The sequence below is a fragment of the Anaerococcus jeddahensis genome (assembly GCF_001182725.1).
GTDB classification, from domain to species: Bacteria; Bacillota; Clostridia; order Tissierellales; family Peptoniphilaceae; genus Anaerococcus; species Anaerococcus jeddahensis.
Window position 1 is genome coordinate 346028 of sequence record NZ_CWHU01000005.1, and the last position, 57671, is coordinate 403698.

A 57671-nucleotide genomic window follows, 5' to 3' on the forward strand; every position below is an offset into this window, starting at 1 on the left:
TTCAGAAGAAAAAATAGTTGGACACGCTTTTTTAAGATTTTTCCCAATTTATGATATAGGTTTTGTAGATAAGGAAAATAGATAATGAAGAAAAAAGAAAATATTAGAAATTTTTCGATTATTGCTCACATTGACCACGGAAAATCTACTCTTGCAGATAGGCTTATAGAAAAAACTCAGTCTGTTGCAAAAAGAGAAATAAATGATCAAATGCTAGATAGCATGGAGCTTGAGCAAGAAAGAGGAATTACCATAAAATTAAAGTCTGTAAAGTTAAAATATAAGGCAAAAGACGGAAAAATTTATGATTTAAATTTAATTGACACTCCAGGCCACGTCGACTTTACTTATGAAGTTTCAAGATCACTTAAAGCTTGCGAAGGAGCAATTTTGGTTGTTGATGCATCCCAAGGTGTAGAAGCTCAAACTTTGGCAAATACTTACCTTGCTCTTGAACAAGATTTGGAAATTTTGCCAGTTTTAAATAAAATTGATCTTCCAAGTGCAAGGGTTGAAGAAACAAAAGAGGAAATAGAAAATCAAATTGGACTTGATACAGAAAATATTCCATTAATTTCAGCCAAAACTGGATTAAATATTGAAGATGTTCTTGAAGATATTATAGAAAATGTCCCAGCTCCGGAAGATCATGACGATAAGCCTCTAAAGGCTTTGATTTTTGATTCATATTATGATTCCTATAGGGGAGTAATTTGCTATGTTAGAATTTTTGAAGGAAGTGTAAAAGCAGGAGACGAAATTTTGATGATGGCAAGCGGAAAATCCTATGAAGTAACTGGCGTTGGTTATACTATGAAAAATAGGATTGAAACCAAAGAATTAAGAAGTGGTGATGTAGGATTTATTGAAGCAAGCATTAAAGATATTAGAAATGCGAGAGTTGGTGATACAATTACCTTAAAAAATAATCCAACACAAAAAGCCTTATCAGGTTACAAGGAAGTTTTGCCTATGGTATATTCAGGAATTTATCCTGCTGAGGGCGAATCATTTAATAAATTAAAAGATTCTTTGGAAAAGCTTCAAGTAAATGATGCATCTTTAATTTTTGAACAAGAAAACTCCCAAGCCTTGGGCGTTGGACTAAGATGTGGATTTTTGGGACTTTTGCATATGGATATTATTACCGAAAGACTTGAAAGAGAATATGATTTGGATATTATTGCTACAGCTCCTTCAGTAATTTATAGGGTAAAAACAAAAGGCCACGAAGAGAAAAAATTAGAAAATCCTAATGATTTTCCACCACCATCAGAAATAGATTATGTAAAAGAACCAATAACAATTTCTGAAATTATGACACCAAAAGAATATATAGGACCTGTAATGGAACTTGCTCAATCAAGAAGGGGAGATTTAATTGACATGTCCTATATGGATGAAAATAGGGTTATAATAAAATATAAAATTCCTTTAAACGAAGTAATTTATAACTTTTTTGATTCTTTAAAATCAAGATCAAAAGGATATGCTTCTTTGGATTATGAAGTTGTAGATTATGAAGAAAGCAATTTAATAAAACTTGATATAAAAATAAATGAAGATAGGGTTGATGCTTTATCTACAATTGTTCACAAAGATTTTGCCTATGCTAGGGGAAGATCAATTGTTGAAAAATTAAAAGATCAAATTCCAAGACAACAATTCGCAATTCCAATTCAAGCTACAATCGATTCAAAAGTTATAGCAAGAGAAACTGTAAAAGCTTTGAGAAAAGATGTAATTGCGAAATGTTATGGTGGAGATATATCAAGAAAGAAAAAACTTCTAGAAAAACAAAAAGAAGGAAAGAAGAGAATGAGACAATTAGGAAGCGTACAAATCCCACAAGATGCCTTCCTTGCTGTATTGAAATATGATGATGAATAAAGCTTTTACCTAGCTTCAAACTTAGAAAAACCTTCAAGCACGAATATCTGACTACAAAAATTTTTGATTTCTAAATCAAAAACTTCTAAAAACCGTAAACTCGCTAACGCGATGACAGATAAATAGCTTAAAATTGTGCCAGTGGTTCAATTTTAATATTTATCCCTCGAAACAAAGCGAAGATTTAAAATATAATTGAAATTAATTTATTTAAGGAATTATCATTGCTTTAAATTTTAGAGTGCGATTTTTAACGAAGTTTTTAATTTGAAATCAAGTAAATTTTTTCCGTATGATATTCTTTGCATGAAGGTTTTCTAAATTAAAAAAGTGAAGTTAGTATAGCTTTTTTATTTTTGAAAATTTAAGGAGAAAATATGGAAAAAATTGGAATCTATATTCATATTCCTTTTTGTAAGAAAAAATGTTTTTATTGTGATTTTACTGCCTTTCCAAATTTAGAATCTTGGATAAAGCCTTATTTTGAAAATTTAAAAAAAGAAATAAAATTATACAAAGAAAATATGGATGTAGAAATTGATTCGATTTATATTGGTGGGGGAACTCCAACATATGTTGATTTTAAATATATTAAAGAGCTTGTAGGTTTGCTTGAAAAATTTGACCTAAGTCAGGTCAAAGAATTTACAATTGAAGCAAACCCAAATTCTTTGACCTTGGATAAATTAAAAGCATATAGAAGTTTAGGTATAAATAGGATTTCTCTTGGCGTTCAATCTTTTGATGATGAGGTTTTAAAAAAAATTGGCAGAGATCACAATAAGGAAATTGTTCTAAAAGATATAGAAAATATTAGAAAGGCAGGTTTTGATAATCTTTCTTTGGATATGATCTTAAATCTGCCAGGAGGAAATTTTAAATCTATAAAAAAGGATTTAGAAATAATAAAAAAAATAAATCCAGAACATTTATCCTATTATTCTCTAATTCTTGAAAAAGGATCACATTTTTATAGCCTTTATAAAAAAGATAAACTTCAGCTTATGGATGATGATTTGGAAAGAGATATTTTTTCTTATATTGAAAATTATTTAGAAGATATTGGCCTAAATAGTTATGAAATATCTAATTTTTCAAAAAAAGGCTTTGAATCCTACCACAATATGAAATATTGGTCAGAAGGGGGATACCTTGCCTTTGGACTTGGAGCATCAGGATTTTTGTCAAATATTAGATATAATAACGTTAAAAATTTTGTAAAATATGAAAAATTAATAAAAGAAGGAAAATTTCCGGTAGAATTTAGGGAATTTATTTCAAATGATGAAAGGGAAAAAGAATATATAATTTTTAAACTAAGGGAAGTTGAGGGAATTAATTTAAAAGAATTTGAAAATATTTTTGGCCATTCTCTCTTAGAAAAATATAGTGAAATTATTGAAAAATTTTATAAAGATGGATTTTTTGAAATTGATCAAAGCTTAAAATTTACCCACAAGGGCTTTGATTTATCAAATGAATTTTATATTGAAATAATATAACTTGCAAAAAGAAAATTACCTAGTATATTATAATTAGCAGTCAGATAATTGGAGTGCTAAATGAGGTGAAAATAATGAACGAGAGAAAGAAGATGATACTCTTTTCCATTATAAACTCATACGTTAATCTTGGAGAGCCTATTGGTTCAAATTCATTGCTTAATGAATATTCTCTAGATATTTCGTCTGCAACAATTAGAAATGAGATGAGCACTCTTGAAAAGATGGGACTTTTGGAAAAAGCCCACACATCTGGAGGAAGATATCCATCCGATAAGGGTTACAGACTTTATGTAAATAATTTACTAGAAAATTCATTAAATGAAAAGGAAGATGAAAATTTAGAAAAAATTCTTGATAAAAGATATGGCAATGTATCAAAAATTGTGGAGACTGCAACACTGCTTCTGTCAAAAATGACAAATCTTACAGCCGTTTCTTATACCATAAGAAACAATATTACTAAGGTAATTAATTTGGAGCTTTTAAAAATTGATCCTAATATGCTTTTGTTTATAGTTGTTTATGATAACGGAAGTTTAATAAGCGATAGAATTTATATAAGTGAAGAAATTGACGATGAGAATTTATTTGAAATGTCAAAAAATTTAAAACAAAACATTGAAGGAGAAAGTTTAAAAAATCTTTCGAAAATTTTTGAAAAAATCAAAAATTCTGGCTTTAAGAAGTATGAGAATTTGTTAGATATTTTGGAGAAAAAAATAAACAATGATTCTTTAAGTGATTTGACCAAAGAAGTTATTATAAAAGGACTAGGCAATATCTTTAATTTCAAAGAATTTGAAGATCCAATTAAGGCTAGAGAGTTTATTAAGATATTCGATAGTAAGGAAAGAATTTGGGAATTGATTGAAAATTCTAACAATGAATTGAAAATTACTATTGGTGATGAAAATGAGATAAATGAATTGAAAGATAATACAATCATAACTTCACATTTTAATTATGACAAAGACATTGTAGGCCAAATTGGAATAATAGGACTTACAAGAATTGATTATAAGGAAGTTATTTCTGACATCAAACTAATATCAGATTTACTTAGCAAATAATAAGGTAGGTGTTTAAGGTGGACAATGAAAAAAAGCATGATGAAAATGTAAAAGAAGCTAAAGATTTAAATGAAGATATAGAAGAAGAATTAGAAGAAATTGATGCTGAAATAGTTGATGAAGACGGTAATGTTGATGAAGAATTGTCAAATGACGATGACAATGAGTACAAAGAAAAATACCAAAGACTATTAGCAGATTTTACTAATTTCAAAAAAAGAGAAGAAAAAGCAAGGTCTGATTTTAAAAAGTTTGCTGCATCAAACTTAATCGAAGAACTTTTACCAGTTTTAGATAATTTTGACAGGGCACTTAAAGATCAAGACCAAGATGATTCTTTTGTTCAAGGAATCATAATGATAAGAGATTCTTTTTGGAAAGTTTTGGAAAAAGAAGGCTTGGAAGAAATAAAATCTGATGGAGTAGAATTTGATCCAAACTTCCACCACGCTTTTCAAACAGAAGAAAACGAAGATTTCAAATCAAATTATATTATAGAAACCTATCAAAAAGGATACAAACTAAATGATAGAGTAATTAGACCAAGCATGGTTAAAGTTGCAAAATAGGAGGAGAATATTATGGCAAAAATTATAGGAATTGACTTAGGAACAACAAACTCAGCTGTTGCCGTTATGGAAGGTGGGGATTCAACAATAATCCCAAATACAGAAGGAAATAGAACAACACCATCAGTTGTAGCTTTTACAAAAGATGGAGAAAGACTTGTTGGAGAAACAGCAAAAAGACAAGCAATAACAAATCCTGATAGAACAATCTCATCAATTAAAAGAGAGATGGGAACTGATTATAAAACTAGTGAAATTGATGGAAATTCATACACACCAGAAGAAGTTTCAGCTATGATTTTACAAAAATTAAAATCAGATGCAGAAGGTTATTTAAATGATACAGTTACTGATGCAGTAATTACTGTTCCTGCTTACTTTACAGATGCTCAAAGACAAGCTACAAAAGATGCTGGAAAAATTGCAGGCTTAAATGTAAAAAGAATTATAAACGAACCAACAGCAGCAGCTCTTGCATACGGAATGGATAAAGAAACTGACCAATCAAAAATCATGGTTTATGACCTTGGTGGTGGTACATTTGACGTATCAATTCTAGAAGTTGGAGATGGAGTATTTGAAGTATTATCTACAAGAGGAAACAATAAACTAGGTGGAGACGACTTTGATAATAGATTAGTTGATTATTTAGCAGCTGAATTTAAAAAAGAAACTGGCGTAGATTTAACAAAAGATCTTACAGCTATGCAAAGACTAAAAGATGCAGCAGAAAAAGCTAAAAAAGAATTATCATCAACAAAAACAACAAATGTAAATCTACCATTTATTACAGCAGTTGATGGACAACCAGTTCACTTAGACTTAACAGTTACAAGAGCAAAATTTGATGAATTAACTCACGATTTAGTTGAAGCAACAAGAAAACCAGTTGAAGATGCCCTAAAAGATGCTTCTTTATCATCAAGCGATATAGAAAAAGTATTACTTGTAGGTGGCTCATCAAGAATTCCTGCAGTTCAAGATTTAGTTAAAAATATAATTGGAAAAGAACCACAAAGAGATATAAACCCAGATGAATGTGTTGCACTTGGTGCTGCAATTCAAGGTGGAGTTTTGACAGGAGAAGTTAAAGATTTGTTACTCCTTGACGTTACACCACTTTCACTAGGAATTGAAACTCTTGGTGGAGTTGCTACAAAATTAATCGAAAGAAATACAACAATTCCAACTAAAAAATCTCAAATCTTTACAACTGCTGCAGATGGACAAACTGATGTAGATATTCACGTTGTACAAGGTGAAAGAGAAATGGCAGCAGACAACACTACACTTGGTAGATTCCAACTTACAGGAATTCCTGCAGCAAGACGTGGAGTTCCACAAATCGAAGTTACATTTGATATAGATGCAAATGGTATTGTAAATGTATCTGCAAAAGACCAAGGAAGTGGAAAAGAACAAAAAATTACTATTACTTCATCAACAAACTTGACTGAAGAAGAAATAGATAAAAAAGTAAAAGAAGCTGAAAAATTTGCTGAAGATGATAAGAAGAAAAAAGAAAGTATTGAAGTTAAAAACAATGCTGAATCATTAGTTTATCAAGCAAGAAAAACTCTTGAAGAAGCAAAAGTTGAAGGTGGCGAAAAAGATAAGATTGAAGAAAAAATCAAAGATCTTGAAGCAAGCATAAAAGCTGACAATACTGAAGATATCAAAGCAAAAACAGAAGCTCTACAACAAGAAATCTACTCAATGAGTGAAGCAATGTATAAAAATGCTCAAGCAAGTCAAGAAGGTCAAAACGCTGGAAAAGCAGACGATGATGTAGTAGATGCTGATTATGAAGTTGTAGATGATGACGAAGAATAAAAATAAATAAAAATTAAAGAATAGGAAGCCGTGCTTCTTATTCTTTATTTTTATTTTAAATTTTAAAATACAATTTGATTTTTTTATCAAAGGGGTATAATAGATGAGCTTAGATAAAAAGATAAAATTATAAATTAAGATACTACAAATAAATTAGAAATAATTTATTTAGACTGTTGACAAACTAAATTTCCACCCATTTCGAGCGAACGTAGTGAGTCGAGAAATCTCATGAGATCTCTCCATGCGTTCGTTTCACTCACTTAGTCGAGATGGGTTTTAGCGTGATTTTATTTTTTAATTATTAATGAATTACTAAACTGAATTTGTCTACATTCTGAATAAATTAGCAATAATTTATTTTTTTTATATTGGAGGATAAATGAAAGACCCATATGAATTGCTCGAAGTTGACAAAAATGTCAGCGAAGATGAATTAAAAAGAAAATATAGGAAACTTGCAAAAAAATACCATCCAGATTTAAATCCAGATGATGATAAGGCTCAAGAAAAATTTAAAGAAATTTCACAAGCCTATGAAATTTTATCTGATCCTCAAAAAAAACGTCAATACGATACCTATGGTGCTGCAGCCTTTGAAAACGGCGGTGGAGCTGGCGGATTTTCTGGTGATTTTAGTGGATTTGGTGATATATTTGGAGATATTTTTGGAGATATTTTCTCTCAAGGAAGAAGCTATAATAGAAAAAGGCCAAGAAAAGGATCTGATATCCAACAAGTTGTTAAATTAACTTTCAAAGAATCAGCTTTTGGAATTTCTAAAGAAATCCAAGTTAGAAGAGAAGTTGAATGTGAAGCTTGCCATGGAAAAGGTGCGAAAGATGAAAGTAAAATCAAAACATGCCCTAAGTGTAATGGGTCTGGAGTTATAAATAATATTAGCCAAACCCCATTTGGAACAGTTTCTCGTCAAACTACTTGTGACAATTGCCATGGATCTGGAGAAATTATTGAAGAAAAATGTCCAGATTGTGATGGTAGTGGAAGAAAAATTAAAAATGAAAAAATAAAAATTGACATACCATCTGGTGTTGAAAATGATTCTGTAATGAGAATAGTTGGTAAGGGAAATGTTGGTGAAAATGGTGGATCTTACGGAGATTTATATATAATCTTAAAAGTTGAAGAGCACGATATTTTCAAAAGAGATGGACTTGATATTTATTATGAAATGCCAATTTCATTTGCAACAGCAACTTTAGGCGGAAATGTAGATGTGCCAACCCTAACAACAACTCAAGAATATCACGTCCCAGCAGGAACTCAAACTGGAACTAAATTTAGGATTAAAAATGAAGGAATAAAATCTGACAGGCTTAAAAGGCAAGGAGACCTTTATTTTTATGTAAAAGTTATTACTCCAACAAAATTATCCAAAGAGCAAAAAGAAAAATTAAAAGAATTTGCTGAAATTTCTGGCGATGAGGTAAAAGAAGATAAGAACTTTTTTGAAAAATTGAAGGATTTGTTTGATTGATGAATAAAACATTTAATATAAAAACCCTAGGCTGTAAGGTTAACCAATATGAATCTGAAGCCATTGAAGAATTATTCAAAAAAAGAGGTTTTGAAAAAAAAGAAAAAAATGCTGATATTTACGTTATAAATACTTGCACAGTTACAAACATGAGTGATAGAAAATCTAGACAAACAATTTCTAAGGCTAGAAAAGAAAATAAAGATGCAATAATAGCAGTTATTGGTTGTTATTCACAAGTGAAAGCTGATGAAGTAAAAAATATTGACGGCGTAGATATAATTTTGGGATCTCGTAACAAGGAAGAAGTAGTTGAGCTTTGCGAAAATTTCATTAAAAATAATGAAAAAATGGAAGATGTAGAAGAATTTTCAATTGGAGAAGAAATTGAAGATTTGGAAATTTCAAATCAGGCTGACATGACCCGTGCTTATATGAAAATTCAAGACGGTTGTAATATGTACTGTTCATATTGTTTGATTCCTTATGCTAGAGGAAATATTGCGTCAAGAGATTTGGTTTCAATAATTGATGAGGCAAAAAGACTTAGGGATAATGGATATAAGGAAATTGTCCTTACTGGAATCCATGTTGCAAGCTATGGAAAAGATTTTGATTTGGATATTTCTCTAATTGATGTGATTGAACACATAGCAAAAATTGATGGAATAGAAAGAATTAGACTTTCATCAATGGAGCCAAGGCATATTGATAGGGAATTTTTACAAAGAATGAAAGATACAAAAAAAGCCTGTGATCATTTTCATTTATCCCTTCAATCAGGTTCGGATGATGTTTTAAAACTTATGAATAGAAAATATAATACAAAAATTTTCAAAGAAAAGGTAGATTTGATTAGGGAATATTTTCCAAATGCTGGTCTTACAACTGATATAATCGTAGGTTTTCCAAATGAAAGCGAAAAAAATCATGAGGAAACCAAAAAATTTGTAAAAGAAATAAAATTTTCAAAAACTCATCTTTTCAAATATTCTAAAAGAGATGGAACCAAGGCCGCTGATATGAAAAATCAAGTTGATGGAAATATCAAAAAAAGAAGGTCTAAGGAATTATCAATTATTGAAACAGAGATTTCTCATGAATTTTTGGATAAGCAAATTGGAAAAACTTTATCAGTTTTATTTGAAACAAAAACAGAGCTTGACGGATATAAGTCAGGATATTCTACAAATTATTTAAGGGTTCACACAAAAGATGATGTTGAAATAAATGAAATTAAAGATATAAAAATTATCCAAAGAATTGATGATTATTTGATTGGTCAAATAATTTCTTAAGTCAGCTATGCTGGCTTTTTTTATTTGTTTTTTTAAAATAAATTCTTAGATATGAAAGATTTTGAATTTTATTTTAGTTTGATTTATAATTTAAGAGAATTAATTTTTAATAAGGAGGATATATGATATTATTTTTTATTGGTCTTGCAATCCTTATTTTTGGAGCTATACTTTATTCAAAAGTTGTTGAAAGTCAATTTCAACCAGATGATAGAGAAACCCCAGCTGTAAGAAAAGCAGACGGTGTTGATTATGTTACTATGAGTAAAAAGAAAAATTGGTTGATAAATTTATTAAATATTGCCGGTACTGGACCAATTTTAGGTCCTATACAAGGGATTTTATTTGGACCGATTGCATTTTTAGCTATTCCTTTGGGATGTGTTTTTGCAGGAGCTGTTCATGATTATGCAACAGGTATGATTTCTATGAGAAATGGTGGAAGTCAGGTTCCAAAGTTAGTTGGTAAATATTTAGGAACAAATGTCAAACGATTTTATAATATTGTTATAGCAATTTTATTGCTTCTAACCGGAACAGTTTTTGTTTATACACCAGGAGATTTGATTGCACATGATATTATGGGGCTTAGTCCTAATTCAAATGTTATTTGGATAATATATGGGATAATTTTTATTTACTACATACTCTCAACAGTCCTACCAATTGATAAATTAATTGGAAGAATCTATCCAATCTTTGGAGCATTCTTGCTTATTTCATCACTTGGAGTATTTACAGGGATTCTAATGAAAGGGCTTTCTCATTTACAATTTGAAGGCTATGGCTTATTTTATGATCATCCAGATGGACAAAAATTTATACCTTCATTTTTTATAACTGTAGCTTGTGGTATTCTTTCAGGATTTCATGGCTCTCAAGTAACCCTTGTCTCAAGAACAGTTGCTAAAGAAAAGGAAGCTATGGGAACTTTTTATTCTACAATGATTACAGAAGGTTTTATAGCTATGGTTTGGGCAGCAGGTGCCTTAGTTTTATTTTCATCAGGAAAATCAGCTCTAGATACAGCTGGTACCTTAATGGTTGGACAAATTTCTAGAAATTTCATGGGCTCAGTTGGTGGATATTTAGCAATAATGGGTGTAATAGCACTTCCAATTACAAGTGGTGATACAGCCTTTAGGTCATTGAGATTAATTGTTTCAGAAGAATTAAATATTGACCAAAGATCAGGTTTTAAAAGAGCAATAGTTGCAGCAGTTTTATTTGTACCTGCAGTAATTATTCTTGTTTTTGCTAAGTCTAATCCTAATGGATTTAATATTTTATGGAGATATTTTGGATTTACAAATCAATTTGTGGCTATATTTGCCCTTGCTGTTGCAACGACATACTTGATTATAAATAATAAGAAATATTTGATGACCTTGATACCAGGAATTTTTTACACATTTATTGTATTTACCTTTATAATAAGTGCAAAAAAGATTGGTTTTGGTCTTGATTTAAAAATTGCCTATGTATTAGGTGCAATAATAGCAGTTTTATATGGTGTATTTATTGTAAAAAATGCAAATAAAAGAAGAAACGAAATAAAAAATATTATATTAGATTAATTCATTAAAAGATCAGCCTTGCTGGTCTTTTTTAATAAATAAAAAAACTAGAACGTAGACAAACTCTCAAGCACGAATATCTGACTTCAAAAATTGTTGATTTCTAAATTTGAAATTCTAAAATCGCAAACGCTCGAACAGTGGGATTTTTGGCGAATTTTCAAAATTGAAATCAAATCAATTTTTTTCGTATGATATTCTTAGCATGAGGGTTTATATACTTTGTCAACAGCTTGAAACCATCTATTGACGGTTTTATTTTGGAGCTGGAAACAGGACTTGAACCCGCAACCTTTTGTTTACGATACAATTGCTCTACCGATTGAGCTATTCCAGCATATGAAATTATTATACGAAAATTTAGTTTTTATTCAATATGTATTGATTTTAAATTTCTTTTTTATTTGGTATAATTATTTCAAAGGTGGTAATATGAATAATTTAAATTATGATAGAATATATGATATTTTAAATAAAATAAACTTTCCTCTTGTAATTGTAATAATCCTAATTGGTCTTGTTGTTTTATTTTTAATATCAAAAATTTTATTAAAGGCTGGTATATTTTTATTAGCTATGACCTTTATTTTTGATATGATTTTAAGGGTTTTGCCTTTTGATATATACACAAATTATCCTAGCATTAAGTTAATAATTTACATACTTTATGCTTTGGGATTTTTTATTTTTGCCTATAAAAATATAAAAAAAATATTGAAGAAAAAAAGAAAAAGAGAGCTTTTTAAAGATAAAATTCCTGTAAAAAAAGAAAAATCAGAAAATAATCCAATTAAAAAATTCTTTTCTTATACAGGATCTCTTCCATTTTTGTTGATGCTTATTTTAAATTTATTTAATCCTGAAGAAGGAACTTACAAAAATATCCTAAGTTTACTTACAAGTTTGTCTTTTTTATTAATGGTTTTTACAACTTTATATAATACTTACAAGAGAATTGACACTTTAAAAGAAAACAAGGGTAGGATGAGATTTGACGATTTAAATATTCCTTTTAGGAAAAACTCTTCCAAAGAAAGTAAGAATTCCGATAGGAAAGTTTTGAAAAAAGAAGATGAAGAAATCGAAGAAGATCTTGATAAAACTCAAACAAGAAAACTTAATTTGGATGATATCAAAGAAGAGCTTAATAAAAATTCATTTAATCCTATTGATCTGGAAGATTTTAAAGATTCAATGGATCAAACTGATTTGATAAATTTAATTAATGATAAAAGCAGTAGACTCATTACTATGATTTCTTTGACCAATTTGTCAGATGGGGTGAAAAAATCTTATAAGTCTAATAAATGTATAGCAGAAATTAGGCAAGATAGTGAATATAAAGTAGATTTGGAATTTGAAAATTATAATGATTATGACTATGGAAGATTTATAGATTTACTTTTGGATTATTCTAAAAATAGGTCAAAATATAAATTCCAACTGGATTTAATCCCGCAAAAAGCAAAAAATTCAAAGGTGGTTTTTTATGATCCATCAAACCTGTATGAACTTGATAGAGATTTTGGGGATAAATTTCAAGGAAGAACTATTTCTATGAATTTCCCAAAATATAAAATAAATTATATAACAGAAAATTAATTAAAGCTTTTGCAAAATTTCTATGGATTTTGCAAGAGCTTTTTTATTTTTTTAAAAAAGAGTATAGTGTATTTATATTTAAAGAAAATATTAAATTTTAAAATATAGGAAATCTCCTATATTTTTGTAATTTAAGATGAAATTAGTGAGGTAATAATGGAAATTTCAAAAATTCTTTCCAATGAATTAAATATTAATCAAAATAGCATTGATGAAGTTATCAAATTGCTTGATGAAGGCTCAACTGTTGCCTTTATTGCAAGATATAGAAAAGAAAAAACCAAGGGTCTTAAGGATACTGAAATAAGAGATATTGAAAGTGGTTTGACTAGGCTTAGAAATTTTGAAAAAAGAAAAGAAGAGATTATTTCTTCTTTAGAAAATCAAGAAAAACTTGACGATGAATTAAAAGAAAAAATTGAACAAGCCAAAACTTTGACAGAGCTTGAAGATATATACGCTCCTTTTAAGAAAAAAAGAAAAACAAGAGCTGACAAGGCAAAAGAGCTTGGTCTAATGGATCTTTTGGATGAAATTTTGATGAAGGCTCAAAATGAAGAAGAAGCACTTTCTCTTGCAAAAAAATACATAAAAGAAGGAATTGATGACGAAGCTGATGCTATAAACAAGTCCTTGGATATTTTGGCAGAAGATGTGGCAAATAATATTGAAGCAAAAAATATAATCAGAAGAGATGGACTTGTTAGGGCAAGAATTTTGGCAGAAAAAAAGGAAGATGAAGATTTAATCTATGAAAATTATTATGATTTTAATGAGAAAATCAAAAATCTCAAGCCTTTTCAAATTTTAGCCTTAAATAGGGCAGAAAAAAATGGTGATTTGACTGTAAAATTAGAATTTACAGATGCTTATAACCTAACTTTAATTAAAAATCTTTACAAATCAAACAATGATTACACAGAAGATTTAATAAAAAAAACCATTGAAGATTCTTACAAAAGACTTTTGCTTCCTGGTATAAGCACAGAAATCAAAAATAATTTAACTGAAAAAGCGGAAGAAGAATCAATTAAGGTATTTTCAAAAAATTTAAAACCATATATTTTGCAAAGACCAATAAAAGATAAAAATATAATCGGTCTTGATCCGGGTTTTAGAACAGGTTGTAAGGTTGCAGTTATCGATAAGCATGGAAAATATTTAGACCAAGCAGTAATTTATCCCGTAAAACCTCATTCAAAAGAAAAAGAAGCAATTGAAACATTAAAAAAATTAATAAAAAAATATGATGTAGATATAATTGCCTTGGGAAATGCAACTGCAAGTAGGGAAACTGAAATTGTTGTAAATAAATTATTAAAAGAAGTTGATGGAGTTTCTTATGCAATTGTAAATGAAGCAGGAGCCTCAGTTTATTCTGCATCAAAGCTTGGAGAAGAAGAATTTCCTGACCTTGATGTAACAATTAGGGGAGCAGTTTCTATGGCAAGAAGGCTCCAAGATCCTATGGCTGAGCTTGTAAAAATTGATCCAAAACACTTGGGAGTTGGTCAATACCAACACGATATAAATCAAAAAAAATTGGATGAAGAGCTTTCAAAAGTTGTTGAAGATAGTGTAAATGAAGTTGGTGTAAATATAAACAATGCATCTTATAAATTATTATCCTATGTTTCAGGTTTGAATTTAAATCTTGCAAAAAGAATTGAAGAAGATTTTAAAAATGGACAAATAATTGAAAGATGCGATTTGAAAAAAGTTAAGGGCCTTGGAGATAAAACTTACAAGATGGCAGCAGGATTTTTGAGATTTCCTGATTCACCAAATTTTTTAGATAATACTGCAGTCCATCCAGAAAGTTATAAAATTGCAAAAAAACTTGTAGATTTTAATTTAGATGAAATAAATTTAGAAAAATGTGCTAAAGATCTCGAAGTTGGGGTATTAACTTTAAAGGATATAATAGAAGAATTAAAAAAACCAGGACGTGATCCTAGAGATGAGCTTCCAGAAGTTATTACAAAAAGTGAAGTCTTATCAATAGATGATCTTAATGAGGGAGATATCTTAGAAGGAACTGTAAGAAATATTACAGAATTCGGTTGCTTTGTAGATATTGGAGTTGGAATTGATGGTCTTGTTCATATTTCAAATATGAGTGATAAATTTATAAAAGATCCTAATGAGATTGTTACAAATTCTGATATAATAAGAGTAAGAGTAATTGAAATTGATAAAAAAAGAGAAAGAATCGGTTTATCAATGAAAAATTTAAAGGAGTAAAAATGTTTGATTTTTTTAAAAAGAAAAACAAGGTAGAAAAGAAAGTTTCAATAGCAAGTCCAGTTAATGGGAAAGTTGTAAAATTAGAAGAAGTTCCAGATCCGGTTTTTGCAGAAAAAATGGTTGGAGATGGTTTTGCAGTTTTGCCTGAAGATGGAGAAGTTTACTCTCCAGTTGATGGAGAAGTTACTCTTCAACCAGACGGCTACCATGCAATTGGAATAAAAACGGATGAAGGAATAGAAGTTTTGGTTCATTTTGGACTTGAAACTGTAGAATTAAAAGGCGAAGGCTTTACTCCACATGTTAAAGTTGGAGATAAGGTAAATAAGGGCGATAAGGTTTTATCAGTAGATATTGAAAAAATAAAAGATAAAGTTCCTTCAATAATTACACCTTGTATAGTTGCAAATCTTGAAAAAAATATTTTATCAGAAATAAACTTTGGCGCAAAATGTGGCGAAGAAGTTCAAACAGTTACAATCGTAGATTAATTGATTAAAAAAACTAACTGTGATAATATTTTTAAGGATAAAAAATTATAAAAAGTTGGAGGATAAATGAGATTATCGAACTATTATATGCCTACATTAAGAGATGATCCTCAAGATGCAGAAACACAAAGTCACAAGCTTTTGGTAAGGGGAGCTTTTATAAGAAAAACTTCATCAGGAGTTTATTCCTACTTGCCACTAGGCATGAGAGTAATAAATAAAATAGAAAATATTGTAAGAAAATCTATGGAAAAATATGATTCTATAGAAGTTTCCACTTCAGTTTTACAAAGTAAAGAAATTTGGGAAAAATCTGGAAGATGGGAAAATTTTGGACCTGAAATGTTTAAAATAAAAGATAGACACGACAGGGAATATTGTCTTGGACCAACAGCTGAAGAACAATTTACAACTTTAATCAAAGATGAAATAAATTCTTACAAACAACTCCCACTAAATTTATATCAAATAGTTTCAAAATTTAGGGATGAAAAAAGACCAAGATTTGGAATTAATAGGTCAAGAGATTTTATAATGAAAGATGCATATTCATTTGATGTAGATATGGAAGGCTTGGAAAAATCCTACAAAAAAATGTGGGATGCCTATGTAGAAGTTTTTGATGCACTAGACCTTGATTATAAGATTGTTGAAGGTGATTCAGGAGCTATGGGTGGAAAAACTAGCCATGAATTTATGGCTCTTGCAGAAACAGGCGAAGGAGAAATTTTTTATACAGAAAATTCAAATTACGCAGCAACTGATGAATCTGCAAAATTTTTCCTTGAAATTGATGAAAGTGAAGAAGAAAAAGATTTAGAATTAGTAGAAACAAAAGACGCAAAAACAATAGAAGAAGTTTCTAATTTTCTAAAAATAGACCAAAATAAATGTGCAAAAGCTGTTGACTTATCAGTCCAAGGAAATCCAGTACTCGTTATTGTTCCTGGAGATAGGGAATTAAATATGGCAAAATTAATTTCTTACTTAAAAGTTCCAGAACACGAAATCGAAATGATGGATGATGAAACAATCAGAAAAATCACAGGAGCAGAACCTGGATTTACAGGACCAAAAGATTTAAAAGAAGATGTTAGAGTAATTGTAGATAAGTCTATTACTAGATATAAAAATCTAGTAATTGGTGCAAACAAAACTGACCATCATTATATAAATGCAAATTATAAAAGAGATTTTGATGGGGAAGTAGCTGAAGATCTTTTAACAGCAAAAGAAGGTGACCTTTCACTTGATGGAAAGGAAAAACTTCAAATTGCTCGTGGAATAGAAGTTGGAAATATATTCCAATTGGGAACAAAATATTCAGAAAGTCTTGAAGCTTATTTCTTGGATGAAAATGGAAAACAAAAACCATTTATAATGGGTTCATATGGAATTGGAATTACAAGATCAATTTCAGCAATAATCGAGCAACACTATGATGATAATGGAATAATTTGGCCTACAAAAGTTGCACCATTTGAAGCTTGGATTACTCTTGTAAATAAAAACAATGAAGAACAAAAAGAAATTGCTGAAAAAATTTATAATAAATTATTAGATCAAGGCATAGAAGTAATGCTTGATGATAGAAAAGAAAGAGCTGGAGTTAAGTTTAACGACAGAGACCTAGTTGGAGTTCCTTTCAGAATTACGGTTGGGAAAGATGCCAAGGATGATTTAGTAGAATTTTCAAAAAGATCTGATATGGAAAATTTAAAAATGTCAACTGATGAAGCTATAGAAAAAATAATAAGTTCAATAAAAGAAGATTTATGCAAATAGTTGATTATAAAATTTCAAAAGAATTTTTGGAAAATATTTTACTAGACAATAAAAAAATAATAGCCCTATTTCATGCAAATTGGTCAAATTTTTCTCAAAATATGAAAAAAGAATTTCTAAAAGAGGAAGAAGACTCATATAAAAACATAAAAAAAATCATTATAGATATTGATAAAAATGGGGAATTGGTAAAAAAATTGGGTATTAATCAAATACCATCTTTAGTTACTATAACTAAGGATAGTCTAAGAAAAAATGATTTTACGATAAATGATTAAGAAATATTTAAGGAGTTAATATGTTAGTTAATGCAAAAGAAATGTTAGACAAAGCTTATGAAAATGGTTATGGAATTGGACAATTCAATATAAATAACCTTGAATGGACAAAAGCAATTCTTGAAACATGTGAAGAAAAAAAATCTGCAGTTATTTTGGGAGTATCAGAAGGTGCTGCAAAATATATGGGTGGATTTAATGTAGTTGCTAAAATGGTTGAAGGACTTGATAAAGATTTAAATATCACAGTTCCAGTTGCTCTTCACTTAGATCACGGAACATATGAAGGAGCAAAAAAAGCATTAGATGCTGGATTTACTTCAATAATGTTTGATGGATCATATTTTCCAATTGAAGAAAATATTGAAAAAACAAAAGAATTAGTAGAGCTTTGCCACTCTAAAAATGTTTCTATAGAAGCTGAAGTAGGCGGAATTGGTGGAGAAGAAGATGGAGTTGTTTCTGCAGGAGAATTAGCAGATCCTGAAGAATGTAAAAAAATTGCTTCACTTGGAGTAGATTTCTTAGCAGCAGGTATTGGAAACATTCACGGAGTATATCCTAAAGATTGGCAAGGACTTAATTTTAAAAGACTTGAAGAAATTAAAGATGCAGTTGGAAATCTTCCATTAGTTTTACACGGTGGTACAGGAATTCCTGAAGATCAAGTTAAAAAAGCTATCGAAAGAGGAGTTTCTAAAATAAACATAAATACAGAATGTCAAATAGTATTTACAGAAGCTACAAGAAAATATTTCGAAGAAGGTAAAGACAAAGTTGGTAAGGGATTTGACCCAAGAAAAGTATTAAAACCAGGTTTTGAAGCTATTAAAGATAAGGTAAGAGAAAAAATAGAATTTTTCGAATGTGAAAATTCAGCAGAAAAATAAAAAATAAAATCGGAGCCTTAGGGCTCCGTATATTTTTATTTGTAAAGGAAAAAAATGGATATAAATAATTTAGAAAAATTGAAATTGGATGAATTAAGAGAAATCGGCAAAGAACTTTCAATTAAATCTCTTTCATCATATAGAAAAAATGATCTAATAGAAATAATCAAGGATACATATGAAAGCCGTGAAGATTTTACAGAAGATAAAAGCTCTAGCAAAAAAGCCTTTGATGAAAATGAAAATAATGAAAATTTTGATCTTGGTGAAAAATTTAATTGCGAAGGACTTTTGGATCTTCATGAAGATGGGTTTGGATTTTTAAGAACCGAACTTTATGAATCAAGTAATGATGATATATATGTTTCTCCTAAACAAGTAAAAATGTTTAGATTAAAAACAGGCGATTTTATTAAAGGAATTGCCAGAGTAAAAAAAGATAAAGATAAATTTTCACCCCTAATTTTCGTCTTAGATGTTAATGGCCTAAAGGCGGCAGATGCTTTTAATAGGTCAAATTTTGAATCACTAACTCCAATTTACCCAAACCAAAGATTAAAACTTGAAACAAGTAATGATAAAATATCCCAAAGACTTATTGATATAATTGCCCCAATCGGAAGAGGACAAAGAGGACTTATTGTATCTCAACCAAAAGCTGGAAAGACAACTTTGATTAAAGATATTGAATATGCTCTTGAAAAAAATTTTGATGATTTAAAAATTTTGGTTTTATTAATTGATGAAAGACCAGAAGAAGTTACAGATTTCAAAAGATTTGTAAATCAGTTTAGGGACAAAGATAATGAGCTTACAAGAACAGAAGTTGCGGCATCAACTTTTGATAAGCCACCACAAAATCATATTTATATGCAAGAGATGGTTCTTGAAAGGGCAAAAAGACTTGTTGAAGATAACAAAGATGTTGTAATTTTACTAGATTCAATCACAAGACTAGCAAGAGCCTATAATATTATGACGCCACAATCAGGAAGGACTCTTTCTGGGGGACTTGATCCTTTAGCCCTTGTTGGACCAAAGAAATTTTTTGGTGCTGCAAGAAATATAGAAAATGGTGGATCACTTACAATTATTGCTACGGCCCTTGTTGATACAGGTTCTAGAATGGATGATATGGTTTATGAAGAATTTAAGGGAACTGGTAATATGGAATTGCATCTTGACAGAAAACTTGCCCAAAAAAGAATTTTTCCTGCAATTGACATAGAAAAATCATCAACTAGGAAAGATAATTTGTTGTTAAATGAAAAAGAGCTTGATGCAGTTTATAAACTTAGAAATTCTGATATGAAAGATAAGGCGGATTTTACAAGTGAATTGATAAATTTAATGAAAAAATGCAAGTCAAACGAAGAATTTTTAGAATTAATCAATAAAACTTACAAAAATTAGCCATAAAATTGTTATATAAGTTATAATGAAGATGTAATAATTAAGTTAGGAATTTTTATGAAAGTTAAAGCAAAAACTATTATAAATATTACAAGTATTCTTATAATTTTAATTTCCATTTATTTGGGTTATAAGGGTTATAAGATGGAAATATTTACATCTGTTGCAAGTCTTCAAAATTTTTTGCAACAATATGGAATTTGGGCTCCACTTATTTTTATGCTTTTGCAAATAATCCAAATTATAATTCCAGTGATACCTGGTGGAATTACTACAGCCTTTGGAGTCGTTATGTTTGGACCCTTGTGGGGTTTTGTCTATAATTATATTTCTATTTGTCTTGGTTCTATTATAGTATTTTTAATTTCAAGATTTTTTGGTAAGGAAGTTGTTCTTGCGATTTTTGGTGAAGAAAATTTCAAAAAATATGACAAGTGGTTAAATCACGAAAAATATGATAAATTTTTTGCTTGGGCGATTTTACTTCCAGTAGCACCTGATGATTTTTTGTGTTATTTTTCAGGACTTACCGATATGAAATTAATAACTTTTGTAAAAATAATTATTTTTTGTAAGCCTCCTTCAATATTTATTTATTCGATGGGACTTGTTTTAGGAATTAAAACAATATTTAAAAGTTTTGCTTGAAAGATAAATGTTCATATGGTATAATCATTATTGCTTATTGAAAGAGACAAGAAGAGGTGTTTATATGAAAAAAGAACTACATCCAGCATACCACCAAGCAAAAGTTACTTGCACATCATGTGGTAATGAATTTACTGTTGGATCAACAGAAGAAGAAATAAAAGTTGAAGTATGTTCACAATGCCATCCATTCTATACAGGAAAACAAAGATTTTCTGACCGTGGTGGTAATGTTGAAAAATTCAATAAAAAATATGGAAGAAATAAATAAGGTTAGGTATCTAACCTTATTTTTTATATGTATTTATGAAAATTAGAGATATTTTAGAAAAGAACAATGATGATTTGATCATTGCTCTTACATATTTATTAAATACAAAGAAAAATCTTTTGTTTTTGGACCAAGAAAAAGTTTTGGATAAAGAAATTGAAAGACAAATTTTAAAAATACAAGATAAGATTAATGAAGGATATCCACTCCAATATGCAATTGGCAAGTGGAATTTTTATGGTCTGGATTTATTGGTTGATAAAAGAGCTCTCATACCAAGGTATGAAACAGAAATTTTGGTTGATCTTATAATAAAAGATGAAAATAATAAGAAAAACATTCTTGATATAGGCACAGGAAGTGGAGCAATTTCTCTTGCTCTTTCAAAAAATCTTAAAGATTCTAAAATTCTTGGGGTAGATATATCAAAAGAAGCTATAGATCTTGCTAATGAAAATAAAATTAAGTTAAATATTAATAATGTAGAATTTAAGGAAAGTGATATATTTTCAAATATAAATGAAAAATTTGACATAATTGTCTCAAACCCACCTTATATTAATAAGAAAGATTTTGAAAATTTGGATGAGAAATTATCCTATGAACCTAAAAATGCTTTGTATGGTGGAGAAGATGGTCTTTGTTTTTATAAAGAAATTATTAAAAATGCAAAAAAATTTCTTAATAAAAATGGTAAAATATATCTAGAGATAGGTTATGATCAAAAAATTCCTATAACAAATTTACTAAAAGAATATGGATATAAGAATGTTGAGTCCTTTAAGGATTTTAATGATTTTGATAGAATAGTTAAGGCTTGTATCTAAGGAGGTTATATGTTAGAAAATCTAGAACATATGAGAGAAAATTTCAAAGAATTAGAAAAAAAACTTGCTGATCCTGAAGTTTTGTCAGATACAGACAGGTTTAAAAAAGTTTCAAGAGAATATAATCAATTAAAACCAATTGTTGAAAAATACACTCAAATTACAGATGCAGAAGATATGATAAATGAAAATACTGAGCTTTTAAAAGAAGCTGATGATAAAGAAATGATTGATCTTTTAAAATCTGAAATTGATGAAAATAAAAAAAATCTTGAAAAATACAATGAAGATTTAAAAATTTTACTTATTCCAACTGATCCTAACGATCACAAGGATGTAATTGTAGAAATTAGAGCGGGAGCCGGTGGAGAAGAAGCTGGTCTTTTTGCTGGAAATCTTTACAGAATGTATCATATGTATGCTGATAAACAAGGCTACAAAACTGAAGATATTGACGTATCAAGCCAAGGAATTGGCGGAATGAAAGAAGCTACCTTCATTGTAAGAGGCGAAGGAGCTTATTCAAAATTAAAATATGAATCTGGAGTTCACAGAGTACAAAGAGTTCCAGAAACAGAATCAGGTGGAAGAATTCACACATCAACAGCAACAGTTGCAGTTTTGCCAGAGGCTGATGAAGTCGACATAAAAATTGATCCAAATGATATTAGAACAGATGTATATAGGTCAAGTGGAAACGGGGGACAAAGTGTAAACACTACAGATTCAGCTGTAAGACTAACCCATATTCCAACAGGCCTTGTAGTAACTTGCCAAGATGAAAAATCTCAAATCAAAAATAAAGATAAGGCAATGAGAGTTTTAAGGGCAAGATTATATGAAATAGAAGAGCAAAAAAGACAAAAAGAAATTTCAGATAACAGAAAATCTCAAGTAGGAACTGGAGATAGGTCTGAAAGAATTAGAACTTACAATTATCCACAAGGAAGAATAACAGATCATAGGATAAATAAAACTATTTATCAATTAGATGATTTTTTAGATGGAAATATTGAAGAGATGATAGAATCTTTGATTACAGAAGACCAAACTAGAAAATTAAAGACAATGGGAGAGGATTAATTGTTTGAAATTCTTGCAAAAAGATTTGTAAAAAATTACCAGTCTATTGAAGATAAAAATGTAAGATTAAAATTAATCTCACTATCTGGACTTGTTGGAGTATTTTTAAATATATTTTTGTTTATAATAAAAATCACCATAGGATTGATAGCATCATCATCAGCAATTTTGGGAGATGCTTTTAACAATATGAGTGATGCTTTGACAAGCCTAATTACTTTAATAGGAGCAAAGGCAAGTAGTAAGCCTGCAGATAAAAACCACCCATATGGCCATGGAAGAAGTGAGTATATAGCAAGTTTTCTAGTCTCAATTCTTATTATGATTGTAGGATTCTTCTTGTTCACAAATTCTATAGAGAGTTTTAACAAGGGAAATTTACCAAAAATTTCAAGATTAAGTATAATGATTTTGATATTTTCCATGGGATTTAAGTTCTATATTTATTTTTTAAATAAAGGCTTAGACAAAAAATTAGATTCAAAATTAAATTTTGCTGTAATGATTGATGCAAGAAATGATATTCTTTCAACAATTTCAATAATAATTGCAGTGATTTTACAAAAATATATTAGTTTTAACCTAGATGCTTTACTTGGAATAATTCTTTCAATTATAGTATTTAAACCAGGTTTGGATTTATTTTTGGATACTATTGATAAGCTTTTGGGAAAAGGAATAAGCAGTGACCTTCACAAAAAAATTGAAGAAATAATTTTATCTGGAGATTTTATTCGTGGCTATCATGATTTAAAAATCCATGAATATGGACGAGGAAAACTTGTTGGAAGTTGTGATGTGGAAGTTCCTTCAAATATTAGTGTAGGAATTATGCATCAAGCAGTCACAAATGTCGAAATTAAGCTTCTAAAAGAGCTAAATATTTCTATAACCATTCACATGGATCCAACTTATTGCTTAATTGAAAACGATGAAAATAAAAAAATAATTGAAAATTTAAGAAAGTCAGTGAAAAATGCAAACAGAGATATTGAAAATAGATAGAGAAAATATAAATGAAGATATCCTAAACCATGCAGCTGATATTATAAAAAAAGGAGAGCTTGTAGCTTTCCCAACAGAGACAGTTTATGGATTGGGAGCAGATGGATTAAATCCAAGTGCAGCCAAGAAAATTTTTAAGGCAAAAAATAGGCCAGAAGACAATCCTTTAATTCTTCATATTGACGAAGATTATAAACTTGACGAATTAGTTGAAAAAGTTGACGATAGGACAAAATTTTTAATTAAAAATCTTTGGCCAGGTCCTCTTACAGTAATACTCAAAAAAAGCCCTATAATTCCTGATATAATTACAGGAGGTGGAGATACGGTTGCTGTTAGAAGACCAAAAGATAAACTTGCAAGAGAATTTATTAAATTTTGTGACACACCAATTGCAGCGCCTTCTGCAAATATTTCGGGAAGACCTTCCCCAACAAACGCAAAAGATGTTTATTTTGATATGAATGGAAGAATTCCTTTGATAATTGACGGAGGAAGTTCTGACATTGGAATTGAATCAACAGTAATAGATATGAGTTTGGAAAATCCTTGTATTTTAAGACCAGGCTATTACACTTATGAATATATTAAAAAATTTATTCCAAATGTATGTTTGGATGATTCTTTGGTTGATGATTCAAAAGTTCCAAGATCTCCTGGTCAAAAATATAAACATTATGCGCCAAAAGCAAAGATGAAAGTTTTTGTTGGAGATAAAAGTGTTGAAAAAATAGAAGATTTAGCTTTGAAATATAAAAATGAAGGCAAAAAAGTAGGAATATTAGTTTTTGATAAGGATACTGAAAAATTTTCTTCCTATACTACACTTTCTTTGGGAAACAGGGATAATTTAATTGAGATGAGCCATGTTCTTTTTGAAGCTCTTAGAGATTTGGACAGGAAAGGCGTTGATATAATTCTTGCCCAAGGAGTTGAAGACATTGGTCTTGGAAAGAGTATAATGAATAGGATGAAAAAATCAGCATCTGGAAATATTTTTAATGTGTAAAGGAGAAATGATGGGTAAAGTAACAGTTTTAGATCATCCAGTGATCAAACATAAAATTTCAATTTTAAGAGATAAAAATACAGGTTCTAATGAATTTAGATCAATAATCAGAGAAATTACTATTCTTTTAGCTTATGAAGCAAGTAAGGATTTTACTTTAGAAGAATATGATTTAGAAACACCAATTTGCAAAACAAAAGGCTATAGACTTTCAGGTAAAAAGCTAGGAATAATTCCAATTCTTAGGGCAGGTCTTGGTATGGTTGATGGATTAATTGAAGTTTTTCCAGCAGCAAGAGTTGGTCATATAGGAATGTACAGGGATGAAAAAACAATGAAACCTGTAGAATATTACTTGAAAATTCCTAAAGATTCTAATAAAAGAGATATGCTAGTAGTTGATCCAATGCTTGCAACAGGTGGTTCATCTTGCGATGCTATCCAAAGATTAAAAGAGAAAGGATGCACATCTTTAAAATTATTAAATATAATTGCAGCACCAGAAGGAATAAAAAAAGTTCAAGAAGAACATCCTGACGTAGATATTTATATAGCTCAATTAGATGAAAAATTAAATGATGATTGCTATATTGTTCCAGGACTTGGAGATGCTGGAGATAGATTATTTGGTACCAAATAAGGGGATAGTATGAGTAAAGAAGAAATATTAGTAGTAAAAGAAAACGGACCATTAAAGGGAGAAGTTTATATTTCTGGAGCAAAGAACTCAGCTCTTCCAATTCTTGCTGCAAGTCTTCTAGCTACAGAAGAAGTTATTTTAGACGAAGTTCCAAAGCTTAAAGACATAGAAGTAATGGTGGAAATTTTAAGAAGCTTAAATGCTAAAGTTGAATATATTTCTGAAACAAGTCTTAGAATTGATTCATCAAAGGTTGATAAATATGAAACCCCTTTTGACTTGATGGATAAAATGAGAGCATCATTCATTGTGATGGGTCCACTTTTATCAAGATTTGGCCATGCAATAACAAAGGCTCCGGGTGGATGTAATATTGGAAAAAGACCAATTGATTTGCATTTAAAAGGTTTTGAAGCTCTTGGCGCAGAAACTATCATGAGTCATGAAGAAATATCTTCAAAAACAAAAAATGGATTAAAAGGAGATATAATTTATTTAGATTTCCCTTCAGTTGGTGCAACTGAAAATATTATGATGGCAGCGACTATGGCAGAAGGTGAAACTGTAATTGAAAACGCAGCGAAAGAGCCGGAAATTGTAGACCTTGCTTCATTTTTATCAAAAATGGGAGCAAGTATAATTGGGGCTGGAACATCTAATATTACTATTAAAGGTGTAGAAAAATTAAGAGGAACAAGACACACCATAGTTCCAGATAGGATTGAGGCTGCAACTTATATGCTTGCAGCAGCTATTACTGGTGGAGATATTTTGGTGAAAAATGTATTAGGTTCCCATATCAGACCTATTATTGCAAAATTAATTGAAATGGGTGCACAAGTTGAAGAAATTGAAGATGAAGATATGATTAGGGTAAAGGCTAATGGAAAATTAAAATCTACAAATATTAAAACCCTTCCTTATCCAGGTTTTCCTACAGATGCTCAATCTCAATTTATGGCTTTAATGACAGTTTGTAAAGGTGAATCATCAGTTGTAGAAACTGTTTTTGAAAATAGGTTTATGCACGTTGATGAGCTTAAAAAAATGGGAGCTGCAATAATTACTGAAGGAAACAGGGCAGCAATTGTTGGAGTTGATAAACTTCATGGAGCTGAAGTAAAAGCTACAGATTTAAGAGCAGGAGCAGCTTTAATTCTTGCAGGCCTTGTAGCAGATGGAGAAACAAAAATCTCTGATATTTATCATATCGATAGGGGATATAGTTATCTAATTGAAAAGTTTACAAAACTTGGAGCTCTTATTGAAAGAAAACAGGTAAATTAATAATGAAATTTGAAGGCATAATTAAAAGTATAATTTATAGAAATGAAGAAAATGGATACACAGTTTTATCCTTAGAAACTTCTGATTCACCTATAACTTGTACTGGTATTATGCCTTTTTTTAATGAAAATGATCAAATTATTCTTGAAGGGGAATTAATTTATCATGATAAATATGGAGAACAAATTAATGTAGAAAATGCCAGAATAAAAAAGCCTTCTGGTAAAAAAGCAATTATTTCCTATCTTTCTAGTGGAAATATTGATTCAATTGGCAAAAAAACTGCTGAATTAATTTATGAAAAATTTGGTGACCAAGCAATCGACATTGTTTTTAATAATCCTAGTAAACTTTTATCTATTCAAGGAATTGGAAAGAAAAAACTTGAAAAAATAAAAGAATCTACACTTGAAGCTAAAGATAGCAGAGAAGCTTTACTATATCTTCAAGGTCTAAATATTTCGTTTAATTTGGCAAATAAAATTTATAAGGCCTATGGCGATAATACAATTTCTATTGTAAAAACAAATCCTTATAAATTATCTGAAGATATTTCTGGAATTGGTTTTGTAATGGCTGATAATATTGCAATAAATATGCAAATGAAAAATGATTCTAAATTTAGAATTTCAGCAGCTATTTCCTATATTTTAAAAAATGATGCAGAAATGAGCGGGTCTTGTGCCATTAAAAAAGAAGATTTGATAAATAAAACTTTTGACTTGATAAAAGTCGATAAAAATAAAATAAATGAACAAATTAATGAAGATCTTTTAAAATCAAAAATTCAAATAATAAAAATTGCTGAAGACGAGTTTGTTTATGATAAGGATATTTACAAGGCAGAAAAATCTACAGCAATTAATCTTTCTAGACTTCAAAATGAAAAATATATATTTGATATAGAAATTAATGAAGATTTGGATGCTTTTTCAAAAGAACAAGAAATTGCCATTAAAGAGGCATTTAATAATATGCTTTTGGTAATTACTGGAGGTCCAGGAACTGGAAAAACCACAATTATTAAGGCGATTTGTAATATTTTGGATGAAAATGGACTAAAATTTAATCTTGCAGCTCCAACTGGAAGGGCTGCAAAAAGAATGCAAGAATCTACAGAAAATTCTGCTCTTACAATTCATAGACTTATTGGAATTAAACCAGACAGCTCAATCCCAGAATACAATGAAGAAAATCCTTTGGAATGTGATTATGTAATTGTCGATGAGGCATCAATGATTGATATAAAATTAATGAACAAATTATTAAAATCTTTGTCAACTAATACAGCCTTAATTTTGGTTGGAGATCACAATCAACTTCCAAGTGTTGGACCTGGAAATGTCTTAAAAGATATTTTGGATACGGATATAAAATCTGTTAGACTTAAAAAAATATTTAGACAGGCCAAGGAAAGCAATATTGTTGTAAATGCTCACAGGATAAATGATGGTTTGTATCCAATTTTAAACCAAAAAAATAAGGATTTTTTCTTTATAGATTCAAATACTAAAAATTTTGAAAAAAATTTGCTTGATTTGGTTAAGTTTAGGCTTCCAAATTATTATAAGCTTGACCCAATTAATGATATTCAAATTCTTGCTCCAGGTAAAAAATCTTTGTGGGGTGTGGTAAATATTAATGATCTTTGCCAAAATGAATTAAATAAAAATCCAAATTCTATTAAAATTAATAATAAAATTTTCAAATTAAATGATAAGGTAATGCAGGTTAGAAATAATTATGATTTAATAAGTCTTGATCCTGGAAATTTTGAAGATGGGGTTTACAATGGAGACATTGGAAGAATTATTGATATTGATAAGGATAGAGAAGAATTGAAAGTTGAATTTTATGATGGAAATATTGTATCTTACAAAAAAGAAGATATTAAGGATTTAGATTTGTCTTATGCAATTACTATTCATAAATCTCAAGGATCTGAATTTGATTGTGTTTTAATTCCAATGATGAGTGCAGCCTATATGCTTTTAAATAGAAATTTATTGTATACAGCTATTACAAGAGCGAAAAAATTGGTGATTTTGCTGGGAGAAAAAAGAATTTTAAAACAAATGGTAAGAAATAATAATGAGTCAAAAAGATTAACTAATTTGAGTTTTTGGATAAAAGAATTGTCAGAGGCCTTAAAATGATTGATGATTTATTATTTTTGGATGATAATTTGTGCCTTTTTTGCAAGGAAGAGGAGAGGAAAAAATTTTTCTTGTGTGAAAATTGCCTTTCAAAACTTGATTATGTTGACAATGAATTTGAAATTTTAAAATATAAGGCTAGGGCCTTATATTTTTATAATTCTTTTATAGCCCACTTAATTTCTGATTATAAATTTAATAGAAATACTTCTTTGTATAAGGTTTTTGGTCAAATGCTTTATGAATTTTTAAAGGAGAAGAATATGGATGATTTTGATTATATTTTGACTTGTCCTTCATCAAATTCCGTTTTAAATTTAAGAGGTTTTGACCATATAAAATTAATCTGTGATTATTTTATAAAAGATACTAATATGACCTATCTTAAAGGTTTTAAAAAAATTAAAAACACAAAAGCCCAACACAAATTATCCCTTGAAGATAGGGCAAAAAATTTGAGAAATTCTTTTGAATTTAGGGGAGATTTGACTGAAAAAAAGGTTTTAATTTTTGATGATATTATTACAAGCTCAAATACAGTAAAAGAAATTATAAGAACAATAGAAAAATCAAATCCAAAAAAAATTGAAGCTATCGCCATAGCCTCAAGTCATAGGGTAAAAAAATAAGGTGCGAAGACACCTTATTTTTTATGCATTTTCTTTTTCATTTTCTTTTAAAAATTCGTGGATTTTTACGGCTAGGGCCATTTCTATTCTTTTTTTGAAGACTTTACAACCATAATCGTAAATTTTATTTATATCGCCACCTGCATTATAATTATTTGCTGCGCAGCCTCCTGAACAATACATTTGTGCCCAGCAGTCCTTGCATTTTTCTTGGCTATATAAATTATTTTTCTTAAAGTCTTTGATTATTTCTGGTTTTTTAATTCCTTCAAAGACATTTCCTATTTTAAATTCATCGTTTCCAACAAATTGGTGGCAAGGGAAGAGGTCTCCTGTTGGAGTTACTGCCATGTATTCTGATCCTGATCCACATCCAGAAATTCTCTTGTAAACGCAAGGACCATTGTTTAAATCTATCATATAATGATAGAAAATAAATTTATCATCCTTATCAATTGCATCAATCAACATATCTGCAAGTTTTTCATATTCTTGGTAAATTCTTGGAAGGTGTTCTTCTTTTAAAGCATAATCTTCTTCATTATTTCCAACAACTGGTTCAAGTGATGTTCTTTTAAAGCCTAAATCTAAATAAGTTTTTATATCTTCAGTAAAATCTAAATTATTAGCAGTAAAGGTTCCTCTCATGTAATATTCCTTGTCCCCACGAGATTTTACTAATTTTTGAAAATTTGGAACAATTTTATCGAAAGATCCTCTTCCATCAGCAGTTTTCCTAAACTCATCGTGTTTTTCCTTTCTTCCGTCAAGAGAAAGCACAACATTTTTCATATTTTCATTAAGATATTCAATTTTTTCATCATCCAAAAGCATTCCATTTGTGGTCAAAGTGAAATTAAAATGCTTATTAAATTCTTTTTCTTTGCTTCTTGTATAATCAACGGTATTTTTTACCAAATCCCAATTTAAAAGGGGTTCTCCACCAAAAAAATCTATATCTAAATTATAGTGAGATCCAGAATTTTCCAAAAGAAAATCTATGGCTTTTTTTGAAACTTCTTCTGTCATGAATGCTTCAGGACCATGGTAACGACCTTCTTTTGCAAAGCAATACTGGCAAGATAAATTACAAGTGTGACTTACATTTAAGCACATTGCCTTAAGGTAAGTTTTTCTTTTGTCCAAATCTATTGTCAAATCTTTAAAATCATCTTCTGAAAATAAAACTTTCTCTGTTACTAAATTTTTAACCTCTTCAAAGGCTTCATCAAATTGTTCCTTATTTATTTTGTGAAGACCCATAATTTCTTTTTCAATTTCATCTTTTTCTATATTTTTATTTAAAAGGTCAATAATATCGTAGGAAATTTCATCAACCAAGTGAACTGATCCAGAATAAACATCCAAAACAATATTGTAGCCCTTTGCCTTATATTGGTGTATCATTATCTCTCCTTAATTTATAGTAAAATAGTAAGAATTATCCAATAAAAAAATAAGGGGCTTGCCCTTATTTATTTTTTGTGTTAACACATTCTTGGTTAGCAACTCCACAAGATGTTTTGCAAGCTGATTGGCAAGATGTTTGACATTCGCCACAGCCGCCGTCTTTTTTGCTTTTGTGAAGATTTCTTGTATTCAAAGTAATAATTCTTTTCATATGTATCTCCTTTTTTTCTATAGATTTATAATATCAAAAGAGGCCATTTTTGTCAATTTATAAGAGGAATTGAAAAATCATCTAAAGATAGGTCAAAGCCAATGGAATCAAGGTATTTTATTTGGTCAATTATTTTTTGATTTATAATCTCGCCAGGAATTAAAAGAGGAATACCAGGCGGATAGGCGTAAACATATGCAGCTGAAATTTTCCCTTGAGATTTTTCTATCTTATCAAGATGATTTTCTTTTAAAAAACTTTCACTAATAGAATATTTTTTCTCGCATTCTACAAAGTCAAAAGAAAAATCAGATTTTTTGTACTTTATTCTTTTATCAATTTTTATAAGGGCATTTTTTAACCTGTCAAAACCTTCTTTTGTATCAAAAATACTGGAAATTAAAATCACATAGGTCGCACTTGCCATCTCAATTTCAATTTTTTCTTTATATAATAAATCTGCAAGGTCATTTCCATTTATGTTTGTATTTTTGCAAGAAATAAGAATTTTTGAAATATCCTTACTTTTAAAATTTATAAATTTTAAATTTTTAAGCTTAGTTTGATACAAGGAATTTAAATTTACAACTAAGTCATCCCAAAGGTCAAAAAAACTTGGGAATTTATTAATCATATCATCAATTGACCCACTTATAAGGTAAGATGGGGAAGATGTTTGAAAAATCGCCATATTTCTTCTGATTTCTTTTGTATCAATTTTTTTGTTTTTTATAATAATTCCACTTGCAGGAGTAAGGGCAGACAAATTTTTGTGAAAAGATGTAATGGCAAGGTCATAGGAAAAATTATCTTTATAAGCTGACAAAATTGTATGAGATCCGTGAGCCATATCAATAATTAAAAAAATATTTTTATCCCCAATTATTTTTTTAAATTTTTTCAAATCGACCATATAGCCCTCATAGGAAGGAGAAGTTATAAAAATTAAAGAATAAGAATTTTTCTCAATTTTTTCCTTTAAATCTTCATAATCAATATCGTATGCCATATCATTTTCATCAATTTTTACTTTTATATAGTCAGGATCAAGATCAAAAACCTCAATAGCATTAAAAACAGACTTGTGAGAATTTCTTTGGACAAGGATTTTTTTATTATTTTTTGTAAGTGCCCTAAGAGTTGCAAGAATTCCACAAGTTGAACCATTTGTTGAAATTATAAAATCATTAGCATCATAAATTTGGGCTAGCTTTTTTTCCATATTTTTAAAAAGACTTTTTGGATTATTTAAATTGTCAAAATCCCTAATTTCAGTAATATCCCTATCGTAAGAAATTTTTTTATTTAAAAATTTTTTATTTCTCTTATGACCTGGCATGGCAAAGGGATAATAATCTTCTTTTATATATAAATCTAATTTTTCATTTAGCATTTTTTTATCCTTTCTATTAAAAATATTATACTACAAAAATTTTTTTAATTTTTTTAAAAAGAAGACATGATATTTACATAATCAGTGATATAATGTATAATTGTATCGAAAAAGTTAACATAAACTTAACATCTTATAAATACAAAATTAATATTAGAAAAGCGAGGAAAAAATGAATAGAGACAAAAAATTGAAAATTTCTTCATTTGTCATATCTTTAATAATAATGCTTTTTATGCAAAGCTTTATAGAAGATTTCTCTTACAAAGTTTATACAAATGAAAATATAGAAATTAGTCAAATTGAACCTGTTAGCCAATATTCTGATAATTTTAAAATAAATTCTATTTATGTTGGCGACAAATTATTAGACCTTAATAAGGTTGATATAAAAGGTTGGACAAAAGCAAAAACTAAAACAGGTTATCCAATCCAAACAAATGGTTATAGCAAGGATAATAAATTATCAATTAAACCAAGCCCAAGCTTGATGTTTAATAAGTTAAGCGTAAATTTTGAAACAAGCCCAAAATATTCTACAGCAGTTATGACTTATCTAAAAGATCATACAATGACAATGTATGCAAGCTCATCTGATAATAGATCATATGTAGATATAAATTACACAGACTTTATATCAATTCTTACACAAACATTGATTTTTATCGGATCTATTATTCTATTTTCTTTCTTTATTTATAATTTAATGAGAAGAATAGAAGAAGCTTCTGATAAGAAAAAAGAAATTTTATACCTAGGAAAAGATTATATTTTAAACTTTATAATCTTGGGCGTATCTATTTTTGGACTTAGCAAATTAAAAGCTCACGTTCCAGACGAAGAATTTTTCACTTTCTTCAATGCCCCATATAGTTACCATGATTTAATTTCTTTTATTTCAATAGTATTTTTGGCATCACTTGGAATAAAAAGTATTTATAAAAGAAAATCTAATATCAAATCCCTTGATATTACAAATTGGATTTTATTTATCCTAAATCCATTTATGTCATTTTATATATTAGAATCTGCTTACAATCCAAATTTTGGATCAATGGAGCTTATTTATATTTTAATAAATGCCCTAATCCTATTTTTGATTCAAGTTTTAATATATATAGTAATCAGAAAAAAAAGATTATCAATGATTTTTATCTTGGTTTTATCAATTGCTTTTGGTATAGCAAATGATGCCTTATATATTTTGAGAGATTCACCACTTATTCCAGCCTTTTTGGGATCCCTTGGTGTAGCAGCAGATGTTGCAAAAGATACAGTAATCCAATTAAACGGTCATTCCTTAATGGCATTTTCACTAGCTAGTTTGTGGTTGTTAATAATTTCTTCAATAAATGAAGGAAAAATTAAAATTTCAAAATTATCTTATGTGAAACAATTGGCAGGATATTCTGCAATTTTTGCCTTAATTACAGTTGTTAGTGTAAATTATTTTATAAAACAAAATGGTGTAGGAGTAAACTTGTGGAGACCATCTAGAACTTATTATGTGGAAGGTTCACCTTATAGTTTCTATAGAATATTAGCAAACCAAATTATAACTGCTCCAAAAGGATTTGATGAAAAAGAAGTTGAAAATACACTTGAAGAATATTACAACAAAGACATAGGAACAAAAGACAATAAAAAACCAAATATTGTAATTATACAATCAGAAGCTCTAGCAGATTATTATGGAAAAGGAAATTTAAAATTAAGTGAAAACCCAATTGCCTTCCAAAGATCTCTTGATGAAAATGCAATTCAAGGAAATGCATATGTTTCAGTATTGGGTGGAGGAACAGTTAATTCAGAATATGAAACTTTAACTTCAGTTCCATTGACTTTCTTCCCGCTAGGAGCATATCCTTTCCAACAATACGTAAAAGAAGGACATACATCTGTTGCGAGAGTTTTAGAAGACCAAGGTTATCAAACATTTATTACTCATCCAAATAAACCAACAAACTACTCAAGACAAGAAGCATGGCCAAATTTAGGATTTAAAAATATTGCATTTTTGGGTGACTATGATAATAGTCCAGAAAGTTTTGAACCAACAAATGGCTTTATGAAAGATTCAGTAGCTTTTGATAAAATTAAAGAACAATTTGAAAAAAAACCTGCTGACACACCATTATTTGCTTATCTTGTTACAATGCAAAACCATGGTGGATATACTTCAAATGTTCCTGGTAAAATAAAAGTATTAAATGAAAACAATGGTGACGATCAAGGTGCAAGCCATTATGTTAATTTATTAAAAAAATCCGATGAGGATTTAAAAAATCTTGTAGAATATTTCAAGTCCTACAAAGAGCCTACAATTATTTGTATTTTTGGTGATCACCAACCTCAAAATTACGATGTGTTTATGAAATTGATAAAATCAAGTGATAATTATACGAATAAAGACGTATTTTATACTCCATTAACTATTTGGGCAAACTACGATATTGATGAAGAAAAAGATGTGAATTTATCTGTTAATTACCTAACACCATACTTATTGGAAAAAGCTGGTGGAATTAAATTATCAGCTTATCAAAAATATATGTTAGATATGCACAAGGACTACCCTATCATTTCAACAAAACAAATATTTAATAACGAAGGTCTTGAAGTAAGTAAAGATGAACAGTTCCAAAAAAGAAATAATAAATTAAATTCATTAATTTATTATGAAATGAAGCAAGACTCAAAATCAGACAAATATTTTAATAAGGCTTCAAAATAAAATTTTCCGAAATCAAGTAAAACTTGGTTTCGGTTTTTTTGTTGATCAAATAATGTGATATAATAATTACAAAAAGAAAAGAAGGGGAATTAATGCAAAATCTAATAGATTTAATTAGATCGACTTTTTCTAATGAGATAGCTTTATTAATTATTAGTATGCTACCATTAATTGAGCTTAAAGGTTCAATACCTATAGGACTTGCTATGGGATTTAAACCAATAAATGCTTATTTATATTCAATTATTGGATCAACAATACCTGCAATTTTTATTCTTTTGTGGATTATGCCAATTATTTCTTATATGAAAACAAAAGATAGTTTAAAAAAATTAGCAGGTTGGGCAGAAAAAAAAGCGAAAAAAAAAGAAGGAAATATAAAAAAATATGAATATTTAGGCTTGTTTTTATTTGTAGCCATTCCTTTACCAGGAACTGGAGTTTGGATGGGATCTTTAATTGCATCAATTCTTGGCTTAAATAAGAAAAAATCTTTACTTATAATAGCTTTAGGAAATCTAATAGCTGGCCTAATTATTTATACTTTTTCAAGTTTTTTCTTTTAAGGAGAATAGATGAAAATTAAAAAAATAATTTTAAAAGTACTATTAATCTTACTGATGATAATTACAGTATTTGCTGCTTTTACACTAATCAAAGGATTTATTTCATCACAAGTTGTAAATGATGAAAATAAATTTAGCGGGAATGATCTTTCAAGTGGAAATAATATTAAACAAAAAAATAAGGATGAATTGTTATTTCTTTTTGCAGGGGTTGATTCAACAGGAGAAAAAGTAAATACGAGAACAGATACTCTCATGCTTGTTTTAATGAATAAAAGTAATAAAACCATAGATATAATTTCCATTCCAAGAGATACAAGGGTAAATGTTGATGGAAATCTTAATAAAATTAATGCAGCTCATTCCTACGGAGGAATGGGAGATACAATTAGAACTGTAAGAGATTTTTTGTATATAGATCTTGATTATTATGCAGAAATTAGTTTTAAGGCAGTAGAGGATGGAGTAGATAAATTGGGAGGAGTCGATATAGATGTCCCCGAACAAATTGCTGAGGCCCAAGAAATCGAGCCTGGCCTTCACCATTTCAATGGAAAAGAAGCTCTTGATTATTGTAGATTTAGAAAAGGCTATGCAAATGCAGATTTGGGTAGAATTTCTTGCCAACAAGATTTTGTCGTACAATTTATAAAAAATATGACAAAAGTTAAAAATATAATTAAAATTCCAGGAGTAATTTCAAAGGTTAATGAAAATATGGATTCAAATATAAAAATGTCAACAATTTTATCTTTTGCTTGGGCTTTTAGAAATATTGATGATGCAGAAATAAATACTCAAACAATACCAGGTTATCCTGATATGATAGATGGAATTTCTTATTATATACCAGACAATGAGGCGACTATAGATATTAGAAATAAAATATTGTACAATTATTTATTAGGAGAGTAAAGGAGAAAATATGGATATCAAATCAACTATTAGAGTAATTGAAGATTACCCACAAGAAGGAATTTCGTTTAAAGACATAACAACCCTTCTAAAAAACAAAGAGGCTTACCAAGAAACTTTAGACCTTATGGAAGAAAAATTAAGAGATTTTGAATTTGATTATATTATTGGAATCGAATCAAGAGGATTTATTTTCGGAGCAGCTCTTGCAGATAGGTTAAATGTAGGATTTATTCCAGTAAGAAAACCAGGAAAACTTCCAGGAGAGATCAAATCTTTATCATATGATTTAGAATACGGTCAAAGCACAATAGAAATTCATGAAGATTCTTTAGAAAAAGGAGACAAGGTTGTAATAGTAGATGACTTAATTGCAACAGGAGGATCAGCAAAAGCTTGTGCTAATCTTGTAGAATCTCTAGGTGGAGAAGTTGTTTGCTTAGAATTTTTAATAGAACTTACAAGCCTTAAAGCTCGTGAAGAATTAAAAGATTATAAGGTAATTTCTATAATAGAATATGATCATTAAAATAAACCTTCATTAATTTGAAGGTTTTTTATTTTGAAAATTTTTAAAAAATTTTATTAAAATATTTTTAAAAATTAGTATAATTTCCTTGCAAAGTTAATTGAACTTAGTATAGTAAGATTAAGGTCAAAGATGGTCAGAGAATGATGGAGGTTTTATGAAATATCAAGATTATTACGAAATATTAGGTGTAGATAAAAAGGCAAATGCCGATCAAATTAAAAAAGCTTATAGAAAGCTTGCGAAAAAATACCACCCTGACCTTCATCCTGATGATAAAGAAGCCAGCAAAAAATTTGCGAAAATAAATGAAGCTTATGAAGTTTTATCTGATGAAAATAAGAGAAAACAATACGATATGTTTGGTCAAAGTGGAAACTTTAGCCAAGGTCAAAATTTTGATCCATCTCAATATGGTTTTTCAGATATATTTTCAAATTTTGGAGTTGGAAACGGATCTTATACCTACACAAGTAGCACTGGAGGATCCTCTGGATTTTCAGATTTTTTTGAAACCTTGTTTGGAGGAGCAAGATCTTCTTCAAGGTCTTCTTCCACAAATTTTGGAGGATTCGGATCAAGTTTTAAAAATGGATTTACAAAAGCAAAAAAATCAAAAATTAAAGCTAAGGTTAACATATCACTAGATGAAGCAATGAGTGGTGCGTCTAGGACACTCAAATTAAAAGATAAAGAAACAAATTCTATAAAAGAAATTAATATCAATATACCAAGCGGAATGACAAGTGGAAAAAATTTAAAAATTGATGGTTCAAAATATAATTTGAATGCTGATATTTATGTTAAAGTAGAAATTGAGCCAGATTCAACTTACAGGCTAGAAGGACTAGATATTATAAAAAGAGAAAGAATTTCTCCTTGGGATGCCTACTTTGGCGAAAAAATTACTGTCGATAGTCCAAATGGAAAATTTAAAATAAATATTCCTGAAAAAATTGAAGCAGGAAACAAAATTAGGATTAAGGGTAAGGGATATAAGGATTTAAAAGGAAAAACTGGAGATCTTTATATAGAAATTCTTATCGATAATCCAAAAAATTTAAGCGAAGATCAAATTGACCTATACAAAAAATTAAAGGAATTAAATTAGGAGGACACTATGGATTTTAACAAATTTACTCAAAAATCAACAGAAGCTATTAATGAAGCAAGTCAACTTGCTATAAAAAATGCCAACCCAGAAGTTGGCATAATCCACCTAGCTTATGCCTTGGTTGAAGATTCAAATTCTTTCGTAAGCCAAGTTTTAGCTAATATGGGCTTGTACAAAAAAGTACTTAACAAAATGGAAGAAAAATTGGAAAATTTGCCAAGCCAATCTGGTTCAGCAAATATTTATCCAAACACAATTTTTCAAAGAATTTTACTAAAAAGTGAAGATTGCGCAAAGAAAATGGGAGATTCTTTCATCTCAACTGAACACATCTTCTTAACTATTTTAAATGAAAATACAGAACTAAGCGATTATTTTAAGGAAATTGGATTAAACGCCAAAAATTTCTCAAATGAACTTAAAAAGGTCAGAAATGGTCAAAAAGTTACCAATGATAATCCAGAAGAAACAAATAATCCTTTGGAAAAATATGGTAGAAATTTGACCAAAGAGGCAAGAGAAGGAAAAATAGATCCAGTTATTGGACGTGATACTGAAATTAGAAATTGCCAAAGAATTCTTTCAAGAAGAAAGAAAAACAATCCAGTTTTGATTGGTCAACCTGGAGTTGGTAAAACTGCAATTGTAGAAGGCCTTGCCCAAAGAATTGTAAATAAAGATGTACCAGAACCACTTCAAGGAAGAACAATTTTTGCCCTTGATATGGCAAGCTTAGTTGCAGGAGCAAAATACAGGGGACAATTTGAAGAAAGATTAAAGTCAGTTATAGATGAAGTAAAAAAATCTGAAGGACAAATAATAATGTTTATCGATGAGCTTCACACAATTGTTGGAGCTGGTAAAACTGAAGGTTCAATGGATGCTTCAAATATAATGAAACCAATGCTTGCTCGTGGAGAAATTAAAGTAATAGGAGCAACAACCTTAAATGAATACAGAGAATACATTGAAAAAGATGGAGCTCTTGAAAGAAGATTTCAAAAAGTTTTAGTTGCTGAACCAAGTGTTGAAGATACAATTTCAATTTTAAGGGGAATCAAGGATAAATATGAAATTTATCATGGAATAAGAATTCAAGACCAAGCAGTAATAGCTGCAGCTGAGCTTTCAAACCGCTATATAACTGACAGATTTTTACCAGATAAGGCCATAGATTTGATGGATGAAGCTTGCGCAACTGTAAGAACTGAAATTGATACAATGCCAGAATATTTGGATGAAGAAAAAAGAAGAATTTTACAAGTTCAAATTGAAATTGCAGCTCTTAAAAAAGAAGATGATGAAAAGAGCAAGAAAAGACTCGAATCATTGGAAAAAGAATTGGCAGATGCCAATGAAAGATATAAGGCTGATTTTAATAAATGGAAAAGTCAAAAAGATTCTATAAATTCTGTAAAAGATATTAAAGAAGAGATTGACAAGGTAAAAGTAGAAATTGAAAAAGCTGAAAGAAATTACGATTTTGAAAAATTATCTGAGCTTAAATATGGAAAACTTACAGAACTTGAAAAAAAATTAAAGGAAAAAGAAAAAGACCAAGAAAATAATTCTTCTATAAAAGAAGAAGTTACTGATGAAGACATTGCTGATGTTGTTTCAAATTGGACAAATATTCCAGTAAATAAACTTGTAGAAAGTGAAAGAAGTAAGATTTTGGGACTTTCTGAAAAGTTACACGAGAGAGTTATTGGACAAGATGAAGCAGTAGATAGCGTATCAGATGCAATAATAAGGGCAAGATCTGGACTTAAAGATATAAATAAACCAATCGGTTCATTCATCTTCCTTGGACCTACTGGAGTTGGTAAAACTGAGCTTGCAAAATCACTTGCTGAAGCTATGTTTGATAGCGAAAAAAATATGATTAGGATTGATATGTCAGAATATATGGAAAAATATTCTGTATCAAGATTAATCGGTGCAGCACCAGGTTATGTTGGTTACGAAGAAGGTGGACAATTGACTGAGGCTGTAAGACGCAATCCTTATTCAGTAATTTTATTTGACGAAATTGAAAAAGCTCACCCAGATGTTTTCAATATTTTATTACAAGTTTTGGATGATGGAAGACTTACAGATAGTCAAGGAAGAACAGTTAATTTCAAAAATACAATTATAATTATGACTTCAAATATTGGTTCAACTTATTTGATAGATGGACTAAAAGAAGATGGAACAATTGATGAAGAAAACAAAAAGCTTGTTGATTCTGCACTAAGAAGTTCTTTCAAACCAGAATTTTTAAATAGAATTGATGACATAGTTATGTTTAAGCCACTAACAAGTGATCAAATATTTAAAATTATTGACCTATTAATTGCAGATATTTCAAAAAGACTTGAAGACCGTGATATTACAATTGAGCTTACTAAAAAGGCCCATGAATATATTCTTGATAAATCCTATGATGTAGAATATGGTGCAAGACCAATAAAAAGATTCTTGCAAGCAAATATTGAAACAAATCTAGGAAGAAAAATTATCGAAGGAAATATCATGGAAGGAGATCATGTCATTATAGATTTAGATAAAAATAATGATTTGGTATATGAAGTTAAAAATTAAAGAATAAATATAAAAAGAGAAAATTTCTTTTTGAGATTTTCTCTTTTTCTTTGTCTTTAAATCGGGAAAATTTATTTTTAAAAATTATTTTTCAAATTATATTTATACAAAGACCTAGGAAAAATCCCAAAGATTGGAAAGAAATATACAGACAAAAAAACTAAAAAACACAATATATAGTACTATCTTGTTTTAATATATCTATATATGGTATACTAGAAGAGTATTAAAAAAGGAGTGCTATATGGTTAAAGTTGTTAAAAGAAATGGTCAAAAAGCAGATTTTGATAAAGATAAAATAAAAATAGCTATAGAAAAAGCTATGAACTCACCAAATGGTGTTTATATTGAAAATCAGGCAGAAGAAATTGCAAATGAAATAGAAGACAGAGCCAAAGATAAAAGAGAAATTTCAATTTATCAAATTGAAGATCAAGTTTATTACAAACTAATTGATAAGAAAAATCCTGCAACAGCAAAATCATACGAGGCTTATAGGTCAGTTCAAGCCTACAAAAGAGCAGCAAATACAACAGACGATGACATAATAGGTTTACTTGAAAGAACAAACATTGATGTAATGGATGAAAATTCCAATAAAAATCCATTGATTGCTTCAACCCAAAGAGATTTGATAGCAGGAGAAGTGTCAAAAGATTTGGCAAAAAGAAAATTAATTGATGCAGACCTTGTAGAAGCTCACGAAAATGGAGCAATCCATATCCACGATCTTGATTATTTAATCCAACCAATTTTTAATTGTTGCTTGGTAAATATGAAAGATATGCTCGATAAGGGAACAGTTATAAACGGAAAGACAATTGAAACGCCTAAATCTTTCCAAGTAGCTTGTAATGTTATGACCCAAATTATTGCCCAAATTGCCTCAAACCAATACGGAGGTCAATCTATAAATATTTCATGTCTTTCAAAATATTTGGAAGTTTCTTACAAGAAAAATTACAAATTGGCAAAAGAAATTTTATCAAGTGAAGAAGAAATAAAGGCTATGGCTGAAAAACTTACCCAAAGAGATTTGGAATCTGGAATTCAAACTATCCAATACCAAATAAATACTCTTATGACCTCAAACGGTCAAGCGCCTTTTGTTACCTTGTTTATGCACACAGATGAAAACGACCCATACTTGGACCAAACCGTAAGAATAATTGAAGAAATTTTAAAACAAAGACTTGAAGGAATAAAAAACGAAGCAGGGGTTTATGTTACACCAGCTTTCCCAAAATTAATTTATGTTTTGGATGAAAATAATGTAAAAAAGGGTAGCAAATATCACTATCTTACAGAATTATCTATAAAATGTACAGCTAAAAGAATGTATCCAGATTATATCTCAGCCAAAAAAATGAGAGAAAATTACGAGGGAAATGTTTTTTCTCCAATGGGATGCAGGGCATTTTTGCCACCATATAAGGATGAAAATGGGAATTATAAATTTGATGGCAGATTTAATATAGGAGTTTGTACAATAAATCTTCCACAAATTGGAATTCTTGCAAAAAATGATGAGGAAAAATTCTTTGAAATTTTAAATAAAAGAATGGATCTTGTAAAAAGAGTTGGGATTTTGAGATATGAGCACCTAAAAGATGTAACAAGCGACTCATCACCAATCCATTTTCAACACGGAGCAATAGCAAGACTTAAACCTCACCAAAGAATAGAACCACTTTTAAAAAATGCCTACGCAACAGTTACAATTGGATATATTGGAATTTATGAAGCATGTAAACTTGTAAAAGGAGTAAGTCATACAAGTAAAGAAGGAAAAGAATTTGCCTTTAAAATAATGGACTTATTAAATAAGAAAAAAGAAGAATGGATAAAAGAAACCGGACTTCAATTTGCAGTTTACGGAACTCCAGCAGAAAATCTTACAAATAGGTTTGCTTCAATCGATAGAAAAAGATTTGGAGAGATTGAAGATGTAACTGACAAGGGATATTACACAAATTCTTTCCACGTTGATGTAAGAGAAAATATTTCTGCTTTTGAAAAATTTGATTTTGAATCAAAATTTCAAGATATGTCATCAGGTGGTTGTATTTCCTATGTAGAAATTCCAAATATGGCAAATAACTTAAAAGCTCTTGGAACAATTGTTGAATATATTTATGACCATATCCAATATGCAGAATTTAATACAAAATCTGACTATTGCTCAGAATGTGGTTATGATGGAGAAATGCTTTTAAATGACAACAATCAATGGTATTGTCCACAATGTGGAAATAAAGAAAGATCAAAACTTACAGTAGTAAGAAGAACTTGCGGATATTTGGGAGAAAATTTCTGGAACGAAGGAAGAACCAAAGAAATAAAAGCAAGAGTTTTGCATATATAATAAAAGTCTACGGTAGTTTACTTAGATTGTAGATAAAGTTTAAATTCAAATGGATTTTATTTTGAAATAAACCTAAACCCATCTCGACCGACTGAAAGGAGTGGAGAGATCTCATGAGATCTCTCGACTACGCTCGAGATGTGGCATATCGTAATCTTATTTATAATAATTAATAAATTACAGAATCTATTTTGATAACAGCTAAGTCTACATTAATAGACTCAGAGCGTAGACAAAGTCAGTTTAATAATTCATTAATAATTCAAAAACAAATTACGCTAAAACCCATCTCGACTAAGTGAGTGAAACGAACGCATGGAGAGATCTCATGAGATTTCTCGACTCACTACGTTCGCTCGAAATGGGTGAAAATTGAGTTTGTCAACAGTCTGAGCCTACATTAGTAGACTTTTTTTATGGAGGATTTATGAGATACGGGCAAATTAGAAAATATGATGTGGCAAATGGTCCGGGGATTAGGACTTCATTTTTTGTCACAGGCTGTCATGCAAATTGCAAAAATTGTTTTAATGAAGAATATATGAATCCAAATTTTGGAAATTTGTGGACAGATAAACAAACTCAAGAAATTATTTCATATTTAAAAAAAGATGAGATAGAGGGACTCACCATTTTGGGAGGAGAGCCTTTTGAATCTACAGAAGATTTAATACAAATCGTAAAAAAAATCAAAAAAGAATCGGACAAGTCAATTTGGATTTTTTCTGGATTTTTATATGAAATTTTGGTAAATATTGAAAATGCAAAAGATCTTTTGTCAATGTGTGATGTTTTGGTTGATGGACTTTTTGTAGAAGAATTAAAGGATTTAAGATTAAAATTCAAGGGCTCGTCAAACCAAAGGACCATAGATATTAAAAAATCTTTAGAAAGTGGAAAAGTAATCCTTTTAGATGGGTATAATTAGAATAGAAAAAAAATTAGGAGGATTAAATGGAAATAAATAAAAAAAGAAAAGGTCTAAGTGGAACTGTTATTGCAATAGTTGCAATAATTGCTCTAGCAATAATAATTTTGGTTCCATCATACAATGGACTTGTAAAACAAAAAGAGCAACTTGATGAATCATACGCACAAGTGCAAAATGTTGTTCAAAGAAGAGCAGACTTAATTCCAAATCTTGTAAATACTGTAAAAGGATATTCAAAACATGAAAAAGATACTTTAACAGAAGTAACAAATGCAAGAGCAGGAATAAAAAATGCAAAAGGCCCAAAAGAATTGGCTGAAGCAAATGAGCAAATGTCTCAAGCTATAAGAAATATTAATGTAGTTGCTGAAGCCTATCCAGATTTAAAGGCAGATACGCAATTTACTCGACTAATGGATGAGCTTGCTGGAACTGAAAATAGAATTTCTGTAGAAAGAAAAAATTATAACTCAGAAGTTAAGGCTTACAATACAAAAGTTAAATCATTTCCTACAAGTATTTTTGCATCAATGATGGGATTTGATAAGGCAGAATATTTTGAAGCTGATCAGTCAGCTCAAGATGCCCCACAAGTAAATTTTGGTAGCTAGGTAGACTATGAGAAAAAGAAAGAATATAATAGTAACTATTTTATTTGCCTTTATTCTTCTTTTTCTACCTCAAAGATCTTTCGCAGATGATTTGCCAGAATCACCAAAGACTTACTACTACGACGAACTCAATTTAATAAACCAAGAAACCAAGGACCATCTTACAAAAGTAAACAAAGAACTTGAGCAAAAAACAGGAGCTCAAGTAATCTATGTTTCACTAAAAGATGTAGAAGACCAACCCATGCAAGTTGGAACCGATCTTTTAAATAAATGGAAAATTGGAGATAAGGAAAAAGAAAATGGAGTTTTGATTTTAATCTCCCAAAGAAAAGGCCAAGATAAAAAAGATATTTCAATTATCACAGGCTATGGAATAGAGGGAAGATTAAATGATGGTAAGGTTGGAAGAATTATCGACGAATATATGCTAGATTATATGAGAGCGGGTGATTTTTCCAAAGGAATTACAGAAGGCTTCAATGCCATTGTTTCTCAAATTCTTGAAGAATACCAAGTAGAATTGACAGGTGATTATGACGAATATGCTAAAAGGCTAAGAGAAGATGAAGACGATGAAATAGATTTAAGAACTTTAATAATAATATTTATAATTTTTATCATATTCTCAAGACTTTTCTCAGGAAAAGGAGGCTTTAGAAGCGGAGGATATGGAGGCTTCGGCGGTGGATTCGGGGGCTTTGGAGGAGGATCTTTTGGAGGATTTTCCGGAGGCTTTGGCGGATTTTCTGGAGGAGGTTTCTCCGGTGGAGGAGGATCATCCGGAGGCGGCGGAGCTAGCAGAGGAATATAGATATTTATATTAATTGGTAAATTTGCAAAATAAGCAAAATAATATAAAAATCTATTGGAAATTATATTAAAATTCTAATAAATATATTCCAAAAAAAGTATATTTTAGACATAATTACTTGACTTTAACACAACAACAATATACAATGTAAATATAAAAATAATATTAAGGAGTAAAATATGAAAAATAATAAGAAACTTGTATTGGGTTCAGTTGTAGCCCTAGCATTATCAGTTGGTGTTCTTGCACCTAACTTTACAAAAGCTGAAGAAGCAGCACCAGCAAAACAAGCTACTCAATCAGTTGGAACAAATGATGCACCTGGAAAAACAGATGCACAAAAAATTAGTGAAGCACAAGCAATAGCTAAAAAGAAATTAACTGATGCTGGCGTACCATTTGATAAACAAAAAGATGTACTAGCATCTTCTAACAATGTATATAACATTGAGCAAAAAACAAATGAAATTTTAGCTGCAAAAGCAAAAGAAGATAAAGAATTAGCTAAAACACCTTTAGGAAAAGCAAAATTAGCTGCTAAGGCTGAGCTTAAGGCAAAAGGATTTCAATTAGCTTATTATAATGATAAAATAGATGCTGCTCAAGATTTATATTCATTAGAACAAGCTAAAGGAGAAGTACTTAAACAAGCAGAAAAAGACGGTTTATTAAATTTAGATGCTTATAATAAAAAAGAAGCAGATGCAAAAGCAAAAGAAGAAGCTGCAAAAAAACCTTTGGCAGATGCAAAAGCTTCAGCATTAGCTGAACTTAAAAAAGCTGGACTTGGTAACAATAAAAATGAATTCGTAAAAAGAGTTAATGAAGCTACAACTCCTTACGATGTAGAACAAGCTAAAGAAGCTGGTCTTGAATGGGCAAAAGAAAATCTAACAACAATAGATGATTGGAATGAAAAAGAAGCTTCAAAAACAAGAAAATTAACAATTGATGAGTGGTTAGCTTTACAAGCTAAAAAAGAAGGCAAAAAACCTGAAGAAGGCAAAAAACCTGAAGAAGGTAAAAAACCTGAAGAAGGCAAAAAACCTGAAGAAGGTAAAAAACCTGAAGAAGGCAAAAAACCTGAAGAAGGTAAAAAACCTGAAGAAGGCAAAAAACCTGAAGAAGGCAAAAAACCTGAAAAACCTGAAGAAGGTAAAAAACCTGAAGAAGGCAAAAAACCTGAAGAAGGTAAAAAACCTGAAGAAGGCAAAAAACCTGAAGAAGGCAAAAAACCTGAAGAAGGTAAAAAACCTGAAGAAGGTAAAAAACCTGAAGAAGGTAAAAAACCTGAAGAAGGTAAAAAACCTGAAGAAGGCAAAAAACCTGAAAAAGACAAAAAAGGCGCAGGAGCTGGTGAAGGTCAAGGCGAAAAAGACAAAAAAGGTGCAGGAGCTGGACAAGGTGAAGGAAAAGAAGACACCAAAAAGACAAAAGTTGCAAGCACAGTTAAAACTGTAGTTAAAAAAGCTAACAACGTTCAAACAGGTGTAGCAGGACTTACAGGCGTTGTAGCAACACTTGCAGCAGCATCAGCAGCACTTTTCAAATCAAAAAGAAAATAATTTATTTTAAATAAAAATTATATCTCTCTCAAGAAAATATCCTGAGAGGGATATTTTTTTGTGCTTTTTTATTTCTTATCAAAAAAAATTATGAAAAATCAAATAATACTATATAAAAATAAAACTATGCTACGTATCATCTTGACTAGATGATTGTGCCTTGATTTGGCACAATCATCCCTAATACTAGTGCAGATTTATAACCGTTGATTTCGGTTATAAATCCTGAAAACTAGTGCGAGAGCACGGAAGAATTTACGCAGTAAATGAGTTTTCATAAGCACGGAGAAGTTTGCGAAGCAAAAGTGTTTTAGTAGGAGCGAAGCGACTGCACGGAGAGATCTCAAGATATCTCTCGACTACGTCCGAGATGGGGGCGAAGATTTTTTATGTCAATATAATAAAATCTTCTAATATTAATAATTTTCATAATTTTATTTTTAAATTTTCCTTTGATTTCAAATTATTATATTAAAAATGTTATAATAAATTAAGGTGATTAAATGCATATAAAAACTTCTGTTAGAAAACTTATAGAATTTGTTATGAGAAGTGGGGATATTGATAATTCTTTTAGGGACAATAATAGGATGGTCGAAGGAATCAAAGCTCATCAAAAAATTCAAAAATCTTATGATAAAAACTACCAAGCTGAATTTTATTTAAAAAATATTACTAAAATTGATGATATGGAATTTCACGTTGAGGGTAGGGCTGATGGTCTTTTAAAAAAGAAAGGCAAAATAATTATTGATGAAATAAAATCTACCACAAGAGATCTCGACAAATTGGATGATTCAAATAAACTACACTGGGCTCAGGCTTTTTGCTATGGGTATTTTTATGGTGTAAAAAATGATTTGAAAAATATTACTATAAGACTTACTTATGTTTCATTAGATGATTACAAGACAAAAACTTTTGAAAAGGAAAAAAGTCTTGACGAGCTTTACGAATTTTACATAAATTTATTAAAAGAATATATTAATTTCTCAAAAATTTTATCCCAAAATCTTGAAAAAAGAAATATCAGTGCAAATAATTTGACTTTTCCCTACGATGGCTACAGAAAAGGACAAAGAAAAATGGCGGTTGCTGTTTATAGGGCAATTCTTGATAAGAAAAAACTTTTTGTTGATGCTCCGACTGGAACTGGAAAGACAATTTCTACGATTTTTCCTGGAGTAAAATCTTTGGGAGAAGGCTTGACTGATAAAATTTTCTACCTTACTTCAAAAAATACAACTGCAAAAGAAGCCTTAAAATCCTTGTATTTGTTGAAAGAAAAAAATCTATCGATTAAGGCTGTTTCAATTACAAGCAAGGAGAAAATTTGCTTAAATGATGAAATTTCCTGCAATCCCGAGGATTGTCCTTTTGCAAGGGGGCATTTTGATAGGGTTAATGATGGTTTAAAAGATATTTTGGAAAATGAAGACATAATGGACTATGATATCATCACTTCCTATTCAGAAAAACACAGGCTTTGTCCCCTTGAATTTGAGCTTGACATAGCCCTTTATTCTGACCTTATAATTTGCGATTATAATTATGTTTTCGATCCAAATGTTTATTTGAGAAGATTTTTTGATGAAAATGTTGATGAGTATTTGTTTTTAATTGATGAGGCTCATAATCTTTTGGAAAGGTCAAGAAGTATGTTTTCTCACACTTTTGTTGATTCTAATTTTAAAGAATTAAGAAGTTCCATGGATTTAAAAAAGGACTTAAAAATCATTAAATCAATTGACTCAATTTTGGATGAATTTGAAAAGATGTATAAAAATTATGGGAAAAAATTATTTTATTATTCGACTGATAATAATGATGATTTTGACAAAAAACTTATGACTTTATCAAAAAAATTGGAAAAAGTTTTGATCAAGGATAAAAAAAGAGCAGATTATGATAAAATAGAAGATATGTTTTTTGAAATAAACCATCATTTAAAAATTTCTGATAATTTTATGGAGGGATTTTATCAAACCTTGACCTATGATGAAAATTCTATGGAAAAAATTTATGAAATTAAGTGTATTGATCCTTCGAAAGTTTTAAAAGAAAAGTATAAACTTGCAAGGTCAAGTATATTTTTTTCAGCAACCCTATCTCCAATGAATTTTTACAGAAAAATGCTTGGAGCTTGTGATAGTTTGAAAGTTCATTTAGATTTGCCCTTTGATAAGAAAAATTTTGCTCTTTTGGCAAGCCCAATTTCTACAAGATATAAGGACAGGAATAATAATTTGATGGATATAGCAGATTTAATTCACGAATTTATCAGTGCAAAAAAGGGAAATTATTTTATATTTTTCCCTTCATTTTCCTATCTAACGGATGTTTATGAATATTACAAGGAAAATTATAATGATGATATTTTAGTTCAAGAAAGATCTATGACCCCAATAGAAAGGCACAAATTTTTGCAAAATTTTACCTATGAAAGTCAAAAGACTGCATTTTTGGTTTTGGGTGGAATATTTTCTGAAGGAGTCGACCTAAAAGGAGATAGGCTAATTGGCTCAATGGTGATTTCGGTTGGAATGCCAGGAGTAAGTGATGAGAGAAACCTTATAAAAAATCATTTTGATCAAATATCCCACAACGGTTTTGATTATTCCTACACCTATCCGGGCCTTAATAAAATTTTCCAAGCAGCTGGAAGGTTAATAAGAGGTGAAAAGGACAGGGGAATAATTTATTTGGTTGATGATAGGTTTTTGTGGGATAAGTACAGAAGACTATATCCAAGACATTGGTCAAATATAAGAGAAGTAAAAGATAAGAAAGAATTAAAAATCTTGGTTGAAAGATTTTGGAATAGAGGAGAATAGATGAGAGAAAAAGCGATAAAAGATGTAGAAATAATTGATATGTCTTACCCAAATATTTCTATAGGAAAAATTGATGAAGAAAAAACAGTCCAATTTAAGGGCGGAGTTTTGGGACAAAAAGTAAGGGTAAAAATCACTAAAAACAGGGGAAAAAATAAAAAAGGAAAATTTATGGAAGTTTTGGAAGAATCAAAAATAGAAAATTCCAAAGAATTTTGCTCTCATGCAGGAATTTGTGGTGGATGCTCTTACCAAAAAATGGGATATGAAACAGAACTTTTATTAAAGCATAACATGATAAAAAAACTTTTGAAAAATTCTCACATAGATATTTCAGATTTATCCATTGTTAGAAGCCCCAAAATCAAAGAATACAGAAATAAAATGGAATATACCTTTGGGGACTCCTATAAGGACGGACCACTTGTTTTGGGACTTCATAGGCAAAATAGATTTTATGAAATTGTCGATACAGATGGGTGTAATATTGTAGATAGTGATTTTGAATCAATTAGAAAATTTGTACAAGAATATTTTCGAAAAAGAAATGCAAGTTTTTACCATAAAAAATCTCACACAGGCCTTCTAAGAAATTTAATAATAAGAAAAGCTATGCATACTGGAGAAATAATGGTAATACTTGTGACAAGTTCAGATAAGTCCTTTGATCCAATGAGAAGAGATTTATTTGCCAATGGTCTTTTAAATGCAAAAACCAAGGGAAGAATTGTTTCAATTTATCATGTAATAAACGACAGTTTATCAGATGCAGTAAAAGTAGATTCAATGGAGCTTTTATTTGGAAAAAAATACATAGAAGAAAAAATGAACGATTTGAAATTTCAAATTTCCCCATTTTCATTTTTCCAACCAAATGTTTATACAGCAGAAAAAATTTACCAAAAAGCCATAGAATTATCGAGCCTAGATAAAAATAAAAACGTCTTAGATCTATATTCAGGAACAGGAACCATAACCCAACTATTTGCAAAAGCCGCAAACAAAGCAATGGGAATTGAAATTGTAGAAGAAGCAGTAGAAAAAGCCTTCGACAATGCAAAAGAAAACCAAATCGAAAATATAGACTTCATTGCAGGAGATGTTTTAGAAAAAATCGATCAAGTAAAAGGAAAATACGAAATAGTAGTTCTAGACCCACCAAGAGAAGGCATAAATCCAAAAGCAATCAAAAAAATAATGGACTTAGAACCAGAAGAATTTATCTACATCTCATGTAATCCCAAAACCCAAGTAAGAGATTTAGAAATTTTCATAGAAAACGGCTACAAAATAAAAAACTACCAAGCCTTCGATCAATTTCCTAGGTCAAGGCATGTGGAGACTATAGCGTTGATGTCAAGGAAATAGAATAACAAGCTATAAAAGTGCTGAAATCAATGGCTTTTAGGATTTTAGAAGAAATCTTAAAAGCCATTTTTCAATTAGAAAAACACCTTGTGGGAACATATCAATAGTAAAAATCGTAGGGGTGTGTAGACAGAATAGATATTTATAGGGAGAGTGAACAGAATAGATATATAAAATATATTAAAAAAAGAGCTAGCCAAAAATAAATAGGCTAGTTCTTTTAGTTAGAAAGGAATCTGATCATCACTTGGAAAATCAAATCCTGAATTAGAATCATCAGTAAAATCTTTATTGTATTCACTGTGGTCGCATAAGATTCCATCTATAAAAAATCTTGTTTTAGCCCCACATGTTTCGCAGTATCTGGCATTACTTGGGTTATGATGTATTTCACCAATATCATCAAAGCCATTAAAATTCTGAGTATGAATTCCTTCGCAATCATTATATAAGTTCGTCCCACATATTTTGCAAAATAATGCATCATCACTAAATTCTTCGTTTCTACATTTAGGACAAATTTTTACTTTCATTGTTGATTCATCAAATTCTACACCATCTTCATAAAGCATATCTCTTTCACCTCTTTTTTCTGTAATCTCTTTAATATAATCTTTCATTGTAGTGGGACTTCCACATGTTGAGCAGTAATAATCAGTTAATTTAACATCATGATCCTTGTTATCAGAACAAGAGTTATATATAGGAACCCCGCATATAGGACAAAATTTTGCATGACGGTTAAAGTTATTATGGCCACATATAATACAAGTACTATACTTAATAGAATTGTTACTATCAGATAAACGCTTATATTTAAATCCAAAAGCTAAAGATTTAGAACCACAATTAGCACAATAGTCTGTTCCTTTTTCGTGTTCAACACCACATTCAGGACAATATATACTGAGAGGATTAAATGTGTTTTTAAAGAAAGAAAGCATAGAATTAGAAAAATCTCTTAAGTCTCTTGAAATATATTGTAATCTAACCTCAGCGGCTGGGACAGTTATGCTAAATAAATCAGATAGTGTGCTAGGATTTTTCTTTTTTTCAAACACAACAACTTGTTCAGCAAGAGGGGCAGGTGATAATAGATTCCTAGCAAAATTATTTGCTTCTTTTTCAAGTTCTTCATATTTATGTTTATCAACACCTTTTCTGGATAGAACATCAACACCATACATTTGGTGATGACCAATAAAAATATGCCCTAGTTCATGAGCGATAGTAAATCTAATCCAGTTATCAGTTTTATCTATGTCATTATAATAAATAATATACTTATTTGTATCGGGTCTATAACTACAAGCGCCTAAATCACTATCGAAAAAATCAATCACATCTTGTAAAGAACAGTTAGCATAATTCATATATTCAGAGTAAGTTTTTACACTGATTTCATTGCTAAAGCAATCAATAATTTTATTTAAATCAATAGGAATTTCAGAGATTTCGGCATCTTCCAATAATTCATATGATTTCTCTAGGGAAATCTTATAATCTGGAGCATACCTCACTATTATATATCTCCATTTGCATCGCCGAATTCTTCTTCAAAATGCTTCTTTAATACCTTTAACATCTCTTCTTTTTTTCCTTGATCCATGTTTCTTGCTGCTCTTTGAATAATACGAATTTCTGGTTCATCATCTATTTGCTTATTTAAGGCAAGCAGATAGTTATAGTCGACTTGTAGAACTTCAGATATAGCCTTAAGAGTGTTATTATCTGGAGTTATCTTATCGTCGTTTTCAATTCTTGAAACTGTAGAATTACTAATTTTTACTTTTTTTGCCAATTCACGCTGAGAGATTCCTAGTTCTTCACGTCTATTGGATATAACCTTTCCCAAAGTATCTTTCATAAAACTTCCTCCTTGTAATAAAATTATACCACAAGTGTTGCACGCAATCAACACTTGTGGTATAATTTATGTTGAATAGATGGAACGAGATAACTTCTATATTTTTTTAAGTTGAGCGTTCCATTAAATCAACAATAAGGAAGAAGTTATTCTATCACAAGCTAAAATATAAAGAAAGGAAGATGCCTATTAAAGAAATTCAAGAAGTAAAAGATGCAAATAATAAACTTATTTGTAAAATTGAAGCAGAAACTGGGATATTACAAAATATCTATAAAAAACAAGAAATTAAAGTTAGACTTGAAGTCGGACAAAGTATTCAACTAGCTAGAGGTGGATGTATCACCTTAGTTAAAAGAATAGATAAAACAGAGTACGACATAAAGAGTTACAAAAAATCAGCATAAATTTTTAAGAGCTGCAAGACGGCCTAATTTATCTTAACGGATGAATTAGGCTTTTTTTATTACAAATTATATCAACCCTGATTAGCTATAAGGGCGTGAGATACACATATAAACTAATTTCAATCAATATTGAAAGAAGTATATGGAGTACCTCTAGTTTCTTATAGCCTTTTTTAGGTGAAAGACAACTATGCTCCATAAACTGTAGGTAAAATTTGTATTTCTCGCTCCTTGCTATCAGGCAAGAAAGCGAGGAGTATTTTGAAAATTAGAAAGACTAGAGCGTACGAAAGAACCACGTATGTTTATAGGTTTGCAGATGAAACAAAAGTGGAATTAAAGCCAGGAAAAGATGGGATAACAGAAGTAGACATTAAAAAACTACATGCTTTAGACGACAGTGAAGTTTACTATAACAACAAGAATCTAAGACCTGAACGAACTAAAGAAGAGAAAGCTGAAATAGATGCGTGGAAACAAGAATTTATAAGCGACTTTAAAAAGAGTCATGGATATGAACCTAATGAGGATTTGTTAAAAGGAGAAGTAGAGGAAAGATTCCCAAGAAACTATAATTTATCTCTTGATTTCGATAACGATGGGGATATTGATCCAGATAAAAGATTAATAGCAACTATTAAATCTAAATACTTGAATGAAAAATTTGAATGGTCGGAGCATATGGAAGATATACTTTCTTTATTAACGGATAAACAGCGATTAGTAATCAAGTTGATGTATGTAGACGGATACAAGCAGTCAGAAATTGCAGATTTAATGAACATATCTTCAGCTGCGGTTAAGAAACATTTGGATAAGGCAAAAGAAACAATCAAAAATAATTTTTAAATATTTTAGGACGAGGTTAAAAACTCGTCCTTTTTCTTTGCCTGTGATTTGTAAGGGAGATGACCCTTTCAGAAAGGAGGCAAACATGAGGCACAAAATAATCATCAATGTAACAAATGAGAAAGGACAAAAAACAAATGTCCTTAAAGGTGCAGTCGGGAAAATTCCAAACAGATTAATAAAATTTTTGTTTGGAGATTACAGACAAATTTATCTATTAGACCCTGGTATGACAGTTGATTCAGTGGATGTTAGAGAAATCGAGAAAGGAGAAAAAAGTGTCAAGAATAAAGCTACTAATGGAAATCAAAGAAGATGCAGAGAATCTTGCATCTAGTATAGGTGTCCTTCTCACAGCTTTAGAAAGTGATGAGGAAGTTCCTAAAAAGGAAGAAAAAGTAAATCAGAACGAAAAGATTTATGAGATTGAAGATGTTAGAAAGATACTAGCCGACAAATCAAGATTAGGTCATACAGCAAAGATAAGAGAACTCTTAGAAAAGTATGGGGCTAAAAAATTATCTGAGATTGATCCAAGTAACTATAAAGACTTGGTAGCAGATGTGGAGAAGTTGTAATGGGCGCTCACGCTATTTTATCAGCATCATCTTCTAATAGATGGATTCACTGTCCGCCAAGCGTTAGGCTCTCTCAAAAATATGAAGATGAGGTTAGTCCTTATGCACTTGAAGGTACCTCAGCTCATGCCTTAGCAGAATATAAACTAAAGAAGTTATTAGGTTTAGATACTAAAGACCCGACAGAGGATTTAGATTTTTATGATGAAGAAATGGATGAGCTAACTGAGGGATATGCTTCATATGTAACTGAAGTAATAAGTAGGTACGAAAGCCCAGCCGTCTTTGTGGAAGAAAGACTTGACCTATCAGAATATGTTAAGGAGTCTTTTGGTACAGCTGACTGTGTAGTTGTTGGAGGAAAAGAACTTCATGTAATAGATCTAAAGTATGGTCAGGGAGTTTTAGTAGATGCTAAAGAAAACACACAACTCATGTTATATGGTCTTGGTGCTCTAATTCTCTTTGATGGAATTTATGATATTGAGAAAGTAATTCTTCATATCTATCAACCAAGAAGGTGTAATATATCAACTTATGAAATCAATAAGATAGAACTTTATGAGTGGGGAGAATCCGTACGAGAGATTGCTGAGAAAGCATATAAAGGAGAAGGGGAATTCTATTGTGGAGAATGGTGCATATTCTGTAAAGCGAAGAATAAATGCAGGAAAAGAGCAGAAGAAAATCTAAAACTAGCACAAGAAGAATTTACCCTACCACCAGAACTATCGGATGATGAAATTGAAGAGATTCTACCAAAACTAGACGAACTGGAACAATGGGTCAAAGATATCAAAACCTATGCTTTAGAAAGAGCAATGAAGGGCCATAGGTGGAAGGGCCTAAAACTTGTCGAAGGTAGGTCAAATAGAAAATACGTAGATGAAGATGAAGTCGTAAAAAAAGTAAAAGAACTGGGATTCAATCCCTTTGAAGAAAAGTTACTTGGCATCACAGCTATGACTAAGTTACTAGGTAAGAAAGTCTTTGATGAAAATATCAGCGACTTATTAGAAAAACCAAAAGGAAAGTTAACCCTAGTTAGCATTAGAGACACACGAGAAGAAGTAAAATTTGACAATGTTAAAGAAGAATTCGGAGGTAAATAATATGTCAAATATGAATAAAACAAAAGTAATTACAGGTGAAGTTAGATTAAGCTATGCAAATGTATGGGAACCAAAGTCAATCAATGGTGGTAAAGAAAGGTACTCAGTATCTGTCATTATCCCAAAGAGCGACCAAAAGACAATTGAGAAGATTGAAAAGGCAGTAGATGCTGCCATTGATGAAGGACTTTCTAAATTCAATGGAAAAAAACCTAATAAGAAAGCTATCAAACTTCCATTAAGAGATGGTGACACAGAAAAAGATGATGAGGCATATGCTGATGCATACTTCTTAAATGCTAACTCTATGACAGCACCTCAAATTGTAGATAGAAACGTAGAACCTATTCTTGATAGAAGTGAAGTTTACTCAGGAGTTTATGCAAGAGTATCTCTTAATTTCTATGCTTACAATGTAAATGGCAATAAAGGCGTAGCGGTTGGGCTAGGGAATATTCAAAAACTAAGAGATGGTCAACCTCTAGGAAATAGGTCTAACGCAGCAGATGACTTCGATGCTATGGACGATGATGACGAAGATTTCTTAGCATAGGAGGTAGAAATGGAATATTTTATAACAGCGTCTATATTAGGAATTTGGGCATTTGTTTGGTACAAGTTTGGTTATGTTCAAGCTGAGTTAAAAGAATCAAACACAAGAATTAGAGAAATATATAGAAAAATTCAATTTGGTATAGAAGATATTAAACGTGAAGTTAAGGAATGCAAAAGGCTATTAGAAGAATTAAGTGATAACTATGAAGAGAATATCAATAGACCTTGAAACCTATTCTTCAGTTGATTTAGGTAAAAGTGGTGTATATAAATATGCCGAGAGTGAGGATTTTGAAATCCTCCTCTTTGCATATTCATTAAATGATGAGAAAGTACAAGTTATTGATTTAGCAAGTGGAGAGATTATTCCTAAAGAAATATTATCAGCACTTAGTGATAAAAGTATAGAAAAGTGGGCCTTTAATGCAAACTTTGAAAGGGTGTGTCTATCTAGGTTTTTAGGTAAGAGGCTAAATCCAAAAGGCTGGTACTGCACCATGATTTGGTCAGCCTATCTAGGGTTACCTCTATCGCTTGAAAAAGTCGGAGAGGTTTTAAAACTAGATAAGCAAAAGATGAATGAAGGCAAGGCTCTTATAAGATATTTTTCTATTCCATGTAAACCTACTAAGACCAATGGTATGAGGACAAGAAATTTACCACATCATGATTTAGAAAAGTGGTCTACCTTTAAGGAATATAACCAAAGAGATGTGGAAACAGAAATGGCTATTAAGAAAAAGCTATCAGCATTTCCTATTCCTCAATCAGAATGGGAAAACTACTGGATAGACCAAAATATTAACGACAGAGGAATTTTAATTGATGAAATTTTAGTTGATTCGGCTATTAAATT

52 protein-coding genes and 1 tRNA gene (2 of these 53 running past the window's edge) are annotated in these 57671 nt (G+C 30.0%); 47 read left to right on the plus strand and 6 right to left on the minus strand.

The window, feature by feature from the left end:
• The 9 genes from lepB to BN2087_RS04770 form a co-directional block, all read left to right on the plus strand.
• On the plus strand, nucleotides 1-85 hold the end of the coding sequence (lepB, locus tag BN2087_RS04730) for a signal peptidase I (RefSeq protein ID WP_049690709.1). It extends 464 nt beyond the left edge of the window; the window shows 85 of its 549 coding nt (coding positions 465-549); its start codon lies off the left edge, out of view; it ends in the stop codon at nucleotides 83-85.
• Nucleotides 85-1890 (plus strand): translation elongation factor 4, encoded by a 1806-nt coding sequence (gene lepA, locus BN2087_RS04735; RefSeq protein ID WP_049690710.1) that lies wholly within the window; start codon nucleotides 85-87, stop codon nucleotides 1888-1890. The genes lepB and lepA overlap by 1 nt, the downstream gene beginning before the upstream one ends.
• 377 nt (nucleotides 1891-2267) lie before the next feature.
• Entirely contained in the window at nucleotides 2268-3392 is a 1125-nt protein-coding gene (gene hemW / locus BN2087_RS04740; protein ID WP_049690711.1) for a radical SAM family heme chaperone HemW, read from the plus strand.
• A gap of 74 nt (nucleotides 3393-3466) precedes the next feature.
• Nucleotides 3467-4465, plus strand: a complete 999-nt coding sequence (hrcA, locus tag BN2087_RS04745) for a heat-inducible transcriptional repressor HrcA (protein ID WP_049690712.1) — start codon at nucleotides 3467-3469, stop codon at nucleotides 4463-4465.
• A 17-nt stretch (nucleotides 4466-4482) separates the two neighbouring features.
• The gene (gene grpE / locus BN2087_RS04750) at nucleotides 4483-5034 is read left to right on the plus strand and encodes a nucleotide exchange factor GrpE (protein WP_049690713.1); all 552 of its coding nucleotides are present in this window, start codon (nucleotides 4483-4485) and stop codon (nucleotides 5032-5034) included.
• Between the two features lie 12 nt (nucleotides 5035-5046).
• Nucleotides 5047-6867: a molecular chaperone DnaK gene (dnaK, locus tag BN2087_RS04755; RefSeq protein WP_049690714.1), complete on the plus strand. Its 1821-nt coding sequence runs from the start codon at nucleotides 5047-5049 to the stop codon at nucleotides 6865-6867.
• Nucleotides 6868-7249: 382 nt separating this feature from the next.
• Entirely contained in the window at nucleotides 7250-8365 is a 1116-nt protein-coding gene (dnaJ, locus tag BN2087_RS04760) for a molecular chaperone DnaJ (protein WP_049690715.1), read from the plus strand.
• On the plus strand, nucleotides 8365-9663 hold the full coding sequence (gene mtaB, locus BN2087_RS04765) for a tRNA (N(6)-L-threonylcarbamoyladenosine(37)-C(2))-methylthiotransferase MtaB (RefSeq protein WP_049690716.1): 1299 nt from the start codon (nucleotides 8365-8367) through the stop codon (nucleotides 9661-9663). The genes dnaJ and mtaB overlap by 1 nt, the downstream gene beginning before the upstream one ends.
• Nucleotides 9664-9785: 122 nt before the next feature.
• Entirely contained in the window at nucleotides 9786-11240 is a 1455-nt protein-coding gene (locus BN2087_RS04770; protein WP_049690717.1) for a carbon starvation CstA family protein, read from the plus strand.
• A 261-nt stretch (nucleotides 11241-11501) separates the two neighbouring features.
• On the opposite strand, the gene BN2087_RS04775 is transcribed toward BN2087_RS04770, so the two are convergent.
• Nucleotides 11502-11577, minus strand: a tRNA-Thr gene (locus BN2087_RS04775).
• A 95-nt stretch (nucleotides 11578-11672) separates the two neighbouring features.
• Here BN2087_RS04775 and BN2087_RS04780 point away from each other — a divergent pair.
• From BN2087_RS04780 to BN2087_RS04860, 17 genes are all read left to right on the plus strand, one after another.
• Entirely contained in the window at nucleotides 11673-12842 is a 1170-nt protein-coding gene (locus BN2087_RS04780; protein WP_049690718.1) for a hypothetical protein, read from the plus strand.
• Nucleotides 12843-12998: 156 nt separating this feature from the next.
• Nucleotides 12999-15086 (plus strand): Tex-like N-terminal domain-containing protein, encoded by a 2088-nt coding sequence (locus BN2087_RS04785; protein ID WP_049690719.1) that lies wholly within the window; start codon nucleotides 12999-13001, stop codon nucleotides 15084-15086.
• Between the two features lie 2 nt (nucleotides 15087-15088).
• Complete coding sequence (locus tag BN2087_RS04790; RefSeq protein WP_049690720.1) at nucleotides 15089-15580, plus strand: PTS sugar transporter subunit IIA; 492 nt, start codon at nucleotides 15089-15091, stop codon at nucleotides 15578-15580.
• Between the two features lie 66 nt (nucleotides 15581-15646).
• Nucleotides 15647-17365, plus strand: coding sequence for a proline--tRNA ligase (locus BN2087_RS04795; RefSeq protein WP_049690721.1), 1719 nt, complete (start codon nucleotides 15647-15649; stop codon nucleotides 17363-17365).
• Nucleotides 17356-17643: a thioredoxin domain-containing protein gene (locus BN2087_RS04800; protein ID WP_049690722.1), complete on the plus strand. Its 288-nt coding sequence runs from the start codon at nucleotides 17356-17358 to the stop codon at nucleotides 17641-17643. Before BN2087_RS04795 ends, BN2087_RS04800 begins: the two co-directional genes overlap by 10 nt.
• Nucleotides 17644-17663: 20 nt before the next feature.
• Nucleotides 17664-18533, plus strand: coding sequence for a class II fructose-1,6-bisphosphate aldolase (gene fba, locus BN2087_RS04805; protein WP_049690723.1), 870 nt, complete (start codon nucleotides 17664-17666; stop codon nucleotides 18531-18533).
• A 54-nt stretch (nucleotides 18534-18587) separates the two neighbouring features.
• Nucleotides 18588-19946, plus strand: a complete 1359-nt coding sequence (gene rho / locus BN2087_RS04810) for a transcription termination factor Rho (protein WP_049690724.1) — start codon at nucleotides 18588-18590, stop codon at nucleotides 19944-19946.
• 57 nt (nucleotides 19947-20003) lie between these two features.
• Complete coding sequence (locus BN2087_RS04815; protein WP_049690725.1) at nucleotides 20004-20594, plus strand: TVP38/TMEM64 family protein; 591 nt, start codon at nucleotides 20004-20006, stop codon at nucleotides 20592-20594.
• Between the two features lie 64 nt (nucleotides 20595-20658).
• Nucleotides 20659-20865 carry a 50S ribosomal protein L31 gene (gene rpmE, locus BN2087_RS04820; protein ID WP_049690726.1) on the plus strand — a complete coding sequence of 69 codons (207 nt, stop codon included), beginning with the start codon at nucleotides 20659-20661 and terminating at the stop codon, nucleotides 20863-20865.
• A 35-nt stretch (nucleotides 20866-20900) separates the two neighbouring features.
• On the plus strand, nucleotides 20901-21692 hold the full coding sequence (prmC, locus tag BN2087_RS04825; RefSeq protein ID WP_049690727.1) for a peptide chain release factor N(5)-glutamine methyltransferase: 792 nt from the start codon (nucleotides 20901-20903) through the stop codon (nucleotides 21690-21692).
• Nucleotides 21693-21701: 9 nt separating this feature from the next.
• A complete protein-coding gene (prfA, locus tag BN2087_RS04830) occupies nucleotides 21702-22775 on the plus strand; it encodes a peptide chain release factor 1 (RefSeq protein WP_049690728.1) in 1074 nt (357 codons plus the stop codon).
• Nucleotides 22776-23780: a cation diffusion facilitator family transporter gene (locus BN2087_RS04835; RefSeq protein WP_049690729.1), complete on the plus strand. Its 1005-nt coding sequence runs from the start codon at nucleotides 22776-22778 to the stop codon at nucleotides 23778-23780.
• Nucleotides 23752-24789 carry an L-threonylcarbamoyladenylate synthase gene (locus BN2087_RS04840; RefSeq protein ID WP_049690730.1) on the plus strand — a complete coding sequence of 346 codons (1038 nt, stop codon included), beginning with the start codon at nucleotides 23752-23754 and terminating at the stop codon, nucleotides 24787-24789. The genes BN2087_RS04835 and BN2087_RS04840 overlap by 29 nt, the downstream gene beginning before the upstream one ends.
• Before the next feature lie 10 nt (nucleotides 24790-24799).
• Nucleotides 24800-25429 carry a uracil phosphoribosyltransferase gene (upp, locus tag BN2087_RS04845; protein ID WP_049690731.1) on the plus strand — a complete coding sequence of 210 codons (630 nt, stop codon included), beginning with the start codon at nucleotides 24800-24802 and terminating at the stop codon, nucleotides 25427-25429.
• A gap of 9 nt (nucleotides 25430-25438) precedes the next feature.
• A complete protein-coding gene (murA, locus tag BN2087_RS04850) occupies nucleotides 25439-26716 on the plus strand; it encodes a UDP-N-acetylglucosamine 1-carboxyvinyltransferase (protein WP_049690732.1) in 1278 nt (425 codons plus the stop codon).
• A gap of 2 nt (nucleotides 26717-26718) precedes the next feature.
• Nucleotides 26719-28872: an SF1B family DNA helicase RecD2 gene (gene recD2, locus BN2087_RS04855; protein WP_049690733.1), complete on the plus strand. Its 2154-nt coding sequence runs from the start codon at nucleotides 26719-26721 to the stop codon at nucleotides 28870-28872.
• On the plus strand, nucleotides 28869-29501 hold the full coding sequence (locus tag BN2087_RS04860) for a ComF family protein (RefSeq protein ID WP_049690734.1): 633 nt from the start codon (nucleotides 28869-28871) through the stop codon (nucleotides 29499-29501). Before recD2 ends, BN2087_RS04860 begins: the two co-directional genes overlap by 4 nt.
• A 21-nt stretch (nucleotides 29502-29522) precedes the next feature.
• Here BN2087_RS04860 and scfB read toward each other — a convergent pair whose 3' ends face one another.
• From scfB to BN2087_RS04875, 3 genes are all read right to left on the minus strand, one after another.
• On the minus strand, nucleotides 29523-30908 hold the full coding sequence (scfB, locus tag BN2087_RS04865) for a thioether cross-link-forming SCIFF peptide maturase (protein WP_049690735.1): 1386 nt from the start codon (nucleotides 30906-30908) through the stop codon (nucleotides 29523-29525).
• Between the two features lie 64 nt (nucleotides 30909-30972).
• Nucleotides 30973-31122, minus strand: coding sequence for a six-cysteine ranthipeptide SCIFF (gene scfA, locus BN2087_RS04870; protein ID WP_004817312.1), 150 nt, complete (start codon nucleotides 31120-31122; stop codon nucleotides 30973-30975).
• Between the two features lie 52 nt (nucleotides 31123-31174).
• Nucleotides 31175-32515 (minus strand): aminotransferase class V-fold PLP-dependent enzyme, encoded by a 1341-nt coding sequence (locus BN2087_RS04875; RefSeq protein ID WP_049690736.1) that lies wholly within the window; start codon nucleotides 32513-32515, stop codon nucleotides 31175-31177.
• Between the two features lie 172 nt (nucleotides 32516-32687).
• Here BN2087_RS04875 and BN2087_RS04880 point away from each other — a divergent pair, with 172 nt between their 5' ends.
• The 13 genes from BN2087_RS04880 to rlmD all read left to right on the plus strand — a co-directional run bounded on the left by BN2087_RS04880 (nucleotide 32688) and on the right by rlmD (nucleotide 51447).
• Nucleotides 32688-35249: an alkaline phosphatase family protein gene (locus BN2087_RS04880; RefSeq protein WP_049690737.1), complete on the plus strand. Its 2562-nt coding sequence runs from the start codon at nucleotides 32688-32690 to the stop codon at nucleotides 35247-35249.
• 92 nt (nucleotides 35250-35341) lie between these two features.
• Entirely contained in the window at nucleotides 35342-35815 is a 474-nt protein-coding gene (locus BN2087_RS04885; RefSeq protein WP_049690738.1) for a COG2426 family protein, read from the plus strand.
• 9 nt (nucleotides 35816-35824) lie between these two features.
• A complete protein-coding gene (locus BN2087_RS04890; protein WP_049690739.1) occupies nucleotides 35825-36730 on the plus strand; it encodes an LCP family protein in 906 nt (301 codons plus the stop codon).
• Nucleotides 36731-36740: 10 nt separating this feature from the next.
• A complete protein-coding gene (locus tag BN2087_RS04895; RefSeq protein ID WP_049690740.1) occupies nucleotides 36741-37259 on the plus strand; it encodes an adenine phosphoribosyltransferase in 519 nt (172 codons plus the stop codon).
• Nucleotides 37260-37416: 157 nt separating this feature from the next.
• Complete coding sequence (locus BN2087_RS04900) at nucleotides 37417-38370, plus strand: DnaJ C-terminal domain-containing protein (RefSeq protein WP_049690741.1); 954 nt, start codon at nucleotides 37417-37419, stop codon at nucleotides 38368-38370.
• A 9-nt stretch (nucleotides 38371-38379) separates the two neighbouring features.
• Complete coding sequence (clpB, locus tag BN2087_RS04905; RefSeq protein WP_049690742.1) at nucleotides 38380-40959, plus strand: ATP-dependent chaperone ClpB; 2580 nt, start codon at nucleotides 38380-38382, stop codon at nucleotides 40957-40959.
• 244 nt (nucleotides 40960-41203) lie between these two features.
• The gene (gene nrdD, locus BN2087_RS04910) at nucleotides 41204-43324 is read left to right on the plus strand and encodes an anaerobic ribonucleoside-triphosphate reductase (RefSeq protein ID WP_049690743.1); all 2121 of its coding nucleotides are present in this window, start codon (nucleotides 41204-41206) and stop codon (nucleotides 43322-43324) included.
• Between the two features lie 427 nt (nucleotides 43325-43751).
• Nucleotides 43752-44252, plus strand: coding sequence for an anaerobic ribonucleoside-triphosphate reductase activating protein (gene nrdG, locus BN2087_RS04915; RefSeq protein WP_049690744.1), 501 nt, complete (start codon nucleotides 43752-43754; stop codon nucleotides 44250-44252).
• Between the two features lie 26 nt (nucleotides 44253-44278).
• Nucleotides 44279-44866: a LemA family protein gene (locus BN2087_RS04920; RefSeq protein WP_049690745.1), complete on the plus strand. Its 588-nt coding sequence runs from the start codon at nucleotides 44279-44281 to the stop codon at nucleotides 44864-44866.
• Between the two features lie 7 nt (nucleotides 44867-44873).
• Entirely contained in the window at nucleotides 44874-45680 is an 807-nt protein-coding gene (locus BN2087_RS04925) for a TPM domain-containing protein (RefSeq protein ID WP_049690746.1), read from the plus strand.
• 179 nt (nucleotides 45681-45859) lie between these two features.
• Entirely contained in the window at nucleotides 45860-47245 is a 1386-nt protein-coding gene (locus BN2087_RS09190) for an albumin-binding GA domain-containing protein (protein WP_049690747.1), read from the plus strand.
• Nucleotides 47246-47748: 503 nt separating this feature from the next.
• Entirely contained in the window at nucleotides 47749-50079 is a 2331-nt protein-coding gene (locus BN2087_RS04935) for an ATP-dependent DNA helicase (RefSeq protein ID WP_049690748.1), read from the plus strand.
• Nucleotides 50080-51447 carry a 23S rRNA (uracil(1939)-C(5))-methyltransferase RlmD gene (rlmD, locus tag BN2087_RS04940; protein ID WP_049690749.1) on the plus strand — a complete coding sequence of 456 codons (1368 nt, stop codon included), beginning with the start codon at nucleotides 50080-50082 and terminating at the stop codon, nucleotides 51445-51447.
• A 224-nt stretch (nucleotides 51448-51671) separates the two neighbouring features.
• Here rlmD and BN2087_RS04945 read toward each other — a convergent pair whose 3' ends face one another.
• Entirely contained in the window at nucleotides 51672-52967 is a 1296-nt protein-coding gene (locus BN2087_RS04945; protein ID WP_049690750.1) for an ImmA/IrrE family metallo-endopeptidase, read from the minus strand.
• A gap of 2 nt (nucleotides 52968-52969) precedes the next feature.
• Nucleotides 52970-53314, minus strand: coding sequence for a helix-turn-helix domain-containing protein (locus BN2087_RS04950; RefSeq protein WP_049690751.1), 345 nt, complete (start codon nucleotides 53312-53314; stop codon nucleotides 52970-52972).
• 182 nt (nucleotides 53315-53496) lie between these two features.
• Between BN2087_RS04950 and BN2087_RS04955 the strand changes: the two genes are divergently transcribed.
• From BN2087_RS04955 to BN2087_RS04990, 8 genes are all read left to right on the plus strand, one after another.
• Complete coding sequence (locus BN2087_RS04955) at nucleotides 53497-53721, plus strand: hypothetical protein (RefSeq protein ID WP_049690752.1); 225 nt, start codon at nucleotides 53497-53499, stop codon at nucleotides 53719-53721.
• A 261-nt stretch (nucleotides 53722-53982) separates the two neighbouring features.
• Nucleotides 53983-54570 carry an RNA polymerase sigma factor gene (locus tag BN2087_RS04960; protein ID WP_049690753.1) on the plus strand — a complete coding sequence of 196 codons (588 nt, stop codon included), beginning with the start codon at nucleotides 53983-53985 and terminating at the stop codon, nucleotides 54568-54570.
• Between the two features lie 85 nt (nucleotides 54571-54655).
• The gene (locus BN2087_RS04965; protein ID WP_049690754.1) at nucleotides 54656-54907 is read left to right on the plus strand and encodes a hypothetical protein; all 252 of its coding nucleotides are present in this window, start codon (nucleotides 54656-54658) and stop codon (nucleotides 54905-54907) included.
• A complete protein-coding gene (locus tag BN2087_RS04970; RefSeq protein ID WP_209320244.1) occupies nucleotides 54870-55148 on the plus strand; it encodes a hypothetical protein in 279 nt (92 codons plus the stop codon). The genes BN2087_RS04965 and BN2087_RS04970 overlap by 38 nt, the downstream gene beginning before the upstream one ends.
• The gene (locus BN2087_RS04975) at nucleotides 55148-56260 is read left to right on the plus strand and encodes a DUF2800 domain-containing protein (protein WP_049690756.1); all 1113 of its coding nucleotides are present in this window, start codon (nucleotides 55148-55150) and stop codon (nucleotides 56258-56260) included. The genes BN2087_RS04970 and BN2087_RS04975 overlap by 1 nt, the downstream gene beginning before the upstream one ends.
• A 1-nt stretch (nucleotide 56261) precedes the next feature.
• The gene (locus BN2087_RS04980; protein WP_019125147.1) at nucleotides 56262-56813 is read left to right on the plus strand and encodes a DUF2815 family protein; all 552 of its coding nucleotides are present in this window, start codon (nucleotides 56262-56264) and stop codon (nucleotides 56811-56813) included.
• A 9-nt stretch (nucleotides 56814-56822) separates the two neighbouring features.
• Nucleotides 56823-57044: a hypothetical protein gene (locus BN2087_RS04985; protein WP_049690757.1), complete on the plus strand. Its 222-nt coding sequence runs from the start codon at nucleotides 56823-56825 to the stop codon at nucleotides 57042-57044.
• Nucleotides 57019-57671 carry the 5' portion of a DNA polymerase gene (locus BN2087_RS04990; RefSeq protein WP_049690758.1) on the plus strand. It continues 1279 nt past the right edge of the window, so 653 of the gene's 1932 nt are visible here — the first part of the coding sequence; the start codon lies at nucleotides 57019-57021; its stop codon lies off the right edge, out of view. The genes BN2087_RS04985 and BN2087_RS04990 overlap by 26 nt, the downstream gene beginning before the upstream one ends.

Coding starts and splice junctions, on each gene's coding strand:
- lepA (WP_049690710.1), top strand. CDS start 85: ATGAAGAAAAAAGAAAATATTAGAAATTTTTCGATTATTGCTCACATT.
- hemW (WP_049690711.1), top strand. CDS start 2,268: ATGGAAAAAATTGGAATCTATATTCATATTCCTTTTTGTAAGAAAAAA.
- hrcA (WP_049690712.1), top strand. CDS start 3,467: ATGAACGAGAGAAAGAAGATGATACTCTTTTCCATTATAAACTCATAC.
- dnaK (WP_049690714.1), top strand. CDS start 5,047: ATGGCAAAAATTATAGGAATTGACTTAGGAACAACAAACTCAGCTGTT.
- dnaJ (WP_049690715.1), top strand. CDS start 7,250: ATGAAAGACCCATATGAATTGCTCGAAGTTGACAAAAATGTCAGCGAA.
- mtaB (WP_049690716.1), top strand. CDS start 8,365: ATGAATAAAACATTTAATATAAAAACCCTAGGCTGTAAGGTTAACCAA.
- BN2087_RS04770 (WP_049690717.1), top strand. CDS start 9,786: ATGATATTATTTTTTATTGGTCTTGCAATCCTTATTTTTGGAGCTATA.
- BN2087_RS04780 (WP_049690718.1), top strand. CDS start 11,673: ATGAATAATTTAAATTATGATAGAATATATGATATTTTAAATAAAATA.
- BN2087_RS04785 (WP_049690719.1), top strand. CDS start 12,999: ATGGAAATTTCAAAAATTCTTTCCAATGAATTAAATATTAATCAAAAT.
- BN2087_RS04790 (WP_049690720.1), top strand. CDS start 15,089: ATGTTTGATTTTTTTAAAAAGAAAAACAAGGTAGAAAAGAAAGTTTCA.
- BN2087_RS04795 (WP_049690721.1), top strand. CDS start 15,647: ATGAGATTATCGAACTATTATATGCCTACATTAAGAGATGATCCTCAA.
- BN2087_RS04800 (WP_049690722.1), top strand. CDS start 17,356: ATGCAAATAGTTGATTATAAAATTTCAAAAGAATTTTTGGAAAATATT.
- fba (WP_049690723.1), top strand. CDS start 17,664: ATGTTAGTTAATGCAAAAGAAATGTTAGACAAAGCTTATGAAAATGGT.
- rho (WP_049690724.1), top strand. CDS start 18,588: ATGGATATAAATAATTTAGAAAAATTGAAATTGGATGAATTAAGAGAA.
- BN2087_RS04815 (WP_049690725.1), top strand. CDS start 20,004: ATGAAAGTTAAAGCAAAAACTATTATAAATATTACAAGTATTCTTATA.
- rpmE (WP_049690726.1), top strand. CDS start 20,659: ATGAAAAAAGAACTACATCCAGCATACCACCAAGCAAAAGTTACTTGC.
- prmC (WP_049690727.1), top strand. CDS start 20,901: ATGAAAATTAGAGATATTTTAGAAAAGAACAATGATGATTTGATCATT.
- prfA (WP_049690728.1), top strand. CDS start 21,702: ATGTTAGAAAATCTAGAACATATGAGAGAAAATTTCAAAGAATTAGAA.
- BN2087_RS04840 (WP_049690730.1), top strand. CDS start 23,752: ATGCAAACAGAGATATTGAAAATAGATAGAGAAAATATAAATGAAGAT.
- upp (WP_049690731.1), top strand. CDS start 24,800: ATGGGTAAAGTAACAGTTTTAGATCATCCAGTGATCAAACATAAAATT.
- murA (WP_049690732.1), top strand. CDS start 25,439: ATGAGTAAAGAAGAAATATTAGTAGTAAAAGAAAACGGACCATTAAAG.
- recD2 (WP_049690733.1), top strand. CDS start 26,719: ATGAAATTTGAAGGCATAATTAAAAGTATAATTTATAGAAATGAAGAA.
- BN2087_RS04860 (WP_049690734.1), top strand. CDS start 28,869: ATGATTGATGATTTATTATTTTTGGATGATAATTTGTGCCTTTTTTGC.
- scfB (WP_049690735.1), bottom strand. CDS start 30,908: ATGATACACCAATATAAGGCAAAGGGCTACAATATTGTTTTGGATGTT.
- scfA (WP_004817312.1), bottom strand. CDS start 31,122: ATGAAAAGAATTATTACTTTGAATACAAGAAATCTTCACAAAAGCAAA.
- BN2087_RS04875 (WP_049690736.1), bottom strand. CDS start 32,515: ATGCTAAATGAAAAATTAGATTTATATATAAAAGAAGATTATTATCCC.
- BN2087_RS04880 (WP_049690737.1), top strand. CDS start 32,688: ATGAATAGAGACAAAAAATTGAAAATTTCTTCATTTGTCATATCTTTA.
- BN2087_RS04885 (WP_049690738.1), top strand. CDS start 35,342: ATGCAAAATCTAATAGATTTAATTAGATCGACTTTTTCTAATGAGATA.
- BN2087_RS04890 (WP_049690739.1), top strand. CDS start 35,825: ATGAAAATTAAAAAAATAATTTTAAAAGTACTATTAATCTTACTGATG.
- BN2087_RS04895 (WP_049690740.1), top strand. CDS start 36,741: ATGGATATCAAATCAACTATTAGAGTAATTGAAGATTACCCACAAGAA.
- BN2087_RS04900 (WP_049690741.1), top strand. CDS start 37,417: ATGAAATATCAAGATTATTACGAAATATTAGGTGTAGATAAAAAGGCA.
- clpB (WP_049690742.1), top strand. CDS start 38,380: ATGGATTTTAACAAATTTACTCAAAAATCAACAGAAGCTATTAATGAA.
- nrdD (WP_049690743.1), top strand. CDS start 41,204: ATGGTTAAAGTTGTTAAAAGAAATGGTCAAAAAGCAGATTTTGATAAA.
- nrdG (WP_049690744.1), top strand. CDS start 43,752: ATGAGATACGGGCAAATTAGAAAATATGATGTGGCAAATGGTCCGGGG.
- BN2087_RS04920 (WP_049690745.1), top strand. CDS start 44,279: ATGGAAATAAATAAAAAAAGAAAAGGTCTAAGTGGAACTGTTATTGCA.
- BN2087_RS04925 (WP_049690746.1), top strand. CDS start 44,874: ATGAGAAAAAGAAAGAATATAATAGTAACTATTTTATTTGCCTTTATT.
- BN2087_RS09190 (WP_049690747.1), top strand. CDS start 45,860: ATGAAAAATAATAAGAAACTTGTATTGGGTTCAGTTGTAGCCCTAGCA.
- BN2087_RS04935 (WP_049690748.1), top strand. CDS start 47,749: ATGCATATAAAAACTTCTGTTAGAAAACTTATAGAATTTGTTATGAGA.
- rlmD (WP_049690749.1), top strand. CDS start 50,080: ATGAGAGAAAAAGCGATAAAAGATGTAGAAATAATTGATATGTCTTAC.
- BN2087_RS04950 (WP_049690751.1), bottom strand. CDS start 53,314: ATGAAAGATACTTTGGGAAAGGTTATATCCAATAGACGTGAAGAACTA.
- BN2087_RS04955 (WP_049690752.1), top strand. CDS start 53,497: ATGCCTATTAAAGAAATTCAAGAAGTAAAAGATGCAAATAATAAACTT.
- BN2087_RS04965 (WP_049690754.1), top strand. CDS start 54,656: ATGAGGCACAAAATAATCATCAATGTAACAAATGAGAAAGGACAAAAA.
- BN2087_RS04970 (WP_209320244.1), top strand. CDS start 54,870: ATGGAAATCAAAGAAGATGCAGAGAATCTTGCATCTAGTATAGGTGTC.
- BN2087_RS04975 (WP_049690756.1), top strand. CDS start 55,148: ATGGGCGCTCACGCTATTTTATCAGCATCATCTTCTAATAGATGGATT.
- BN2087_RS04980 (WP_019125147.1), top strand. CDS start 56,262: ATGTCAAATATGAATAAAACAAAAGTAATTACAGGTGAAGTTAGATTA.
- BN2087_RS04985 (WP_049690757.1), top strand. CDS start 56,823: ATGGAATATTTTATAACAGCGTCTATATTAGGAATTTGGGCATTTGTT.